Annotated in this window: 52 protein-coding genes (1 of these 52 cut by a window edge); 42 read left to right on the plus strand and 10 right to left on the minus strand. The window is 52.7% G+C overall.

Going from position 1 to position 57,671, the window contains the following annotated elements; genetic code table 11:
* Positions 1-3: 3 nt before the first annotated feature.
* From EDM58_RS26105 to EDM58_RS00910, 5 genes are read right to left on the minus strand one after another with little or no spacing between them, the layout of a single operon-like run.
* Complete coding sequence (locus tag EDM58_RS26105; RefSeq protein ID WP_246000459.1) at positions 4-648, minus strand: hypothetical protein; 645 nt, start codon at positions 646-648, stop codon at positions 4-6.
* A gap of 12 nt (positions 649-660) precedes the next feature.
* A complete protein-coding gene (locus EDM58_RS00895) occupies positions 661-1,776 on the minus strand; it encodes a glycosyltransferase family 4 protein (protein WP_122911646.1) in 1,116 nt (371 codons plus the stop codon).
* Entirely contained in the window at positions 1,773-2,729 is a 957-nt protein-coding gene (locus EDM58_RS00900; RefSeq protein ID WP_246000461.1) for a GDP-L-fucose synthase family protein, read from the minus strand. The genes EDM58_RS00895 and EDM58_RS00900 overlap by 4 nt, the downstream gene beginning before the upstream one ends.
* Positions 2,730-2,763: 34 nt before the next feature.
* Entirely contained in the window at positions 2,764-4,014 is a 1,251-nt protein-coding gene (locus tag EDM58_RS00905; protein WP_246000468.1) for a glycosyltransferase family 2 protein, read from the minus strand.
* Positions 4,008-4,994, minus strand: a complete 987-nt coding sequence (locus EDM58_RS00910; RefSeq protein WP_122911647.1) for a GDP-mannose 4,6-dehydratase — start codon at positions 4,992-4,994, stop codon at positions 4,008-4,010. The genes EDM58_RS00905 and EDM58_RS00910 overlap by 7 nt, the downstream gene beginning before the upstream one ends.
* A 185-nt stretch (positions 4,995-5,179) precedes the next feature.
* Here EDM58_RS00910 and EDM58_RS00915 point away from each other — a divergent pair, with 185 nt between their 5' ends.
* Positions 5,180-5,887, plus strand: coding sequence for a hypothetical protein (locus EDM58_RS00915; protein WP_122911648.1), 708 nt, complete (start codon positions 5,180-5,182; stop codon positions 5,885-5,887).
* Here EDM58_RS00915 and EDM58_RS00920 read toward each other — a convergent pair.
* Positions 5,884-7,632, minus strand: coding sequence for a phospho-sugar mutase (locus tag EDM58_RS00920; RefSeq protein ID WP_122911649.1), 1,749 nt, complete (start codon positions 7,630-7,632; stop codon positions 5,884-5,886). The two genes, EDM58_RS00915 and EDM58_RS00920, sit on opposite strands and share 4 nt — an antisense overlap.
* A 152-nt stretch (positions 7,633-7,784) precedes the next feature.
* On the opposite strand from EDM58_RS00920, the gene gmd reads away from it, so the two are divergent.
* The 9 genes from gmd (at position 7,785) to EDM58_RS00965 (ending at position 19,225) form a co-directional block, all read left to right on the plus strand.
* Positions 7,785-8,750 carry a GDP-mannose 4,6-dehydratase gene (gene gmd / locus EDM58_RS00925; RefSeq protein ID WP_122911650.1) on the plus strand — a complete coding sequence of 322 codons (966 nt, stop codon included), beginning with the start codon at positions 7,785-7,787 and terminating at the stop codon, positions 8,748-8,750.
* Positions 8,751-9,009: 259 nt separating this feature from the next.
* A complete protein-coding gene (locus tag EDM58_RS00930) occupies positions 9,010-10,032 on the plus strand; it encodes an asparaginase (RefSeq protein WP_122911651.1) in 1,023 nt (340 codons plus the stop codon).
* Between the two features lie 65 nt (positions 10,033-10,097).
* Positions 10,098-11,777: a peptide ABC transporter substrate-binding protein gene (locus EDM58_RS00935; RefSeq protein WP_122911652.1), complete on the plus strand. Its 1,680-nt coding sequence runs from the start codon at positions 10,098-10,100 to the stop codon at positions 11,775-11,777.
* 69 nt (positions 11,778-11,846) lie between these two features.
* Positions 11,847-13,925, plus strand: coding sequence for a sigma-54 interaction domain-containing protein (locus EDM58_RS00940; protein ID WP_122911653.1), 2,079 nt, complete (start codon positions 11,847-11,849; stop codon positions 13,923-13,925).
* Entirely contained in the window at positions 13,915-15,336 is a 1,422-nt protein-coding gene (gene pepV / locus EDM58_RS00945) for a dipeptidase PepV (protein WP_122911654.1), read from the plus strand. Before EDM58_RS00940 ends, pepV begins: the two co-directional genes overlap by 11 nt.
* A 16-nt stretch (positions 15,337-15,352) precedes the next feature.
* The gene (locus EDM58_RS00950) at positions 15,353-16,285 is read left to right on the plus strand and encodes an ABC transporter permease (RefSeq protein ID WP_122911655.1); all 933 of its coding nucleotides are present in this window, start codon (positions 15,353-15,355) and stop codon (positions 16,283-16,285) included.
* 9 nt (positions 16,286-16,294) lie between these two features.
* Positions 16,295-17,233, plus strand: coding sequence for an ABC transporter permease (locus tag EDM58_RS00955; protein ID WP_183187386.1), 939 nt, complete (start codon positions 16,295-16,297; stop codon positions 17,231-17,233).
* A gap of 22 nt (positions 17,234-17,255) precedes the next feature.
* Entirely contained in the window at positions 17,256-18,278 is a 1,023-nt protein-coding gene (locus tag EDM58_RS00960) for an ABC transporter ATP-binding protein (protein WP_122911657.1), read from the plus strand.
* On the plus strand, positions 18,275-19,225 hold the full coding sequence (locus EDM58_RS00965) for an ABC transporter ATP-binding protein (RefSeq protein ID WP_122911658.1): 951 nt from the start codon (positions 18,275-18,277) through the stop codon (positions 19,223-19,225). Before EDM58_RS00960 ends, EDM58_RS00965 begins: the two co-directional genes overlap by 4 nt.
* Positions 19,226-19,258: 33 nt before the next feature.
* On the opposite strand, the gene EDM58_RS00970 is transcribed toward EDM58_RS00965, so the two are convergent.
* Complete coding sequence (locus tag EDM58_RS00970; protein WP_122911964.1) at positions 19,259-19,642, minus strand: DUF3899 domain-containing protein; 384 nt, start codon at positions 19,640-19,642, stop codon at positions 19,259-19,261.
* A 172-nt stretch (positions 19,643-19,814) separates the two neighbouring features.
* Positions 19,815-20,930 carry a superoxide dismutase gene (locus tag EDM58_RS00975; protein ID WP_122911659.1) on the minus strand — a complete coding sequence of 372 codons (1,116 nt, stop codon included), beginning with the start codon at positions 20,928-20,930 and terminating at the stop codon, positions 19,815-19,817.
* A gap of 167 nt (positions 20,931-21,097) precedes the next feature.
* Between EDM58_RS00975 and murI the strand changes: the two genes are divergently transcribed.
* Both murI and EDM58_RS00985 read left to right on the plus strand, forming a co-directional pair.
* A complete protein-coding gene (gene murI, locus EDM58_RS00980) occupies positions 21,098-21,922 on the plus strand; it encodes a glutamate racemase (protein WP_122911660.1) in 825 nt (274 codons plus the stop codon).
* Between the two features lie 105 nt (positions 21,923-22,027).
* Positions 22,028-23,089 carry a GerMN domain-containing protein gene (locus tag EDM58_RS00985; protein WP_122911661.1) on the plus strand — a complete coding sequence of 354 codons (1,062 nt, stop codon included), beginning with the start codon at positions 22,028-22,030 and terminating at the stop codon, positions 23,087-23,089.
* Here EDM58_RS00985 and EDM58_RS00990 read toward each other — a convergent pair.
* Positions 23,086-24,363 carry an MFS transporter gene (locus EDM58_RS00990; protein ID WP_122911662.1) on the minus strand — a complete coding sequence of 426 codons (1,278 nt, stop codon included), beginning with the start codon at positions 24,361-24,363 and terminating at the stop codon, positions 23,086-23,088. The genes EDM58_RS00985 and EDM58_RS00990 overlap by 4 nt on opposite strands.
* 207 nt (positions 24,364-24,570) lie before the next feature.
* Between EDM58_RS00990 and rph the strand changes: the two genes are divergently transcribed.
* The 10 genes from rph to EDM58_RS01040 all read left to right on the plus strand — a co-directional run bounded on the left by rph (position 24,571) and on the right by EDM58_RS01040 (position 36,983).
* Positions 24,571-25,353 (plus strand): ribonuclease PH, encoded by a 783-nt coding sequence (gene rph / locus EDM58_RS00995; protein ID WP_122911663.1) that lies wholly within the window; start codon positions 24,571-24,573, stop codon positions 25,351-25,353.
* Positions 25,346-25,945, plus strand: a complete 600-nt coding sequence (locus tag EDM58_RS01000) for an XTP/dITP diphosphatase (protein WP_122911664.1) — start codon at positions 25,346-25,348, stop codon at positions 25,943-25,945. The genes rph and EDM58_RS01000 overlap by 8 nt, the downstream gene beginning before the upstream one ends.
* A gap of 40 nt (positions 25,946-25,985) precedes the next feature.
* Positions 25,986-26,510 carry a metallophosphoesterase family protein gene (locus tag EDM58_RS01005; RefSeq protein WP_122911665.1) on the plus strand — a complete coding sequence of 175 codons (525 nt, stop codon included), beginning with the start codon at positions 25,986-25,988 and terminating at the stop codon, positions 26,508-26,510.
* 144 nt (positions 26,511-26,654) lie between these two features.
* Positions 26,655-27,947, plus strand: coding sequence for a trigger factor (tig, locus tag EDM58_RS01010; protein WP_122911666.1), 1,293 nt, complete (start codon positions 26,655-26,657; stop codon positions 27,945-27,947).
* 131 nt (positions 27,948-28,078) lie between these two features.
* Positions 28,079-28,660 (plus strand): ATP-dependent Clp endopeptidase proteolytic subunit ClpP, encoded by a 582-nt coding sequence (gene clpP, locus EDM58_RS01015; RefSeq protein ID WP_023555026.1) that lies wholly within the window; start codon positions 28,079-28,081, stop codon positions 28,658-28,660.
* 20 nt (positions 28,661-28,680) lie between these two features.
* Positions 28,681-29,946: an ATP-dependent protease ATP-binding subunit ClpX gene (gene clpX / locus EDM58_RS01020; RefSeq protein WP_122911667.1), complete on the plus strand. Its 1,266-nt coding sequence runs from the start codon at positions 28,681-28,683 to the stop codon at positions 29,944-29,946.
* Between the two features lie 753 nt (positions 29,947-30,699).
* Positions 30,700-32,397: an ATP-dependent protease LonB gene (lonB, locus tag EDM58_RS01025; protein WP_122911668.1), complete on the plus strand. Its 1,698-nt coding sequence runs from the start codon at positions 30,700-30,702 to the stop codon at positions 32,395-32,397.
* A gap of 243 nt (positions 32,398-32,640) precedes the next feature.
* Positions 32,641-34,980 carry an endopeptidase La gene (gene lon, locus EDM58_RS01030; RefSeq protein ID WP_122911669.1) on the plus strand — a complete coding sequence of 780 codons (2,340 nt, stop codon included), beginning with the start codon at positions 32,641-32,643 and terminating at the stop codon, positions 34,978-34,980.
* Positions 34,977-35,597 carry a ribosome biogenesis GTP-binding protein YihA/YsxC gene (gene yihA, locus EDM58_RS01035; RefSeq protein WP_122911670.1) on the plus strand — a complete coding sequence of 207 codons (621 nt, stop codon included), beginning with the start codon at positions 34,977-34,979 and terminating at the stop codon, positions 35,595-35,597. Before lon ends, yihA begins: the two co-directional genes overlap by 4 nt.
* A gap of 30 nt (positions 35,598-35,627) precedes the next feature.
* Complete coding sequence (locus tag EDM58_RS01040) at positions 35,628-36,983, plus strand: protein O-GlcNAcase (RefSeq protein WP_122911671.1); 1,356 nt, start codon at positions 35,628-35,630, stop codon at positions 36,981-36,983.
* Between the two features lie 41 nt (positions 36,984-37,024).
* Here the strand turns inward: EDM58_RS01040 and EDM58_RS01045 are convergent, their stop codons facing one another.
* Positions 37,025-37,957, minus strand: a complete 933-nt coding sequence (locus tag EDM58_RS01045) for a DMT family transporter (RefSeq protein ID WP_342768951.1) — start codon at positions 37,955-37,957, stop codon at positions 37,025-37,027.
* Between the two features lie 255 nt (positions 37,958-38,212).
* Between EDM58_RS01045 and hemA the strand changes: the two genes are divergently transcribed.
* The 20 genes from hemA to hemY all read left to right on the plus strand — a co-directional run.
* Entirely contained in the window at positions 38,213-39,571 is a 1,359-nt protein-coding gene (hemA, locus tag EDM58_RS01050) for a glutamyl-tRNA reductase (RefSeq protein WP_122911672.1), read from the plus strand.
* A gap of 56 nt (positions 39,572-39,627) precedes the next feature.
* Complete coding sequence (locus EDM58_RS01055; protein WP_122911673.1) at positions 39,628-40,446, plus strand: cytochrome C assembly family protein; 819 nt, start codon at positions 39,628-39,630, stop codon at positions 40,444-40,446.
* Between the two features lie 21 nt (positions 40,447-40,467).
* Positions 40,468-41,394, plus strand: a complete 927-nt coding sequence (gene hemC, locus EDM58_RS01060) for a hydroxymethylbilane synthase (RefSeq protein WP_122911674.1) — start codon at positions 40,468-40,470, stop codon at positions 41,392-41,394.
* Complete coding sequence (locus EDM58_RS01065) at positions 41,391-42,203, plus strand: uroporphyrinogen-III synthase (protein ID WP_246000470.1); 813 nt, start codon at positions 41,391-41,393, stop codon at positions 42,201-42,203. Before hemC ends, EDM58_RS01065 begins: the two co-directional genes overlap by 4 nt.
* Positions 42,200-43,174, plus strand: coding sequence for a porphobilinogen synthase (hemB, locus tag EDM58_RS01070; RefSeq protein WP_122911675.1), 975 nt, complete (start codon positions 42,200-42,202; stop codon positions 43,172-43,174). The genes EDM58_RS01065 and hemB overlap by 4 nt, the downstream gene beginning before the upstream one ends.
* 5 nt (positions 43,175-43,179) lie before the next feature.
* Positions 43,180-44,463 (plus strand): glutamate-1-semialdehyde 2,1-aminomutase, encoded by a 1,284-nt coding sequence (gene hemL / locus EDM58_RS01075; protein WP_122911676.1) that lies wholly within the window; start codon positions 43,180-43,182, stop codon positions 44,461-44,463.
* Between the two features lie 129 nt (positions 44,464-44,592).
* Positions 44,593-45,075: a GyrI-like domain-containing protein gene (locus EDM58_RS01080; protein ID WP_122911677.1), complete on the plus strand. Its 483-nt coding sequence runs from the start codon at positions 44,593-44,595 to the stop codon at positions 45,073-45,075.
* Between the two features lie 98 nt (positions 45,076-45,173).
* Positions 45,174-46,877 carry a molecular chaperone HscC gene (locus EDM58_RS01085; RefSeq protein ID WP_122911678.1) on the plus strand — a complete coding sequence of 568 codons (1,704 nt, stop codon included), beginning with the start codon at positions 45,174-45,176 and terminating at the stop codon, positions 46,875-46,877.
* Positions 46,874-48,211, plus strand: a complete 1,338-nt coding sequence (locus tag EDM58_RS01090) for a J domain-containing protein (RefSeq protein WP_122911679.1) — start codon at positions 46,874-46,876, stop codon at positions 48,209-48,211. The genes EDM58_RS01085 and EDM58_RS01090 overlap by 4 nt, the downstream gene beginning before the upstream one ends.
* 16 nt (positions 48,212-48,227) lie before the next feature.
* Positions 48,228-48,938, plus strand: coding sequence for a DUF1266 domain-containing protein (locus EDM58_RS01095; protein WP_122911680.1), 711 nt, complete (start codon positions 48,228-48,230; stop codon positions 48,936-48,938).
* Between the two features lie 815 nt (positions 48,939-49,753).
* Positions 49,754-49,966 carry a hypothetical protein gene (locus EDM58_RS01105; RefSeq protein WP_122911682.1) on the plus strand — a complete coding sequence of 71 codons (213 nt, stop codon included), beginning with the start codon at positions 49,754-49,756 and terminating at the stop codon, positions 49,964-49,966.
* Positions 49,935-50,522, plus strand: coding sequence for a histidine phosphatase family protein (locus EDM58_RS01110; RefSeq protein ID WP_122911683.1), 588 nt, complete (start codon positions 49,935-49,937; stop codon positions 50,520-50,522). Before EDM58_RS01105 ends, EDM58_RS01110 begins: the two co-directional genes overlap by 32 nt.
* A 45-nt stretch (positions 50,523-50,567) precedes the next feature.
* On the plus strand, positions 50,568-51,368 hold the full coding sequence (locus EDM58_RS01115; protein WP_122911684.1) for an alpha/beta fold hydrolase: 801 nt from the start codon (positions 50,568-50,570) through the stop codon (positions 51,366-51,368).
* Between the two features lie 126 nt (positions 51,369-51,494).
* Positions 51,495-53,369: a bifunctional metallophosphatase/5'-nucleotidase gene (locus tag EDM58_RS01120; RefSeq protein ID WP_122911685.1), complete on the plus strand. Its 1,875-nt coding sequence runs from the start codon at positions 51,495-51,497 to the stop codon at positions 53,367-53,369.
* Between the two features lie 202 nt (positions 53,370-53,571).
* Positions 53,572-53,901 (plus strand): PadR family transcriptional regulator, encoded by a 330-nt coding sequence (locus EDM58_RS01125; protein WP_122911686.1) that lies wholly within the window; start codon positions 53,572-53,574, stop codon positions 53,899-53,901.
* The gene (locus EDM58_RS01130; RefSeq protein ID WP_122911687.1) at positions 53,888-54,442 is read left to right on the plus strand and encodes an HAAS signaling domain-containing protein; all 555 of its coding nucleotides are present in this window, start codon (positions 53,888-53,890) and stop codon (positions 54,440-54,442) included. Before EDM58_RS01125 ends, EDM58_RS01130 begins: the two co-directional genes overlap by 14 nt.
* 1 nt (position 54,443) lies before the next feature.
* Positions 54,444-55,262 carry a DUF4097 family beta strand repeat-containing protein gene (locus EDM58_RS01135; protein ID WP_122911688.1) on the plus strand — a complete coding sequence of 273 codons (819 nt, stop codon included), beginning with the start codon at positions 54,444-54,446 and terminating at the stop codon, positions 55,260-55,262.
* Between the two features lie 140 nt (positions 55,263-55,402).
* Positions 55,403-56,440 (plus strand): uroporphyrinogen decarboxylase, encoded by a 1,038-nt coding sequence (gene hemE / locus EDM58_RS01140; RefSeq protein ID WP_122911689.1) that lies wholly within the window; start codon positions 55,403-55,405, stop codon positions 56,438-56,440.
* Between the two features lie 18 nt (positions 56,441-56,458).
* Positions 56,459-57,391, plus strand: a complete 933-nt coding sequence (hemH, locus tag EDM58_RS01145; protein ID WP_122911690.1) for a ferrochelatase — start codon at positions 56,459-56,461, stop codon at positions 57,389-57,391.
* 13 nt (positions 57,392-57,404) lie between these two features.
* Positions 57,405-57,671: the 5' end (the start) of a protoporphyrinogen oxidase gene (gene hemY, locus EDM58_RS01150; protein ID WP_122911691.1), read on the plus strand. 1,143 nt of this gene lie beyond the right edge of the window; the window shows 267 of its 1,410 coding nt (coding positions 1-267); it begins with the start codon at positions 57,405-57,407; its stop codon lies off the right edge, out of view.

The raw sequence follows: 57,671 nt of genomic DNA on the forward strand, positions 1-57,671 counted from the left end.
TTTCTAGGGTAGATGGATGCGGATGATATCGTCTTTTACCGTGTACTGCATATCGGGGCGTTTAGTCAGGACGTATGTCTCCAGCTCCTGAATGGTGGGGAAATCGTTCAGCAAGGGATTAGGCCCAATAAAGCAGCGGGCATCATCGATCAGGATGACATGGTTGCGAACGGGATGCTCCAAAATGCTGTCGAGCTCCTGCAGGATCGGAGTATCCTTGCTGCCTTTTGCCGCCTCGGCAGACAGGGGAATGTAGTGACCATCCAGCCAGAACAGGCAAGGCTTTTGGATCGTCGAGAGGAGGGCGGGCAGTTTCTCTGCGCTGTCCCCGTAGAGGAGCTTGACGTTAGGATCAGCAGCAAACTTTTTCAAGGCGGACCAAAATAGAGGATAATTCAGTTCGATGGAAAAAACCTGCTGAAAATAATGCTTGGTAGCTTGGATCATGGCCCCCTGAAATGTTCCTGTTTCGATCAAGGTATCCAGCGAAAAGCGTTGACCGTATTCCAGCACGGCTCCTACCTTTACGTCATAAGTGGGAGACTCCAAAACCCAGAAATCCCAGGTCTCCTGGGCGCTTAAAGGATAGGGGATGCGGTGTTCAGAACGCCATACCCGCAAGATTTCATCCATTCGTGATGTCGACATCAGGTACCTCCTTTACCCGCCTTGAGGACGGAGTACAGATTGAAAAACAGCAAGTGTATGCCGTGCGCAGGCATCCCAGGAAAAGCGGGAGGCTTGCTGCGTTCCTTTGGCAATCAGGTCTTCCCGAAGGGCGGGATCCGACATGGCGGCAATCTTTACAGCGATGTCTTCCGGGACATGAGGGTCGAAAAGGAGAGCAGCTTGGCCTACAACCTCCGGAATACTCCCTGCGTGGGAACAGGTGATCGGAATTTTGGAGCGCATGGCCTCGACCAAGGGAATGCCGAATCCTTCAAATAGCGAGGGGAAGCAGAGGAAGGATGCGTTTCGATAAAGCGAGGGCATCTCCGCTTGGGGAATGTAGTTCAACCATTTGATCTGATCCCACATTTGGTGCTGGGTGATGAAATTGATCACGGTTTGATGCGCTTCCTGAGGGAAACCGGTGAAGACCATGTTCACCCTGTAGTTGTAGGTGCGACGCAGGATCAGCAGGGCTTGCAGAAGATTGATGTGATTTTTATGTCGCCAGGTATTGGCGGGGTAGAGTCCGTATTGTACAGGCAACTGGTATTTATGGCGAAATTGCTGATCGAGTTCTGGCTGAACAGGCAGGGAAAATTCCGCGGATGCGTCCAGATGAATGCTGTGCACTTTATGGGACGGCAAATGAAACTTCTCGATGATTGATTTGCGGGAGAATTCGGATAGGGTAAGCACGGCACTGCTCTTCTGGGCTGAGGACTGATAGTTGTCTTTTCGCCATTGCAGCACAGGAGGATCAAAAAACTGGGGATAGAATTCATGCTGAATATCAGGAATGTTGATGACACTGGGAATCGTAACATCGGACGGCTGCAGCACCAGCAAGGGACAGAACCAGAGATCGAGCCGCAAGTGCTGGATTTGCTGGTGGAAAAGGGAGTGCGCTGCCGATATATCCCGGAATAAAATCTTGTGCAAATATTGTCCTTCAGCGAAGGTGTGATAGTTGTGACTGCTCAAAAACAGGAACCATTCATGCCCCTCGTTGTTCCTCTGCGAAAAGTCAATCAGATTGCGTACATACTGTTCCATCCCGCCTATTTTTCCAGGGATGACAGCGAGAAGATTGACGCCGATTCTCAAGTCCTCTCCCTCCCGTCAGATAGGCTTTGCCTGTACCAGGCGATGGTTTTCTGCAAACCGGCATGAAGCGGAGTAGATGCCTCGAATTGGAAAAGGGCCTTGGCACGGCTCACATCCAGCCTGCGTCTAGGTTGTCCGTCCGGCCGTGTTTTGTCCCAGAGAATCTCGCCGCCGTAGCCGCTCTCTTCCTTGATTAACAACGCCAGCTCGCGAATGGTCATCTCTTCCCCCGAACCGATGTTGACGGGTTCCGGCCCGTCATATCGCTCGGTAGCCAGCACAATCGCACGTGCGGCATCCTCTACATAAATAAACTCGCGGGTCACTTCACCGCTGCCCCACAGCAAAATAGTCGGCTCATGGTTCGTCTGGGCCTCCACACATTTGCGAATGATTGCGGGAATGACGTGGGAGGTTTCCAGATCAAAGTTGTCATGCGGTCCGTACAAGTTGACGGGCAGCAGGAAAATCGAATTAAAGCCGTATTGTTCACGATAAGCCTGCGCTTGCACGAGCATCATCTTTTTTGCCAGGCCATAGGGGGCATTCGTCTCTTCGGGGTATCCGTTCCATAAATTCTCTTCGGAAAACGGTACAGGGGTAAACTTCGGATAAGAGCAGATCGTCCCGATTGCGACGAACTTTTCTACGCCAAACAATCGGGATTGCTCCAGCAGTTGGGCACCCATCATCAGGTTATCGTAAAAAAAGGAACCGGGATTTTTTTGATTGGCCGCAATCCCTCCGACTACCGCAGCCAGGTGTATGACGATTTCAGGGCGATAGGTTTCAAGCATGTGGATGATCTCTTTCTCTTTGCGTAAATCAAACTGCTTTTTGCGCGGAACGAAGATATGCTCACAGCCAAGCTGGGAAAGCTGCTCCACTACATGCCGGCCCAAAAATCCTGCTCCGCCAGTCACAACGATTCGTTTTTGTGTGAGATCGATCATCTTGGAAATGTACACCTTCCTTTCTTGCGGATGCTCACAGAATGGGGGAGGGATGTCTGTTTTGTTTGATCCATTCGCTCAAGGGGTTGCTCCCTTGCAGAAAATGCTGATAGAAGCTGTATTCCTCTTCAGAGAGAGGCTGGATTTGATCAACCAGGTAGCTTACCGTCCGCTTGTTTTGATCGGGGAGCGGATCTTCTTTGACAATTTGCCGACTCGCGATCACGTCTACGTAGCACGTGGGATTGTTCGATTGAATCGGAATTTCCATCGTAAACACATGATCTGCGTCGGTATGAACGCGCACATCTGCCTGTTGCCCTTCCACGAGAGCATGAAAATGCATCGGGTGCATGGAAGGGGGATAAGAGCCCTTGATCACCAATGTATGAAGGGGACAAGACGAATCCACATGGAAGTGCATACGCATATAAGGCGGAGCCCATAAGTCGGCAAATCGGTTGGAAGATGCTAGAGACGGTGTAGAGCCGAATAAACGATGGAATTTGAACAAGTCGAGAAACCAGAAGACACCTTTATCCCGATAGGTCTTCAGAAAGTGGAGCAACCACTCATTGGCGACTGTGCCAAAGTGCCGCATGCTGGTCTTCACGATTTCCGGAAAACCGACGTCGATCAGGCTGGTTACGGATTTGCACTTGTCATGCAGGCGGGAACTGGCCAGATAGTCTTCGATGCAACCGATCGGGTATTTGGCTGAAATACGGAGCCACAAGTCATAATCCATGCAGAAATGTAGATCCTCATCGACACCGCCTACTTCCTCGAAGATCGATTTGCGAATGAACGCCGTAGGCTGGCAGATAATGCAGTGAGTAAACATCTTTTTTCGATCAAAGGGAACCCACGGATATTTGTACATAATTTTGTTTGCTTCGTTGATGTGCAGCCCTTTTCCATACACCATCGACCAGTCGGGATGCTTCAGTAAACTGTCTACGGCTTTTCGCACCGCTTGGGGAAAATAAGTATCGTCTGAATTCAGCCAGCCGATGATTTCCCCCTTCGCCATTTTCAACCCTTTGTTGATGGCGTGGGATTGGCCGCCATCTGGTTCCGATATATAGCGGAAGCGCTCCCCCAACTGACTGTACTGTCGCAAAATTGCCTGCGTACCGTCCGTAGACGCTCCGTCAACCACGATATGCTCGATCCGAGGATAATCCTGACGCAGCACGCTTTCGATGGTTTGTTTGATAAAAGCTGCCTGATTGTAGGACGGGGTAATAATCGAGACCAATGGCATGGAATGGTTGTTCAACATCTCTCCCTCCCTGAATGTTGTCGTTTGCGTAAAAGAATACGCCAGTAATCGAGGAGATCTTCCATTGTTTTGGCAAAAGGGATTTTTGGCGCCCATCCTGTTTTGCTGCGAAACGCAGAGGAGTCTCCGAGCAATGTATCCACATCAGAGGGGCGAAGGCGGTCGGGATCCACTTCGACAGTCACCTGAACATTCGTAAGGGAGAGAAGAATTCGCAGGACTTCTTCAATCGTATAAGTAGAACCGGATGAGAGATTGTAAACTTCACCGGGTTCGCCATGTGTTGCAGCAAGCCAGTATGCCTGCACGATATCGCGTACATCTGTGAAGTCTCTTTTGGCTTGCAGATTGCCGACGAAAATTTTGGGCGGCTGTAAACCAAGCTCAATTTGGGCGATCTGTTTGGCAAAATTGGAGGTCACAAAATGCTCGCCTCGACCAGGTCCCGTGTGGTTAAAGGTTCGAGTGCGGATGATCGGCATCCCATAGCTTTGATAGTATTGATAGCCAAGAAAGTCTTGTGCGATTTTGCTAACCGCATAGGGATTGAGAGGACGCAGCGGGTTATCTTCTCTGATCGGTGTCTCGTGGGGAAAGACCAGACCGTATTCTTCGCTTGAGCATGCGATATGGATGCGGCAGGAGAGATCCAGCTTGCGGACAGCTTCCAGCAAGTGAATCTGGCCGACGAGATTGTTCACCATTGTCTCGGCGGGAGAGTTCCAGGAGGTAGGGACAAAGCTTTGTGCTGCGAGATGAAAGATCAGGTTGGGCCGAATTTCTTCAAGCATCCGATGGACAGAATGAGGGTCCCTCAATTCACACTCGACGAGATGGATCTGCTTTGTAATCGGTTCAAGCAGCTCCATGCTGCTGCGCACCCGGTAGGTGCCGCATACCTCGACATCCCCGCGAGAGAGAAGATATCCGGCTAGGTGACTACCGGCAAATCCGGTAATTCCCGTAATCAATGCTTTCAATGAACAACCACCTCCCCGTAGGGCTTCCAAGCGGTAAATCAACGAATCATTCTAGCTATTCATATGGTTTGCCAAGGAACATGCCACGGCACCAGCCTTTTGACGGGCTGACTTTTGGCAGATGCGGATGGCGCCATTGCAGTTGCGACATAGAATAAGGCAACGATGAGACAAGGAGGCAGGAGATGGGCCAAATCAACAGCTTTGAAAAGAAGGTATTTTCGCAAAATGGTGAGGATGGAGTGATTGAAGAGCTGTTCTCCAGGATCGGTACAGTCAATCGCTTTTTTGTAGAGTTTGGGGTCGAGGATGGCATGGAATGCTTGACTCATAATCTGTGGGTTCATCATGGATGGTCAGGTGTGCTGCTGGAAGGAAGCCAATTTCATTACCGAAATCTTGCAAATAATATCGCTCCGTATCCTCAGGTTCGGGCCAGTCAGCAATTTGTCACGCGCGATAATATCGGCCAGCTGTTTCGAGAGATGGCAGTTCCCGTCGAATTCGATTTTTTATCGATCGATATTGATGGAAATGATTACTGGGTGTGGCAAGCACTCGACGCCTATCAGCCGCGGGTAGTCGTGATCGAGTACAATGCATCCTATCCTCCGCCACAAAACATGGTCATCCCCTACCAGGAAGATTTTTGCTGGGACGGAACATCGTATTTTGGAGCCAGTCTGTGCTCGCTCACGACATTGGGCAAGAAACTGGGCTACGCTTTGATCGGTACAGATTCCCAAGGGGTAAATGCGTTTTTCCTGCGCAAAGATCTTCTGGATGTAGCCCAATTTGCAGAACTTTCCCCCGAATCAGCGTATCACCCCCCAAACTATGGCCCGGATAACGGGGGCCATCCGCATCGCAGCGGCCCGATTCTGGACATCTAACCCTCCGAAGGATGTTCGAGCAGTTTTTTGACGTCGACTTTTAACTGCTCCAGCTTTTGGGAGGCTTCCTTGTGGGAGTCTCCGACCGTACCGAGATATAGCTTTAGTTTTGGCTCTGTCCCCGATGGGCGCAGACAGAACCAGGAGCCGTCTTCCAACAGAACCTTGAGCACATCAGACCGAGGCAGCGAAAGAGGTGTGCGATTCCCTTTTGCCAAGTCCTCCATGCTTCCTGTCAGATAGTCCTCTATGCCAATGATGCGCATACCGGCGAAAGATGGAGGCAGATGCCTGCGCAGGGAAGACATCAACTCCTTCATGATTTGGATGCCTTGCACTCCTTTGAACGTTTTGGTTTGCAGGTCCTCAAGGTAGTAGCCGAATCGCTCATACAAGTTTTGCAGCGCGTCGCCAAGACTCTCGTTTTTCGCCTTGTGGTAGGCGCACAGGTCTACGAGCAGCAGGGCGCTTTGTACGGCATCCTTGTCGCGAACAAAATCTCCGATCAGGTATCCGAAGCTTTCTTCATAGCCGAATAGAAACACATAATCTCCACTTTTTTTGTACGCTGTTATTTTTTCACCAATGTATTTGAAGCCGGTCAAGGTATCTTCCGTTTTGACGCCAAAATCAGCGGCGATTCGCCTGCCAAGTTCAGACGTAACGATGGTTTTTAAAACGATGCCATTCGGTGGCAAGCTCCCTTTGGTACGTTTTTGACGCAGCACATCATATAACAATAGCGCGCCGATTTGATTGCCTGTCAGCGGCAGATACGTCCCGCCGCTTTGTTTGACCCAGACCCCAAGTCGATCCCCGTCCGGATCAGTGCCGATTACCAGATCAGCAGCTGCTTGGATCGCGTACTGCAAAGCCAGATGGAACGCTTCTGGTTCCTCGGGGTTCGGGGAAGAAACGGTGGAGAAATCAGGGTCGGGCAAAGCCTGCTCGGGAACAGTCAGCACGTGATGATAGCCAAAGTCCGTCAAGCCTTTGGAAATGACTTCCCCGGTTGTCCCATGCAAAGGAGTAAATACGATGTTCACTGCATCCTTGGCAGACTGGGACAATTCGGAATGCTGACGAATGCTGCTTACCTGCTGGAAATAAGCGTCCACGATCGTGTCGCCAATACGCAGCAGCATGCCGCTTTGCAGCAGGCTTTCTTCATCGGCTGTTTGAATCGCCAATTCATCTCCAGCTTCCTGGATCAGGGTGAAAAGTCGGGAAGCGGTGTCGGGCGTGATTTGTGCACCGTCAGCATCGTATACCTTTATTCCGTTGTAGTTGGCCGGATTGTGGCTGGCAGTGATTACGACACCCGCAGAAGCAGCCAAATGACGGACGGCAAAGGATAGAATCGGCGTTGGCATGATCCGTTCAAAAAGATAGATGCGTATTCCGTGATTGCCCAATACTTTGGCGACTTCACGGGCGAACGTTGCAGATTGGTGCCGGGAGTCGAAGGCAATCACAACACCGGCTTTTTTCGTTTGCTCTCCCTGGACGGAGAGGTAGCGGGCAAGACCTTCCGCCGTTTTGCGGACCGTGTAGAGATTCATGCGATTGATGCCAGGACCTAATTCTCCACGAATTCCTCCTGTTCCGAATTCCATATATTGGTAAAAACAATCCATCAGCAAAGATTCATCTGATTCAAGGGCGTGCAGATCTCGACGAAGATGATCGTCCAGATTGGGAAAGTCACGCCAGCGCTGATACGCTTTTTTCCAGTCTTCCTTCATGGCTAAGCCCCCTCCGGTCAAGGGTAAGTAGATCAAATCACCTTATTCGATACTTTATTGACAACCTGGAAAATGCGTGCGGGCGAAGGAACAATCAGCCAGTCCTAACATATACAAGATGGTAGAGGGAAGAATGAGTTGGGGGGAAGCCGATGAAAACAGCTTTTATCACGGGGATCACCGGTCAGGATGGAGCCTACTTGGCCAAATTTCTGTTGGAAAAAGGGTATCGGGTCATCGGACTGGTCCCCCGCCGGAGCACGTCCAATCTTTGGCGCCTGGAGTATTTGCAGATTGCTGATGATGTGGAATGGAAAGAAGGCGACTTGCTGGACCTCTCCTCGCTGAGCCGTGCGATCAAGGCGGCCAAACCTGATGAGGTCTATAATCTTGCGGCCCAGAGCTTTGTCGGATCATCCTGGGAGCAGCCCATCCTGACAGCACAGGTGACGGGGATGGGAGTCTTGCATGTGCTGGAGGCCATTCGCGAGACGGATCCCGGCATTCGCATGTACCAGGCGTCCTCAAGCGAGCTGTACGGACTGATCCAGGAGCCGCAGCAATCGGAGAAGACGCCGTTTTATCCGCGCAGTCCCTACGCTGTATCCAAGCTCTTTGGCTATTGGATGACCAAGAACTACCGCGAGAGCTTCCACATGTACACCTGCAACGGAATCTTGTTTAATCACGAATCTCCCCTGCGGGGACCGGAGTTTGTCACCCGCAAAGTGACGCAGGCAGTCGCCCGAATCGCCACGCAAAAACAAAAAGAACTTCGCTTGGGCAATATTCACGCGAAAAGGGATTGGGGATTTGCAGGTGATTTCGTCGAAGCCATGTGGTTGATGCTGCAACAACAAAAGCCGGAAGATTACGTAATCGCTACCGGCAAGACAACGACCGTAGAAGAAATGTGCAAGGTCGCTTTTGATTACGTCGGCTTGAACTACCTGGATTATCTCGTGATTGACCCGGATCTATACCGGCCAGCCGAGGTGGACGTTTTGCTCGGCAATCCAGCCAAAGCGAAAAGGGAACTGGGCTGGTCCCCCAAGACCACCTGGGAAGAACTGATTCATATGATGGTGGAAGCAGATCTGCAGAGAATGGGAAAATAATACGGAATAGGCACCTCACATCCCTGAAGATCCGGGAATGAGGTGTTTTTTTTGGTTGTTTAAAAATGGGTGATCCTATTTTCGGAAAAACGGGTTATAAAAACGAAAAATGTTACCCTATTTTCGTTGAGTTGGCAAAGAGAGAGGAGCTTCAGCCCAGATAAAAAGTATATTTTTAGATTTATCCCAAGTTTGGCACAATAGTTGCTTGTTCTCCACTTAACAAGGATTCCAACCAACCTCAAAAAGGAGACTTGTTATGAATGTGGTAGCAAACGTATACCGGGGAGACCAAATGGAAAGCTCTCATCTGGGTCACATCGCAGTAGTGGATCAACATGGCAACCTGCTTTACTCTTACGGTGATCCCGATCGACTCACTTTTGCCCGATCCAGCATGAAGCCCCTACAGGCAATTCCGATCATCGAAACAGGTACAGCAGATCGATACCAGTTGGAACCGGCGGACCTCTCACTTTGTTGTGCTTCGCATAGCGGAGAGCCGCGCCATCGTACGCGGGCGATGAGTATGCTGGAACGTGCAGGGCAGCCAGAAGCGACTCTGCAATGCGGCACCCACGTTCCTCGTCACGAGGAGAGCTACAAGGAATTGATTCGGGCAGGCAAGTCGCTGACACCTGTGTACAGCAACTGCTCCGGCAAGCACGCGGGCATGATCGCCACGGCCACACATATGGGAGAGGATGTTGCGAGCTATCATTTGCCAGAGCATCCTGTCCAGCAGCGAATCCTGGATGTCGTAGCGGACATCACTGGTTATCCGCGCGAAAAAATCACCTTGGGAATAGACGGGTGCGGCGTACCGGTTCATCGTCTGCCGCTTGTCAATTACGCCTGGGCCTTCGCCAAGCTGGCCAAGCCGGAAGTCATCGACAATCCAGTTCGTCAACATGCTGCGAGAAGGATTGTAGAGGCGATGGTAGCCCATCCCGAGATGGTTGGGGGGGAGAGCCGCTATTGTACAGATCTGATGAATGCATTCGGCGGCAGAATTTTCGGGAAAGCAGGCGCTGAATCCGTCTACTGCCTCGGGGATCGCGAGCGAGGCATTGGCATCGCGGTCAAGATCGAGGATGGCGGTGCACGCGCCATCTATCCGGTGGTCAATGAAGTGCTTCGCCAATTGGGAATTGGCGTGGACGGGGCGCTGAAGACTCTTCATGCCTATACGAATCCGCCTATTACCAACATGAGTGGCAGTGTCGTCGGCCGTGTCGAGACGACATTCCAGCTGCTGCAGGAGAATCGGTCGATTTGTTAATAAATGGCCTTCTACACAGGGATGCCATTTGTTATATGCTTTTTATATGAAAAGGGGGAACATGCATGAAGATGAAAAAAGGATGGAAGGTGCTTAGCACTGCGGCCCTTCTCGCGGTCATGGTCGTCACTGGCTGCAGCCAAACGGCGGCTCCAGCGCCGCAAGATGCTGGCAGCAACGGCAATGCGGGTGCCGCTCCGCAACAAGAGCCTGCGGGACAAGCTGACATGACCGCAAAACTGCGGCTCAACCTGAAGACAGAGCCGCCTTCCCTCGATCCGCCAAAAGGCTTTGACAGCACGTCCAACGAGGTTCTGAACGCTACGATGGAGGGCTTGGCGCGCCTTGATCAAAAACATGTGCCACAGCCGGCGATGGCAGAAAAATGGAGTGTCAGCGAAGACGGCAAAACCTATACCTTCACGTTGCGCGATTCGAAATGGTCCAATGGTGATCCCGTCACCGCTCATGACTTCGAATTTGCCTTCAAGCGTATTCTCGACCCGAACAATGCCTTCCCATCTGCCTTCCTGGCATACTACATCGAAGGTGCGGAAGCTTACAACAAAGGAGAGGGCAACGCGGACGGAGTGCAGGTCAAGGCATTGGATGACAAGACCCTTGAAGTAAAACTCGCGGCGCCAGCCGGTTATTTCCTCCATATTATCACCCAGCCTACTTTCTTCCCTGTCAACAAGAAAGTGGTAGAGAGCAATCCGAAATGGGCAGAAAACGCTTCTTCCATCGTAACCAACGGACCGTTCAAAATGGAAGATTGGGTGCATGATCAATCTGTCAAAGTAGTCAAGAATGACGGTTATTGGGACAAGGATTCCGTGAAATATGCGGGCATCGATTGGGTCATGGTCAACGATGAGAACACCCAGTACCAGATGTACAAAACAGGACAGCTGGATATGATTCAAACCGTTCCAATCGATCTCAAGGCGAAGCTGATCGAATCCGGAGAGGCAAAAGTAGAGCCGGAAGCAGCGATCTATTACTACCGCATGAATACCCAAATGCCTCCTTTCACCAATGCGAATATCCGTAAAGCATTTGCACTTGCCCTTGATCGCAAGCTGTTGATCGAGAATGTCGTCCAAGGAAAACAGATTCCTGCCCTGGCGCATGTGCCGATCGGTTTCCCTGAGCCGGATGGAACGGACTTCCGTGAAAAAGGCGGCGATTTCTTCAAGGATAATGATGTCGAACAAGCCAAGGCACTGCTGAAAAAAGGGATGGAAGAAGAAGGCTGGACGACATTGCCGCCAGTCACCATGACGTACAATACAAGCGATACCCATAAAGCGATCGCACAAGTGATGCAGGAGATGTACAAGAAGAATCTCGGCGTTGACGTCAAGCTGGAAAACAAGGAATGGAACGTATTCCTCGCAGAGCAGCGCGCTCGCCAGCTTCAGTTCTCCCGCTCCACCATTCCTGCTGATTATGGTGATCCAATCAACTTCCTGGAGCTCTTTGTAACGGATCATCCTGGCAACCGCATCAACTACAGCAATCCAGACTATGATGCGCTCGTAGCGAAAATCCGCAACACGGCAGATGAGAAAGAGCGCTTCGGCCTGATGCATGAAGCGGAATCCATTTTCATGAATGACATGCCGCTGGTTCCGGTCTACTTCAATACGAAGGTGTTTATGGATCAACCGAACATCAAAGGTATTTTGCGACACCCTGTAGGTACGCTCGACTATAAATGGGTGGAGATTGAGAAGAAATAGTAAAATAGGTGAAGACAAGGGTCTGCATGAGAAGCCCTTGTCTTCACTTTACCTCGTGGAGCGGATGGAATGGAGAAAAAAAGTGTCACCTTCATTGCAAAAATGGATGAATTCTTGCACTCTGCTGTCAGCCAGTGCGTGGAATTGGGTGTGTCCGATGACTTTCATATCGAAGGCATACGCGTCGATCAGCTTGCCTTCAGGCCCATCGCAGAAGGATCACTCGTGGTCATTTCTTCTCCGAGCCTTGAGGGCATGGTAGAGTCCTATCTGCCACAAGGAAGCAAGATGATTATCGCGAAGCGGATGTTTTCCTATCAGAACCTTCGCGGCATGCTGGAGATTCCCAAAGGGATCAAAGTCCTATTGGTCAGCGATACCCCCGAAACGGCATACGATAACATCGAATTGATCCGCGCTTCCGGACTGGATTTTGAGTTGTATCCGTACTATCCCGGAGCAGATTATCCGAAAGATATCGAGATTGCCGTGACGCCAGGAGAAGCGGAGCATGTACCGCCGCATATTCGCAAGGTCGTCGACATCGGTTTTCGGGTTATCGATCTGTCTACGTGGCTCGCCATTTACACGCATTTTGACAATGACAATTTCCAAAAAGTGACAATGCGCATCATGCAGTCGCTGGTGTACATCACGAAAGAACTGAACAATGAGATTCAACATGCCCATCTGCTGAGCAAGTATTTGGAAGCCATCGTCAATGGGATCGAGGATGCCGTGATTGCTTGCGACGAAGAGGAAATTATCCGTTTTATCAATCAAAAGGCGATCGATTCCCTCAACCTGCGCGGTGCCAGCATCGTCGGAGAGAAGGCAGCTGTCAGCCTGCCATCCGATTTTTACCATCTGCAGCAGCAATGTGAAGAGAATGAGGATATTTTGGTGGATTGGGCGAACAAGACCTATTTTTTTCGCAAGACGCACATCTTTATGGAAGGTCGCTTCCTGGGCAGCTTGCTGCTGTTCCGCCAGGCGGTAGAGATCGAAAAGCTGGAACATGATTACCGAATGCGTCTGTACAGCAAAGGACTGGTGGCAAAATACCAGTTCGATGATATCTACGGAGAAAGTCCCTCCTTTCAAAAAGTCCTGCAAATCGCCCGCAAGATTGCCAGAAGCAATTCAACCGTTCTTTTGCTGGGAGAGACGGGGACGGGTAAGGAATTGCTCGCCCAAGCTATCCACAATGCCTCGCCGCGGCGCAGAGAGCCCTTCGTCGGCGTCAATTTCGCCGCTATTTCCGAATCCCTTCTCGAAAGCGAATTGTTCGGGTATGAGGAAGGCGCCTTTACCGGTGCACGAAAAGGGGGCCATATCGGCTGGTTTGAGTTGGCTCACAAAGGAACCATCTTCCTCGATGAGATCGGGGATGCGAGCGGTGCTATCCAAAATCGCCTGCTGCGTGTCCTGCAGGAGCGGCAAATCATGCGAGTGGGCGGCAATAAGGTCATTCCCACCGATATCCGCGTCATTGCGGCCACCAATCAAGATCTGAAGCAGATGATTGAGGAAGGAACATTTCGCGCTGACCTGTATTACCGGCTGAACATCCTCCCGATTCATCTGCCGCCGTTGCGGCACAGACAGGAGGACATCCCTTGGCTGGTCGACCGTTTTATCCGCAAGTACTCCTATGATCTGCGCAGACCGCCTTTCACGCTGTCGAAGGAAGCGATGAAAGCCATGCAGGAGTACGAATGGCCCGGAAACATCCGCGAACTGGAAAATGTCGTCGAGTATCTGGCGCATATTGTAGAGGATGAGGGCTTTGTTTACCAGCTGCCCTTCCTCGTCGGGAATGCAGAGACATTGGGAGACGGGTTTTCCGGTGAATGTGAGCAGCTTGTCGAGGAATACAGCAAGCGCGGCTTTTTGGAGGAGATGGTCGCCATTCTGCTGGAACTGCAGCAGGGAGGTACAGGCCGCTACGCCCTGAGCGAACAGTTGGAGGCGCATGGATTGGCGATATCCGCTCAACAGCTTCGCTATCGTTTAAAGCTATTGCAATCGAATGAGTTGATTCAAGTAGGAAAAGGACGGCAGGGAAGTAAAATCTCTTCCAAGGGAGAGCAGTTTCTCGGCTATTTAAATCGACGAAACGGGAGGGGGAATCGTCATGGGTCATAACTGGAAGGAATCGGCATATTTGAGACGAGACGCTTTTTTGGCAGATTTGCAGCGCTTTCTGGCGATCAACAGCATCGAGGATATGACGACTGCACAGGAAGGGAAGCCCTTTGGAGCAGGTGTCGCCGAAGCGTTGGAGTATATGCTCGCGCGTGGACAAGCGGACGGATATGTGACTCGCAATGTCGACGGCTACGCAGGAGTGATCGAATACGGGGAAGGTCCAGAGGAGATTGGCGTCCTGGTCCATGTGGATTTGGTGACCGTGGGGGAAGGCTGGACGACTCCCCCGTTTGAGCCGAGCATCCGGGACGGCAAAATCTATGCACGCGGCGCATTGGATGACAAGGGACCGGCGTTGGCAGCCTATTATGCGATGAACATCGTCAAGGATTCAGGCCTTCCTTTGTCTAAAAAGGTGCGGTTCATCATCGGGACGGACGAGGAAAGCGGCTGGTTGTGCATGAAGCATTTTTTGGAGAAAGAGACGCTTCCGCAGGTTGGTTTTTCGCCAGACGCTTCCTTCCCGATCATCCACGCTGAAAAAGGGCAGATCAATCCTACGCTGACGATTCCGCCAGACTCCGAAATGGCTGCTGGAGGGGGCTTGAAGCTTCTCTCCTTCGTCTCCGGCAATCAAGGGAACAGCGTACCGGATCGGGCGGTCGCTATCGTATCTGCAGATGAGCCATCCATCTTGCAGGAGATGCTCGCGAAGTGGCCGGCATTTGTGACGGAGAAATCCACGTCTGGAGAGGCAGCCATCGGCGAAGACGGGAATCTGGAACTTACATTATTTGGAATAAATGCGCACGGGATGGAGCCGCAGATCGGAAAGAATGCTGGAACAACCCTGGCTTGTTTTCTCCGCCAATTCCCGTTTGAAGGTTCGGCGTTTTCTTACATTTCCCTATTGTCAGATATCCTGCACGAGGATTTTTACGCAGAACGCTTGGGGCTTGCCTGCGAGGATGAGGTCTCTGGCAAGCTGACCGTAAACGCGGGAATCCTGCGCTACAGTCAGACGGAGGGAGGAAGCGTTCGGCTAAACATCCGTTATCCCGCTACCATATCAAAAGAGGAGCGGATCGAACGGCTAAAAGGGCGAGTGGCTGAAATGGGCTTGACTCTGGCAGAACTGCGTTCTTCTACCGCCCATTACGTCCCGAGCGATCATGTGGTCGTGCAAACGCTGTCCCGTGTCTACGAGGAACACACAGGCGTGCCTGCTGAGCTCTTGTCTTCGGGCGGTGCAACCTACGCCAAGATGATGTCGTCAGGGGTTGCTTTTGGACCGCTTTTTCCGGGGAGGGTATCCACGGCCCATCAGACGGACGAGCATATCGAGATCGAGGATCTGATGCGCGCGATGGCCATCTACGCTCAAGCCATCTACGAGCTAGCCAAGTAAATAAGGAGGGGTCACCATGTCCAACTATCTGCTGAAGCGTGTTTTGATGATGTTCCTGACCCTGTGGATCATTGTGACGCTTACCTTTTCATTGATGCATGCCATCCCGGGGAATCCGTTCGCATCCGAATCGGACCAGCTGCCTGAGCAAATTCTCGCCAATCTGCGGGCGAAGTACCATTTGGACGAACCGTTGCCTGTTCAATATGTGATGTATCTGAAAAATCTGGTGTCTCTTGATCTGGGCCCTTCGATCAAGTCGGATTCGCGCTCTGTGAATGACATGATCGCGGACGGTTTCGGCGCTTCCGCCTGGCTGGGCGGACAAGCCATTGTCGTCGCACTGATCTTCGGCGTGCTATTCGGAATTATTGCGGCGTTGAATCGCAACAGAGCGCTGGATTACATCGCCATGGCGCTGGCTGTTCTTGGTGTTGCTGTGCCGAGCTTTATTTTGGCGCCACTCCTGATCAACTACCTGGCGATCAAGCTTCCGCTGTTTCCTGTCGCCACCTGGGGGACGTGGATGCATACCGTTCTGCCGTCGCTCGCGCTGGCATTCGGTCCCATCGCGATTATCACCCGCTATATGCGTGCGAGCATGATTGAAGTGATGAATCAAAACTATATCCGCACGGCAGAGGCCAAAGGGATTCCAACCCCGCTGATTGTGATCAAGCACGGGATCCGCAACGCCATTTTGCCTGTCATTACGTTTTTGGGACCGCTGATTGCTTCGTTGATCACGGGAACCTTTGTAGTCGAAAAAATCTTTGCGATCCCTGGTATAGGCAAGTATTTTGTGGATGGCATTTTCAACCGGGATTATCCCGTCATCCTGGGAACGACGATATTTTACAGCGCGATTCTGATCGTCACGATCTTCTTGATCGATATCGCGTACAGTCTGATTGATCCGCGGATCAGGCTCACCAAGAAGGAGGGATGACGTGTGGAGATGGATCAAAGAATAGACCCGCTGTTTCGCCCGTTAACCAAGGATAATCAGGCCGCGCAGGCGATCACGAGGCCAAGTCTGAGCAATTGGCAGCAAGTAATCCGGAAATTGGTGAAAAACAAACTGGCGATGCTCGGGTTGTTCATCATCCTCTTTTTGGTCGTAATGGCATTGATCGGGCCTTTGCTTGTACCCTACAGCCACTCGGATCAAAGTCTCTTGGACCGCAACAAGGAGGTTTCGGCTGAGCATTGGTTCGGTACCGATGAGCTCGGGCGTGACATGTTTGCCAGGACGTGGTACGGTGCACGAATTTCCTTGACGATCGGAGTGGTAGCTGCCCTGATCGACCTGGTGATCGGTGTGACGGTTGGCGGAATCGCCGGATACATGGCAGGACGAGGCAAAAAAGGGGATCGGATCGACAACCTGATCATGCGCGTCATTGAAATCCTGTACGGTCTGCCGTATCTGTTGGTCGTCATCCTTTTGATGGTCGTGATGGAGCCAGGGATCCTGACGATCATCATCGCCCTGTCTGCGACAGGCTGGGTGGGCATGGCGCGGCTGGTGCGCGGACAGATTCTGCAGTTGAAAAACCAGGAATTTATCATGGCCGCACAGGTTTTGGGAGCGAAGTTTTCCCGCATTTTGCTCAAGCATCTGATTCCCAACACATTTGGCGTGATTATCGTCAATCTGACGTTTACGATTCCCTCTGCGATTTTCGCGGAGTCCTTCCTCAGCTTTTTGGGACTGGGCGTTCAAGCGCCGGCAGCCAGCTGGGGGACGATGACCAACGATGCGATGGGCGTGATATTGACCGGTGACTGGTGGCGGCTCTTCTTCCCGGGGCTGATGATTTCGCTGACGATGTTTGCGTTTAACGTGTTTGGCGACGGCTTGCAGGACGCCCTTGACCCGCGTCTGCGCGATTAGAGAGTGGAGGGAGGAAGAGAAGATGAAAGAGCATTTGCTTTCGATTGAAAATTTAAAAGTGAACTTCAAAACCTATGGCGGTGAAGTACAAGCGGTTCGCGGCGTTACCTTCCACGTCGAAAAGGGAGAGACCGTCGCGATTGTCGGGGAGAGCGGCTGCGGCAAGAGTGTGACAGCCCAGGCCATCATGGGGCTGATTCCCAATCCTCCTGGCCGCATCGTCGATGGCAAGGTCGTATTCGAAGGGACCGAGATCAGCAAGCTTCCCAAGAAAGAACTGCTGGGGATTCGCGGTACACAGATCGGGATGGTGTTCCAGGACCCGATGACCGCTTTGAACCCGACCATGAAGGTGGGAGCTCAGATCGTAGAGGGCTTTGTGCGCAGCCAGAAGGTTTCGCGTGAGGAAGCGAAAAAACGCGCGATTGAGATGCTTCGCCTCGTCGGCATTCCCGACCCGGAGCAGCGCGTCGACCAGTATCCGCACCAGTTTAGCGGCGGGATGAGACAGCGCGTCGTCATCGCCATTGCATTGGCTTGCAACCCGAAACTGGTCATTGCGGATGAGCCGACGACCGCATTGGACGTAACGATTCAGGCTCAGATCCTCGATCTGCTGAAGCAATTGCAGGAGGAGCAAGAGCTGGCTGTCGTCATCATTACGCATGATCTCGGGGTCGTGGCAGAGATTGCGCACCGAATGGTCGTCATGTATGCAGGGATGGTTGTAGAGACGGGGACGGTTGAAGAGGTGTTCGCCAATCCGCGTCACCCGTATACGTGGGGCTTGATGCGTTCGCTGCCGCGTCTCGATGAGAGCGAAAAGCAGCGCTTGATTCCGATCGAGGGAGCGCCGCCAGATCTGTTCAACCCGCCTGTCGGTTGCGCCTTTGCCGCGAGATGCGATTTTGCCATGGAGATATGCAAGCAGCAGATGCCGCCAACGAAAACGTTTGACAAAGGACATGAAGCCGCATGCTGGCTGCATGACGAGCGAGCGCCGCGCATCGATGAATTGGTTGCAGCAGGGAGGCAGGATTCATGAGTGATGTATTGCTGGAAGTCAGGGATTTGAAGAAGCATTTTTCCATGTCCTCTGATTTTGTTTTAAAAGCGGTGGACGGAGTCTCCTTTTCCATCCGCAAGGGAGAGACGCTGGGACTGGTCGGCGAGAGCGGCTGCGGCAAATCCACGTTGGGGCGCACCCTGATCCGCTTGTATGAAAATACGGACGGGGAAGTGCTGTTCAAGGGAAAAAATGTACATCAGCTGCGGGGGAGAGAGGTCAATCAGTTCAACCGTGATGTGCAGATGATCTTTCAGGACCCGCAGGCGAGCCTCAATCCGCGGATGACGGTCGAAGATATCGTAGCAGAAGGATTGGACATCCACGGATTGGGTCGCGGCAAGAGGCGTGAGCGTGTCGCGGAGCTTCTGGAGCTGGTAGGACTGCATAAGGATCATGCCCAGCGATACCCGCATGAATTCAGCGGTGGACAGCGCCAGCGGATCGGCATTGCACGTGCATTGGCTGTTGAGCCCGAGTTTATTATTGCCGACGAGCCGATTTCCGCGCTGGACGTATCGATCCAGGCGCAGGTGGTCAATCTGCTGGAGGATTTGCAGCAGGAACGTGGCTTGACCTACCTGTTTATCGCCCATGATTTGTCGATGGTCAAGCATATTTCCAACCGGATCGGCGTGATGTACCTGGGGAAAATGGTGGAGATGGCTCCGAGCGGCGAATTGTACGCAGAACCGCTCCATCCGTATACGCGGGCACTGCTCTCTTCGGTGCCGGTGCCGGACCCGACCATCAAGCGTGAGCGGATTGTCCTCCAGGGAGATTTGCCCAGCCCTGCAAATAAACCGAGCGGATGCGGTTTTCGCACCCGCTGTCCATTGGCCGTTCCGCGCTGTGCCGAGGCGGAGCCGCTGTGGAAAGAAGCGAAGCCGGATCATTGGGTAGCATGCCATTTGCTGGACATGTAGGCGCAGGAGCTTTTTCAAGCGAACATCGGCATGTCAGGCCTGTCCATAATATAGAAGCGTCAGTCCGATGGAAAACAGGACCAGCATGAGGCCGGCTTCGATCAGAAGGGATGTTCCTCTTTGGAAGAACATCTCTTTTTTGCGTTGGAAAAAAGGATCGTCCGCTTGGAACAGGTCATCCTTGAGAATACGCGGCTTGCGGAAGAAGATCTGTTTTAGCTCGCGAAATCCCTTGGTGAACACCGTAAGGAACCCGGAGCGCAGGACGATGGCGATGCCACCTGCGATGAGGAGAAAAAGGCCAAGCAAAAAGCTTTGGTTGATCGTGCTCAGAACGATGTGAGCGGGGGCTGCATACCCGACGGTCACACAGGAAAGAAGTGTGACGACAAGCCAGTAGGGAATTCTCTTCTTCATGGAAACGGACACATCCTTGCGAAAATGGGCGTGACAATGGAAACTGCCATCTTGACTGTACAGCAAAAGCACAACATTGCCAATGCTCATTCTTCACCAGCACAACGCGAACAAACCCCTCCAGCCCATCTGCAAAAAGGGCGTTGAAGGGGTGCGGTATGGGCTGCCTTTCTTAATAGGGCTGCCATCGAAGTTTTCTCGCTTGCTCAAAACGCTCTTCCACATAAGGCCAGTTGACCAGATTCCACCAGGCCCTCACGTAGTCGGGCCGCTTCTCTTTATACGCAAGAAAATAGGAGTGCTCCCACACGTCGATCGGCAAGAGCGGGATGACGTCCCATTGTGACAGGTTTTGATGCTTTTCCGCAGTCAAAATTTCGAGGCGCGAGGAGCGAGGAGACCAGACGAGAATCGCCCAGCCGGGGCCTTCCACCTTTTCTGCCGCATGGGTAAAATGCGCTTGGAAGGCAGGGAAAGAACCGAAGTAACGATCGATGGCTTGTGCCAGATCTCCTGACGGCTCGCCTCCTCCCTGTGGACTCATGGTGTACCAGAACAGCGTGTGTAAATAATGTCCTGCCCCGTTGAATGCCAATTCACGCTCCCAGTGCCGGACCAGGTCAAAATCTTGATTGGCGCGGGCCTCCGCCAGTTTCAGCTCGGCCTTGTTCAGATCATCCACGTATTTCTGGTGCAGCTTGTCGTGATGAATCCGCATGGTCTCCGCGTCGATATGCGGTTCCAGCGCATCATACGCATAAGGCAGCGGAGGCAGCGTGTGGCGGCCTATAGGGACAGGGCGGGCTACCGGGATACGCTCTCGCGATGGGCTTGGCTGGGGCCGAGTTTCCCGAACGGGCTCAAAGACGGGCTGTAGCGATGAGTCTCGAGCAGATTCCAAGATCGGGTGGTGCTGCAAGCGATCGGCTGGTTCCAATGCGGGGCGGTGTGCCGCTTCACCCAAGACCTCAAGGGCGTCTGCTTTGGCAGGGGCCGAGGCAAACAGGTGTACCTCGTCTCCATCTTGCTCCTGCTGTTGGACAAGACGTAAAAACTGATGAAATTGCTCCTGGATTTTATGCGCCTGTGAGACCAAAATCGGCAATTCGTCTGAGTCGTTTGCCCGACCCAACCGCGAAGCCTTTTTTCCAATATTCGTAAAAGACTCGTCGAATTTGTGGAGATGACGCTCCAACTCACGGTTGAGCGGCTTGTTCTTGCGCAATTGATCGACCCACTGCCGCCCCCACTGGCTCCAGTCCAGCAGTTGCCTCGTTTGATCTTCCACGCTGATCCCTCCTGTTGTTGCATATATCTCACCTTCAACGTATGACATTTGCCCAGAGAAGGTGCGGCGTTTGCGGAGTGCAAGAAATTTCAAGCCGCATATGGTAGTAGCACAGAGGCAGGAAGTGGTATGCTGTTCATTATTCACGACAACAGGGGAGACACAGCATGCAAGAAGATCAAGTGATTGCCATTATTGATTCAGGGGTAGGCGGACTTACGGTAGCCAAGGAAGTGTTTCGCCAACTGCCGCATGAGAAGATCCTGTACGTAGGGGACAATGCTCGCTGTCCCTATGGTTCCAAAACGCCGGAGGAGATTCGCGCCTGCAGCTTTCAAATGATTGATTACGTCGCGCGGACACCGTTGAAGGCACTGGTCATTGCCTGCAATACAGCTACCGCCGTGGTGCTGGAGGAGGCTCAGAACTATCTGCCGTATCCGGTAATCGGTGTGATCGAGCCGGGAGCGAGGGCGGCTGTGAAAGCGTCGCAGTCGGGAAGAATCGGAGTGATCGGGACAGAGACCACGATCCGTACCCAGGCGTATGAACGGGCGTTGCTTCGGATCCAGCCGGAGCTGTACGTCCGCGGATTGGCATGCCCGGGCTTTGTTCCATTGGTGGAAAACCATCTGGCACAGACGAAGGAAGCGTACCGAATCGTAAAAGCTACGCTGCAGCCGCTGCTTGCAGAAGAGCTGGACACCTTGATACTGGGATGTACGCATTACCCTCTGCTCGCACCGATCATTCAGGACGTCATGGGGAATAAGGTTCGTTTGATCAACTCTGCCGAGGAGACAGCCCGCGAGCTGGCGGAGCAAATCTTCCCCGCCAGGGCCAAAGCCGGGACTCATCCGGGCAAGTGCATACCCGAGCCTGTTTTTGTCACCAGCGGGGATGCCGAGATGTTTCGTCTGATCGCCGAAGAGTGGCTGGATCGTCCCGTAACGGTCGAGCATCACTCGCTTGCCGGCAGCTTTCAATCCTAAACCAGCCTTTATCTCCAGCCGCGACTTTGTACGACATTCTACGCATAAACCCAAGCCCTGCTCGTATACATGATAGTACAAAGTGTCTGGAGGAGGCTGGATGAAATGAAGATACAACGCATGGGCAAAATGACGGCCGTGCTGGGAGTAAGTGCGATCCTGCTTTCGGGCTGCGGTCTCTTTGGCCCGGAGAAGGAAGTGAGTAGCATCGATGCACCTCCGCTGTCGGAGGTGACGGTAGAATTGCCTGATGCCGCGACGGACGACGACGGTTCTCTGGCAGTCCAAGCGCCAGAGGCGGTACAGGAGACATGGGAACGAACCGTCTATCTGAGCGACGCCAATGGGTATGTCGTCCCCGTTTCCCTTACGCTGCCCAAAGTAGAGGGGCCGGCAAAACAGGTTCTGAGCTACATGGTCAAAGGCGGTCCAGTCGAAAGCATGCTCAACAACGGCTTTTCCGCTATCCTGCCGGAGGGAACGCAGGTCAAAGGGCTCATCATCAAAGACGGTGTCGCCACAGTCGATTTTTCCAAAGAGTTCAAAGCATATGAAGAAAAAGATGAGAAGCGCATTCTGAATGCGATCACACGCGCCTTGACGGAATTCGGCAACGTGAAGACAGTCCAGATCTGGATCAATGGAACGCCGCTCAAGGAGATGCCAGCCGCAAGCACGCCGATCACCCAGCTCGATCGTCAGCTCGGGGTGAATCTGGAGCTGGCGGAAGGAGCAGTCCCCGGAAACACCACTTCTGTCACCGTTTATTTCCAGGGACAACTGGATGATGCCCGGACGTACTTCGTCCCCGTCACTCGCTTGGTCCCGTCCACGCAGGATGTTGCCAAAGCAACCGTGGAGGAGCTGATCAAGGGGCCGAAGCAGGATTCCCAGCTGTTCAGTTCGCTGCTGCGCACAACCAAAGTGCTGGATGTCAAACAGGAGAAGGACCTGGTCACCGTCAATCTCAGCGGCGACATCCTGAAGTATGACGACGGCAAGGACGCCAGTCCCGACGCGCTGGAGTCGCTCGTTCTGTCCCTGACGGAGAGCACGGGAGCCAAGCAGGTGCAACTGCTGGTCGAGGGCAAACCGCTCACCAGCGACGTCCACGATTTTTCCAAGCCGGTTGCGCGCCCCGTCCATGTCAATTCGATGAGCTTCTAATCCACACGATGAGATTCGACCACGCCTGCAGCTTTGCAGCGCGTGGTTTTCTTTTTGAATCTTTGCCCCTCCACCCAGATCGTGCGGCCCAGAATCAGGGATGTAATGGTCACGAAGGCACCGGCAGCAAAGCCTACGATACGCGGTTCTGCGAAGGCGAGAATCCATCCTCCCGCAAGCATGGAAAACCCGAGCAGCACATTGGAGAACGTCTCATCCAAAGCGAAGACGCGCCCGTGGTTTCGGGGATGCACATGCTTCATCAGCAATGTGCGCAGACAAGCGTTGCCCATGCCGCCCGCGACCGTAGACAGAGCGTAAAACAGCGCGGTAACGTACAGCGTGGGGGAAAAGCTGGTGAGCATAAACGCCAGCCCCTCAATGGCCAGGCTGAGAGCTGCCACCTCATAGGGCCTTTTATGGAAAAACTCCGCGATCAACCCCCCGACGATAAAACCCGCGCCAATCGCGCCGTACAATAGCCCGATCCCCCATTTTCCCGCATCGAAGACCTGGTAGGCATAGACGCTGATCAGCACATTGAAAAATCCGCCGCCGATGGGCCACATCGCGGTCATAAGCAAGATGGCGAGTACAATCGGCGTACGCAAGATCATCTGCACCAGCTCGCGGTAGGTTACTGCCTCTTTGCTTGCTGCCTCCTCTGCGGCGGGTGCGGCTTTTTCTTCCTGGTCCGTCTGCTCGGGAACCGTCAGGCGCAACAGCAGCCAACCGGAGAGAAGAAAGGAAAAGGAGTTGAACAGAAAGGCGACTTCATTTCCCCACATCACCACGAAAACCCCGCCGATCAGGGAGCCGACCGCCATGACAGTCCCGTAAATGGTCTGGTCCAGTGCATTGGCAGCCGCCAACTCCTCACGACTGACAATTTGCGGCAGAATCGACAGCCTGGAGGGATTGTAGAGGCTGGAAAACATCACGAGCAAAAAAGTGGCAGCATACACGATCCAGACGTCTTTCTCGGAGGAGATCAAGAGAAAGGAGAGGGCGATGAAAGCGCGAGCCAGATCACAGGCGATCATCACCGTCTTGCGGTTGAAGCGGTCAGCCAGGATGCCGCCGAGAGGACCGAAGATGAGGTGTGGCAAGGTACGCAGGGCCAGGGTTATTCCAACTGCCATCGCTGTACCTGTCACTTCCAGCAAAAGGCTGAGTACAGCCACGCTGTTGAACCAGTCTCCGATTCCACTGAAAAAATTGGCGGAAAGCAGCCGCCGCAAATTTGGCTTTTTTACAAGTGCCAACGTATTCATTTATCATCACCCTTTAATTAGATAAAAAACTAATTAGATAATAATCGAATTAAAAACCATGCACAAGCGCTTTTTGCATTTACATTTCGGTTCACGCGAATTTTGGCAATAGTCCCACATCCGACAGCGCGGTCATGTTTACTGGCAGAGCGTTTCCTGCCTCTGGTATAATGGGCTGAGTATGAAAGCATGTAGGGGGAACTTGAGATGAGAATAGACAGCCGAGCAAATGACCAATTGCGCCCGGTAACGATTACGCGCCATTACATCAAACATGCGGAAGGATCCTGCCTGATCGAGATCGGGGACACCAAGGTGATCTGCACGGCCACAATCGAGGATCGGGTACCGCCGTTTATGCGAAATGGAGGGAAGGGCTGGATTACCGCAGAATACTCCATGCTTCCCAGAGCGACAGCGACGCGCAACCCGCGGGAATCGTCCAGAGGAAAAGTTGGAGGCCGGACGATGGAGATTCAGCGGCTGATCGGCCGTGCTCTGCGTTCCGTCGTGCATCTGGAAGGGATGGGAGAGCGGACGATCTGGCTGGATTGCGATGTGATTCAGGCAGACGGGGGCACACGCACGGCTTCCATTACCGGGGCGTATGTAGCAATGGTCGATGCCATGAATAAGCTGGTGGAAAGCGGAGTGTGGAAGCAGTTGCCTCTCCATGATTTTCTAGCGGCGACATCCGTCGGGGTAGTCGGAGAGGATTCGGTGCTCGACCTGAATTATAAGGAAGATTCGACTGCGACGGTCGATATGAATGTGGTGATGACCGGAGCAGGCAAATTCGTCGAGCTGCAGGGCACGGGGGAGGACGCTCCTTTTTCGCCGGAGCAATTGCAGGAGATGCTCGCTCTGGCCAAGAACGGCATCGATCAGTTGATTGCCATTCAAAAGCAAGCCTTGTCCGACGTGACTCTACCGTTCGCCGACAAAGAGCAGGGCGATGCCGAAACACTGGTAGGTGAAAGCCATGTCTGAGGCAAGACAAATCGTGCTGGCGACGCGGAATCAGGGAAAAGTGAAGGAGTTCAACAAGCTGTTTGCTTCCTTGGGATGGGAAGGCATCAGTCTGGCAGATTTTGACAATGTCCCGGAAGTGATCGAAGACGGAGATACGTTTGAAGCCAATGCCATAAAGAAAGCAGTCACAATATCTACATACTTGAACCTTCCTGCCGTTGGCGACGACTCGGGCCTGGAAGTTGATGCCCTGGAAGGACGTCCCGGCGTCTATTCCGCCCGTTATGCCGGGGAGACGGCGACCGACGAAGAGAACTGGAAAAAACTGCTGCGTGAGCTGGACGGGGTTCCACAGGAGAAGCGGACGGCTCGCTTCCGCTGTACGCTGGCTCTTGTGGAGCCAGGCGGTCAGCCGCTGATCGCAACAGGCTCCTGCGAAGGGGTCATTGCCACGGAACCGGCTGGCACCAACGGCTTTGGCTATGATCCGGTGTTTTACCTGCCTGAAAAGCAGAAAATGATGGCTGAGCTCAGCGCGGAGGAGAAGAACCAGATCAGCCACCGCGCGATGGCCATGCAGGAATTGCTGCGTCTTTTGCAAGAGAGGTAGATAATCAGCAAGTTATATAGAGGAAACGGGAGTGGGAGCGATGGGCATTCTGGTCATGAGCGACAGTCACGGACTCGTGCGCGAAGTGGAGCAGGTAGTGAAGCGGCATTCTGTCGATCTTATCTTTCATTGCGGTGATTTTTGCGTCGATCACACACGCGCACCTTTTTCAGGTATGAAGCTGGTGCGCGGCAACTGCGATACGACAAAAGCCGTACCGACCGAAGCAATGACAAAATGGCGCGACTTGAATATCCTGCAGACACACGGACATCTGTTCGGCGTCAAAAGTTCCCTCTTGCGCCTGCATTATCGAGCCGAGGAAACGGGAGCCAATGTCGTTTTGTTCGGACACTCCCATCTGCCTGTTTGCGGCGTCGAGCGCGATATTCTGTTTGTGAACCCCGGCAGTCTGCAGATGCCGCGCGGTTTTGAAGTGCCGACCTATGCGTTGATCGAGCAGAACGAATCTTCTGCGGAAAAGGTAGAGGTATCCGTTGCTTATTATGATGTTCGGGGCAATCTCGTAACGCAATTGGGAGGCAATTATTCTCTGCGGCGCTGATCCGTTGGTCAGGTTGAAAATGAAAAGATTTATGCTATACTGGAATGGTTATAATGACTAGAATATGATCGCCCGAGTTTTGCAAGCTAGTTTTTGCAAGGCTGGCGGTGTTTTCGTGGATCCAATCTAGGAGGGGAAGTTTACGTGGCAGCAAATTGGGAAAAGGTAGAGAATAACCAGGGAGTCCTGACGGTTGAAGTAGATGCTTCGCAAGTAGATGCGGCATTGGATCAAGCGTTTAAAAAAGTCGTGAAAAAAGTGCAAGTTCCAGGATTCCGCAAAGGAAAAGTTCCACGCAAGATGTTTGAAGCGCGCTTTGGCGTAGAGTCGCTGTATCAAGATGCGCTGGATATCCTCTTGCCAACCGCTTACGGACAAGCAGTACAAGAAACTGGGATCGAGCCAGTTGACCGTCCAGAAGTAGACGTAGAGCAAATGGAGCAAGGCAAATCTCTGATCTTCAAGGCTACCGTAACGGTAAAACCGGAAGTGAAGCTGGGCGACTACAAAAACCTGACGATCGAACCGAAGGAATTCGAGGTAACCGAAGAAAGCCTGGACGCAGAACTGAAACGCATGCAAGAACGCCATGCTGAACTGGTAACCATCGAAGAAGGCGCTGCTGAAAACGGCGACCAAGCCATCATCGATTTTGAAGGTTTCCAGGACGGTGTCGCTTTTGAAGGCGGCAAAGCGGAAGACTATGCGCTGGAGCTGGGTACCGGCACATTCATCGCTGGTTTTGAAGAGCAAGTAGTGGGTATGACGTTGGGCGAAGAAAAAGACATTACTGTCACTTTCCCAGAAGAATACCACTCTCCAAACCTCGCAGGCAAAGAAGCGGTATTCAAAGTGAAGCTGAATGGCCTGAAGCGCAAAAACCTGCCTGCTTTGGATGACGAGTTCGCAAAAGACGTGAGCGAGTTCGACACGCTGGAAGAGCTCAAAGCAGACACCAAAAAGAAACTGGAAGAAAAAGCGGCACAAGAGAAAGATCAATACATCCGTGAACAGCTTGTACTGAAAGCTGCTGAAAATGCAGAAATCGACCTGCCTGCCGTTATGGTAGAGCATGAGCTGGATCAAATGGTGAGCGAATTTGGTCAACGCCTGCAATACCAAGGCATGACGCTGGAGCTGTACTATCAATTCTCCGGCATGGACGAGAGCCAACTGCGCGATCAACTGCGTCAGGACGCTACTTCCCGTGTACGTACTTCCCTGACTTTGGAAGCAATCGGCAAAGCAGAGAACATCGTGGCGACAGACGAAGATGTAGACGCAGAACTCGAGAAGCTGGCAGCTATGTATGGCCGCCCAGCTGATGAGCTGCGCAAAATCTTCTCCGCTCAAGACGGCCTGGTTGCCCTCAAACGCGATGTTCAAACTCGCAAAACTGTCGATTTCTTGGTTGCAGAAAACAAAGTAAGTGCATAAACTTAGAGGAACGCATGAATAGCCAGTGGTCAGGCTACGCCTCACTTCTGGCATGGCGGATGACAAGGCACGATTTCTCGTGCCTTGTTTTTCCAACTGGGTAATCCTTTTGGCAAAGGAGGAACATACATATGCTGATTCCTATGGTTATTGAGCAGACTAATCGAGGCGAACGTTCCTACGATATCTACTCCCGCCTCTTGAAAGACCGGATTATCCTTTTGGGGACCGAGATTGATGACGAAGTTGCCAATCTTGTTGTCGCCCAACTGTTGTTTTTGCAGGCAGAGGATCCGGACAAAGACATCTCCCTATACATAAACTCTCCCGGCGGTTCCGTCACGGCAGGAATGGCCATTTTTGACACGATGCAGTATATCAAGCCAGATGTCTCGACGATTTGTGTAGGCATGGCTGCCAGCATGGGTGCATTCCTGTTGGCGGCTGGCGCAAAAGGGAAGCGTTTTGCCCTCCCGAACAGCGAAGTGATGATTCACCAGCCGCTGGGCGGTGTGCGCGGACAGGCAGAAGACATTCGGATTCACGCCGACTGGATTTTGAAAACCAAGCGGCAATTGAATGAAATTCTGTCGGAACGGACAGGACAGCCGTATGAGCGCGTGGAAGCAGATACGGATCGCGACAACTTTATGAGTGCCGAAGAAGCCAAAGCCTACGGATTGATTGACGCTATTATTGAACGCAAAAACTGACCTGTTGTGAGGTGACGCGCATGTTTAAGTTTAATGACGACAAGGGCCAACTGAAGTGCTCCTTCTGCGGCAAGTCCCAGGAACAGGTGCGCAAGCTGGTAGCCGGTCCCGGTGTATACATTTGTGACGAGTGCATCGAGTTGTGCAACGAGATTGTGCAGGAAGAACTGGGCACAGAAGAAGAAGTGGATATGAAAGAGATTCCGAAGCCGATCGAAATCCGCAAAATCCTGGACGATTATGTGATTGGACAGGATCTGGCGAAAAAATCGCTGTCGGTAGCGGTATACAATCACTACAAGCGGATCAACTCCGGTGCAAAGATCGAGGATGTGGAGCTGCAAAAATCCAACATCATGCTGATCGGTCCGACCGGCAGCGGGAAGACGCTCTTGGCGCAAACACTGGCGCGCATTCTCAACGTGCCATTTGCCATCGCAGACGCTACCTCTTTGACAGAGGCGGGCTATGTGGGTGAGGACGTAGAGAATATCCTGCTGAAGCTGATTCAGGCTGCAGACTACGATGTGGAAAAAGCGGAAAAAGGCATTATCTACATCGATGAGATCGACAAGGTAGCGCGCAAGTCGGAAAATCCGTCCATCACGCGCGATGTATCCGGTGAAGGAGTACAACAAGCCCTGTTGAAAATTCTCGAGGGTACGGTTGCCAGCGTGCCGCCACAAGGCGGACGCAAGCATCCGCATCAGGAATTCATCCAGATCGATACGTCCAATATCCTGTTTATCTGCGGCGGTGCCTTTGACGGCATCGAGCAAATCATCAAGCGCCGTCTGGGCAAAAAGGTGATCGGGTTTGGCAGCGATCTGAACGAAGGCATCAAAGGCGATCTGAAAGCAGGCGAATACCTGAAATACGTCCTGCCGGAAGACTTGCTGCGCTTTGGGCTGATTCCGGAATTCGTCGGCCGTCTGCCGGTTCTGGCGACACTGGAGCCGTTGGATGAGGACACCCTGATCCGCATTCTGACCGAGCCGAAAAACTCTTTGGTGAAGCAGTACCAAAAACTGCTGAGCCTCGATGGCGTCGAACTGGAGTTCGATGCAGGCGCTCTGCTGCAAATCGCCAAGGAAGCGATCAAACGCAACACCGGCGCTCGCGGCCTGCGTGCCATCATCGAGCAAATCATGCTGGACATGATGTACGAACTGCCGTCGCGTGACGACGTAAGCAAGTGCGTCATCACTGAGGAAACCGTTCGCGACAAGGTACAGCCGAAGTTGATGACCAAAGAAGGAGAAAATGCCCGTTCCGAAACGGCGTAATCTTATAGGTAAATGATGAGAGGCTATTCCATGGAGGAGTAGCCTCTTTTTTTCTTGAAATGGAGCCGTAGTAGGGAGAAGGGGATTTCCATGCTTCGCTTCCCTCTCCGTCCCGCAAGGATGCCAGGACTGTCCGCTGCGCAGTGATTGGCGGGGAATCGCAAAAGCAGCCGACGCTACGAAGTGTGCGCAAGGTTGCGATTCTTTTTCCCGCCAATCCCTGCTCCGCTAAGCAGGACTACGCCATAAGCTGCGCCTGGAAATCCCCTTCTCCGCGCAGCCGAATGCTTAAATACACAAAATAAGAGCCTTAGCAGTCGTACAAAATCCCTAAAGTTAAATGGGTTCCTTTTTTGTAAGAAGAGCCACAATTCTAAAAGTTCCTGAGAACCGCGGGTGTACCTGGAGAAGAAGATTTCCAGGCAAGCTCATTGCGAAGTCCAACCCAGCGGAGCGAGGAGAGGCGGGAAAAAGAACCGCAACCCTGAATCACTTCAGTGAGACGGCTGCTTTTGCGGTTCCCCGCCACTCCTCGCGGAGCGGGCAGTCCCCGCTTCTTTGCAGGACGCAGAACGGAGCGCAGACTGGAAATCTTCTTCTCCCGCCTACAGCCCATTCCAAGGAGCTTTTCACAAGGCTGGTAACAACAGGAAGTATGGTTTACCTCCCCCAGCAAGCGGCAATACTACTTGGTAAAGCTCATAGATGTTTCCTGGGATGAATAGCTGCCAGAATCGTATGGGAGGGATTCAGATGAACTATACAACGTTAGTCATTGCCGTAATTGAAGTGATTGTCGGGATCGTCATCGGGACGTATTTTTGGAACCTTTTGCGGGCACAAAGAAATACGAAGAACTCCTCGGAAAAGGAATCAAAAAAGGATTTGGATTCCTTGCGCCGCTTGCGCATGATCGCATTGACGGAGCCGCTCTCGGAAAAAACGCGGCCTGCGAAGCTGGAAGAGATTGTCGGACAGGAGGATGGCTTGCGAGCGCTGCGTGCCGCATTATGCGGACCCAATCCCCAGCATGTAATCATCTACGGCCCTCCGGGAGTTGGGAAGACGGCAGCTGCCCGCGTCGTGTTGGAAGAAGCAAAAAGGAACAGCTTATCCCCTTTTACCGCAGATGCCAAGTTTATCGAGATTGATGCGACGATTGCCCGTTTTGATGAACGCGGGATTGCCGATCCGCTGATTGGCTCCGTGCACGATCCCATCTACCAAGGGGCAGGCTCGCTCGGTCAGGCGGGTGTTCCCCAACCTAAGCCCGGGGCAGTCACCAAGGCCCACGGTGGAATGCTTTTTCTCGACGAGATCGGGGAACTTCATCCGGTGCAAATGAATAAACTGCTCAAGGTTCTGGAAGATCGCAAGGTGATGCTGGAGAGCGCGTACTACAGCGAGGAAAATACGCAAATCCCCTCCCATATCCACGACGTGTTCAAATACGGCTTGCCTGCCGACTTCCGCCTGGTCGGAGCTACGACCCGCTTGCCGGAAGAATTGCCAGCGGCGCTGCGTTCCCGCTGTCTGGAGATTTTCTTCCGCCCGTTAAAAGCGGCAGAAATCGGCAGCATTGTTCGGACGGCTGTACCGAAAATGGAGATGACCATCATGGACGATGCCGTCTCCGTTATCGAACGCTACGCGACGAATGGTCGCGAAGCAATCAACACTTTGCAGATTGCGGCAGGGATTGCCCTGACGGAGGAACGAAAAGTGATCCAGGCATCCGATGTGGAATGGGTGATGCACAGCAGTCAGAAATCACCGCGCATGGAAAAGCAGGTGCACGATCAGCCGCAGGTAGGACTGGTCAACGGGCTTGCAGTATACGGTCCCAATATGGGCAGCGTAATGGAATTGGAAGTGACTGCCTCGCCCGCAGCCGCAAAAGGCCAAGGCCGGGTAGCCATGACCGGGATGGCAGAAGAAGAAGAGATGGGCAGCAGAAGCCGGACGATCCGCCGCAAGTCGATGGCCAAAGGCTCCATCGAAAACGTACTGACCGTCCTGCATCGCATGGGAGTGCAACCGTATGATTACGACCTGCACATCAATTTTCCGGGCGGTGTCCCTGTCGATGGGCCTTCTGCCGGGATTACCATCGCAACGGCCATCTACTCCGCCATCCGGGAGGTGCCGGTGGATAACCTGCTGGCGATGACTGGAGAAGTCAGCATCCACGGAAAAGTAAAGCCAGTCGGTGGTGTGGTAGCCAAGGTAGAAGCGGCCCGTCTGGCTGGAGCGACACGAGTCCTGATCCCGGAGGAGAATTGGCAGTCCATTTTTGCCGAGATGAAAGGGATCGAGATCATTCCCGTATCTACGGTGTCACAAGTGCTGGAACTGGCTGTCCTTGAAGAGAAGCTGCCGGAAACCGAAGAAGCCGGATTTACCCTGCAGTTGCCGGCAGAAGAACTGGCTTCCTCTCCAATGTCCCTGTAACAGTCGAGAGCGCTTGCGGATTAGACATCAGATTGCGTTTGCGCTACAATGGAAAAAAGCTTCGACTTGTCGGTGATACGAGGACGCTGCATATATCTGCATCAAGTCTGATAAAGCTGGATGGACCGGCGTCTCTCGTGTCGGCGGGTTGTATGTTCGACGATCAAAAACGGCTGTCGGAGCCGTTTTTGCGTGTTAACTGAATCTTTAATCAAGGGAACAACTAAGGAGAGGTGCATAAGTTTGGCTGAACGTTCCGGTAAACGAGAATTACCGCTTCTCCCGTTGCGAGGATTGCTAGTGTATCCAACTATGGTACTCCATCTCGACGTTGGGCGGGAAAAGTCCATTCGCGCATTGGAGCAAGCGATGGTGGATGACAACAAAATCCTGTTGGCAACGCAGGAAGAGGTCCACATAGAAGAACCGAATGCGGAGCAAATCTACAAAATTGGTACGGTGGCCCGGGTTAAACAAATGCTGAAACTGCCAAACGGCACGATTCGTGTCCTGGTAGAAGGGCTTCAGCGCGCCAAAATCGAGGAGTATCTGCAGACGGAGGACTACTTCATTGTCTCCGTTACATATTTGAAGGAAGAAAACGCAGAAGAGAATGAAGTCGAAGCCCTGATGCGATCCGTTCTCAACCATTTTGAGCAGTATATCAAGCTGTCCAAAAAAGTAACCCCGGAGACCTTGACCTCCGTCTCCGACATCGAGGAGCCAGGCAGGCTGGCTGATGTGATTGCCTCCCATCTTCCGCTGAAAATGAAGGATAAGCAGGAGATCCTGGAGACGGTCAACATTCAGGAGCGTTTGGAGATCCTGTTGACGATTCTCAACAACGAGCGCGAGGTATTGGAGCTGGAGCGCAAGATCGGCAACCGCGTGAAAAAACAGATGGAGCGCACGCAAAAGGAATACTACCTGCGCGAGCAGATGAAAGCGATCCAAAAAGAGCTTGGAGACCGTGACGGACGTCAGGGTGAGGTAGACGAACTTCGGGCACAGCTTGAAAAATCCGATGCGCCAGAACGGATCAAGGCGAAGATCGAAAAAGAGCTGGACCGTTTGGAAAAAATGCCGTCCACCTCTGCGGAAGGCTCGGTGATTCGCACTTATATCGACACCCTGCTGGCATTGCCGTGGACCAAAAAGACGGAAGACAATCTGGACATTGCCCACGCGGAAAAAGTGCTGGATGAGGATCATTACGGTTTGGAAAAGCCGAAGGAGAGGGTGCTGGAATACCTGGCTGTTCAAAAGCTGGTCAATTCCATGCGCGGTCCGATTCTTTGTCTGGTCGGTCCTCCAGGGGTAGGGAAAACCTCCCTGGCTCGCTCCGTTGCTCGTGCATTGGGACGTGAATTCGTCCGCATTTCGCTAGGCGGCGTTCGCGACGAAGCGGAGATCCGCGGCCATCGTCGTACCTACGTCGGTGCATTGCCTGGACGGATCATCCAGGGCATGAAGCAGGCTGGCACGGTCAATCCGGTTTTCCTGCTCGACGAAATTGACAAGCTGGCTTCTGATTTCCGCGGCGATCCAGCTTCCGCTTTGCTGGAAGTGCTGGACCCGAATCAGAACGACAAGTTTTCCGATCACTACATTGAAGAAACGTATGACCTGACCAATGTCATGTTTATCACGACAGCAAACAGCCTGCACACCATCCCGCGCCCCCTGTTGGACCGGATGGAAGTCATCTCGATCGCAGGCTATACCGAATTGGAGAAGCTGAACATCCTGCGCGGCTACCTGCTCCCCAAACAAATGGAGGATCACGGGCTTGGCAAGGATAAGCTGCAGGTAAACGAAGACGCCATGCTCAAGCTGGTTCGCCAGTACACGCGGGAAGCCGGGGTGCGCAATCTTAATCGGGAAGCGGCCAATATCTGTCGCAAGGCGGCCAAGCTGATCGTCAGCGGCGAGAAAAAACGCGTTGTGGTCACCGCAAAGACTTTGGAGACGCTCTTGGGAAAACCTCGCTATCGCTACGGCTTGGCGGAGAAGAAGGATCAGATCGGTTCTGTGACGGGGCTGGCGTGGACGCAGGCAGGGGGAGATACCCTGAATGTCGAGGTAAGCATTCTACCTGGCAAAGGCAAACTTACGCTGACCGGACAACTCGGCGACATCATGAAAGAATCGGCACAGGCTGCCTTCAGCTACATCCGTTCCCGTTCCAAGGAGTGGGGCATCGATCCCGATTTCCATGAGAAGAATGACATTCATATCCATGTTCCGGAGGGTGCGATTCCCAAAGACGGTCCATCCGCTGGGATTACGATGGCGACAGCCTTGGTGTCTGCCTTGACGCAAATCCCGGTGAAAAAAGAAGTCGGGATGACCGGGGAGATCACCTTGCGCGGCCGTGTGCTGCCGATCGGCGGTTTGAAGGAAAAATCCATGTCTGCCCATCGTGCGGGTCTGACGACGATCGTCCTGCCGAAGGATAATGAAAAAGACATTGATGACATTCCGGAAAGTGTCCGCAATGAGCTGACATTCTATCCAGTAGAGCATCTGGATGAAGTGCTTCGCTACGCTTTGACCAGACAGCCAGAAGGTGGCCAGTCATGAAGGTAACCTCATCTGAGTTTGTCATCAGTGCCGTAGGTCCGAAGCAATACCCGGAGGACGGTCTGCCCGAAGTTGCGCTGGTGGGCCGTTCCAATGTAGGGAAATCGTCCTTATTGAATAAAATGATGAATCGCAAGGGTCTGGCCCGCATCAGTTCTCGGCCGGGCAAAACCCAGACGCTGAACTATTTCCGCGTCAATCAGATGCTTTATTTTGTTGATTTTCCAGGATATGGATATGCCAAAGTAGCCAAGACGATCAAGGAACAATGGGGAAAAATGATCGAAGGCTATCTGAAAAACCGCGAACAGCTTCGTTTTGTCATCCAGCTGGTGGACATCCGGCATGCGCCGAGCAAGGATGACGTCGCGATGTACGAGTGGTGCAAGCAAATCGGGATTCCTACCGTTGTCGTCGCGACAAAAGGGGACAAGATCGCCCGCGGACGCTGGATGCAGCATCTCAAGGTGATTCGCCAGGATTTGAACCTGCGCGGCGATGATTCCATCATCGTTTTCTCCTCCGAGACCGGGCAAGGCAAGGACGAGCTGTGGGGAGAAATCATGCGGCGTTTACGCGCGGCAAACGATCAGCCAGATAACGAAAATCCATCATAACCCAGACCATGAGGCAGGGGGATGTCTTCCGTGAGCGAACATGCTTGTTTTGCTATTACGGGGGTAATCGAAGGCTTCTACGGGCCGCCTTGGACCCATGAGGAGCGCTTGGACATGCTTGATTTTTTGGGGAGCTGCGGGTTTAACACCTATGTCTACTCTCCAAAAGAAGATTCGAGCTTGCGGGACCGCTGGATGCAGCCTCATTCGCAGCAGGAGCTGGAGCAGATCCGCGAGTGGGCAGATGCCGCGTCCAAGCGGGGGCTTGCCTTCGTCTATGCGCTCAGTCCCGGCTTTGGCATGGAGTACGCCAGCAAAGCCCATCTACAGGCCTTGAAGGACAAGTTCCACTCGGTGTATAGGCAGGGCGTGCGCCAGTTTGCTCTTTTGTACGATGACATCCCGCTGCAGTTGATGCATGAAGGGGATCAAGCAGCATTTTCCCATCTGGCGGAAGCGCATGTCGCGACAGCCAGATGGATCTGGGAGGAGATCAGCAACTGGCCCGAGACGGGTAAGCTGCTGGTCTGTCCGACCCAGTACAGCGGTATGGGGGATGAACCGTATATCTCCTATCTGGGGCGCCATCTCCCGCGGTCCGTCGAATTGTTCTGGACGGGGAGATTTGTCTGTTCCCCTTATCTGACCAGTCAGGATGCCATGCGCTTTTTGACCTACACCCAGCGTCGTCCGCTCTATTGGGACAACTATCCGGTGAATGATCTGGCGATGGCCAATGAGCTTCATATCGGTCCATTGCGCAATCGCGACCATGACCTGTGCAACTACGCTGCCGGATACGTCGCGAATACCATGTCTTTGCCCGAGTGTTCCAAGATCCCGTTGATGACGGCTGCCGAGTATTTGCATAATCCGCAAGGCTATCAGGCAGAAGCAGCATGGGACAGGGCCATTGAGGCGGTAGTCGGGAGGAAACACGCTGCTGCTTTTCGCCGGTTTGCCGAGCATGTCCAAGGCTCTTTTCTCCACGACAGGGAGTCGCCTGATTTGCTGGAGGCATTCTTGCAGTTTCGCTTTCATTTTTTACAGGGAAACAGACAGGATGCGCTGCGGCAATTACAAGCTCTCTTCGTGGAAATGGAGACGACGGCAGACGAGCTTCTGAATGGCCTTGAAAATCGCAAGCTGCTTGCAGAATGCCTTCCGTGGATCGAGAAATATCGCCTTTGGGGGATGGTCGGACAAGCGGCCGTCTCGCTGATCAGCGCGGGGACCGAGGGGAAAACGGCCCAGGCGGTCTATCATCTGCTGAAGCTGAAGCGGCTGGTCAAACGCGCGGAGACGATGCCGCAAAAGGTATGCGGCAATGTGATGAGCATGTTTGTCGACAGCGTGCTGCAGGAAGTCAAATGGGACAGGCAATAGAAAAGGTTCCTACCTGTTGAAGTGGGAACCTTTCTTCCTTCTTAAGCGGAATGCTTCTGATTCTGCTTTCGCTGCTTTGCATTCTCCAGCCATTCCTTGATTGGCAGCTCAGCCAGGATCATGCCGACGAAGATCAAGAGACAGCCGACGAGCTGACGGCCGCTTAGGACCTCGTGAATAAAGACATACGAAGTAAGGGCGGCAAAAACAGGCTCCAAAGCAAAGATGAGTGCGACACGCGTGGAGCTGGTCTTTTTTTGCAAGGCGGTCTGGGCGAGAAAAGCCAATGCCGTCGCAAAAATGGAAGTGATAAACAAGCCAAAGGCAACTTCCGGGATCAGCAGGATGGCTGGGTCGAAGGCGCGCTGATAATCTTCAAACAAGAAAGCGTAAGCCCAGCTTAACAGCGCGACAGTGAACAGCTGTACAATCGCCAGCGGCAAGGCGGGGAAGCGCGGGGCGTACTTGCCTGTAATGACGATTTGCATCGCGAAGCAGATCGCACAGCCAAAGACGAGCGCATCTCCCAGATTGAACGTAAAGCTCTGGTTCTGTGTCAGCAAATACAGACCAAATGCAGCCATGATGACACCGACAATCGCAGCTGGCTTGACTCGATCCCGCAAGATTAGGAACGAGAAAAGCGGGACCAACACCACAGACAGCCCTGTGATAAAACCGGCTTTGGACGGTGTTGTGTAGAGAAGCCCGACGGTTTGCAGCGCATAGCCCAGGCAAAGCCAAAACCCCAGGATAGCTCCCGAGACGAGCAGAGGGCCGCGCCACTCTTTCCACTGCTTGCGGTACAAGATGATTTGAATCAGGAATAAGAACAAGGCCGCGATCGTAAAGCGTACAGCGTTAAAGGTGTTGGGCGGCAAAGAGGCGATTGCCTGCTGTACGATGAGGAAGGTGCTTCCCCAGATGAAGGCGACCAACAGCAGGGTGATGTCGGCCATCCAAGGTTTTTTCAAGACTTCTCTACTCCTTATCTGTGAATTCGCAATATCTTGACACGTTCTTGTATAGCCTGCATGATACGGCATTCCCGTGGTGAGCGCAAGCGGATTTCGCTCCATTCCTGCAGGCAGAAAAGAATGGAATCCGGTGGAAGTGTCGGCCGTTAATAAACTTTTCACAATTACGCATGGTCCTTTTGGGACATAATGATATAATGATAGTGAAATTTACACAGGGAACGACAAGGAACGTCAATCTGGGAGGATGTCATGGATATACTTTTGCTGGGACTCAACTACAGAACAGCACCAGTCGAAATTCGCGAAAAATTTACGTTTAGCGATGACGGGACTGAGCGGGCTCTTCATCTTCTCTCCCAGACGAAGAGTATCGCAGAATGCATTATTATCGGCACATGCAACCGCACTGAGATATACGTGGTATGCGACCAGGCCAATATCGGGCGGGATTATACCTTGCGCTTCCTGGCGGAGTGGTTTGGTGTAGACAAAGAGTCTTTTAAGCAACATCTATATATAAAGCAGCAGGAGCAAGCGATTGATCACTTGCTGCGAGTGTCCGCTGGTCTGGACTCGATGGTCATGGGGGAAACGCAGATTCTCGGCCAGGTACGGGATGCTTTCATGCTTGCCCAGCGTTGCAAGACCACTGGAACGGTCTTCAACACCTTGTTCAAGCAAGCGATTACCTTTGCCAAACGGGCGCATACCGAGACCGCGATCGGCCAAAATGCCGTCTCCGTCAGCTATGCGGCGATCGAGTTGGGCAAAAAGATCTTCGGCTCTTTTGCAGGCAAGTCCGTACTCATTATCGGCGCAGGCAAAATGAGCGAATTGACCGCCAAGCACCTCCATGCCAACGGTTCGGACAAAGTGATTGTAGCGAACCGGACATTGGAGCGGGCGCAGCTTTTGGCGGAAAAATTCAAAGGGGACGCCTGTACGATGGAGCAGTTGCCAGAGGCGCTGCTCACCGCAGACGTCGTCATCAGCTCTACGGGTGCAGCCGGCTACGTGCTGGGCAAAAAAGAGCTGGCTCCCATCATGAAGCAGCGTAAACACCGTCCATTGTTCATGGTGGACATCGCGGTGCCCCGGGACCTGAATCCCGACCTGCACGATCTGGACAATGTCTATCTGTACGATATCGACGATCTGGAAGGGATTGTGGCAAGCAACGTGGCAGAGAGATCACGGGAAGCACAGCGTCTGGACTCCATGATCGAGGAAGAGATCGTTGCCTTCACTACTTGGTACCAGACCCTGGGTGTGGCTCCGCTGATTGCCGCCCTGCGGGAAAAAGCGCTCGGCATTCACAGCGAAGCGATGCGCAAGATCGAGAACAAGCTGCCAGAGCTCACTGAGCGGGAGATACATATCATCCGCAAAACGACCAAAGGGATTGTCAATCAATTGATGCATGATCCCGTGGTGCGTCTGAAAGAGATGGCGGCGAGCAAAAAAGGAGACGATGTGCTGGATATCTTTACGACGATGTTCGCGCTAGAGGAAATTTTGGAGCGGACAGAGAAGGAAGCAGTCTGGGCGGAAGAGAAAAAGACACAGCGTGCTCCCCAGGAAAAAGTTCTCGTCTCTTCTGATTCCTAGAAGGGACGCAGGCATCCGCAGACAGAAACTTGAAAGAGAAAGAGAGGAGAGCGTACATGGCTGATGTAAGATGGATCTATGATCTGACCATCTTTCTCTACGCTGCGAGTGTTCTCTTCTATTTTAACGACTTCTTGCAAAGCAATCGGAAAGTCAATCGCTTGGCTTTCGGGTTGCTTGCTGTCGTTTGGGCCTTGCAAACCGCTTTTTTTGTGTCGCAAGCCATGACCAAGGACTATTTCCCGGTCATTACGTTGTTTGAGACGCTTTTCTTTTACTCATGGGTGCTGGTAAGTCTATCACTTGCCATTCACTATTTTTTTCGCATTGATTTACTGGTTTTTTTTACTAATATTATCGGGTTCGTCGTGCTGGTCTTGTCCATGTTTTTGCCGGAGACGCCGATCAAGGCTGTCTCCCATATCCTGACCTCCGAGCTGCTCTTGACGCATGTGACGCTCGCGATGTTCAGCTATGGGGCCTTTTCTCTTTCCATGGTCTTTTCCGTCATGTACCTGTTTCAGCACAAGATGCTGAAGGAGCGCAAGTGGACGCCACTCTTGCGCAGGCTCCCGAGTCTTGGCCAACTGGAAGCGTATGCCTACCGCATGAACATGCTGGGAGTGCCGATGCTCTTGCTGTCCATCGTACTGGGAACGATCTGGGGGAAAATGGTCCTGCCAGAGAAATTTTTGCTTGATACCAAGGTGTTTTTCTCCTTGCTGCTTTTAGCCGCCTACTCTTTTTGGCTATACAAACGGTATCGGGATACATGGCAAAAAAGGCGGCTTGCACAAGCCAACATTTTCGCTTTTGCCCTATTATTGATCAACTTTTTCGGAGTCAATACTTCAAATTTTCACAGCTGGTGGTAGGGGCTGTCTAGGGAGGCCGTTATGAAAAAATGGAACGTAGGGACGCGTCGCAGTCGCTTGGCGCTCACCCAGACCAATTGGGTCGTGGAACAACTGCAGAAGCTTGAGCCAAATGCAAGCTTCGAGCTGCATGAGATCGTGACCAAGGGAGACAAGATCCTTGATGTGACGCTTTCCAAGGTAGGGGGCAAAGGGCTGTTTGTGAAGGAAATCGAGCAGTCCCTGTACGATAAAGAGACGGATTTCGCCGTACACAGCCTGAAGGACATGCCGGCAGAACTGCCGGATGGTTTGGTCATCGGGGCGATTCCGAAGCGGGTCGACCCGCGGGACGTGCTTCTCTCCAAAGACGGCAAAACATTGGATGAACTGCCGCAGGGAGCATTGGTCGGCACGAGCAGCCTGCGTCGCGCGGCACAATTGCTGGCTTATCGACCGGACCTGCAAATCGAGTCTGTGAGAGGAAACATCGACACGCGCATGCGCAAACTGCACGAAGGCAATTTTGATGCGATCATTCTCGCAGCAGCTGGATTGGAGCGCGTCAATTTTGAAGGAGAGATTTCCCAATTTATCCCGGTTGACATCAGCCTTCCTGCTGTCGGTCAGGGAGCTTTGGCGATCGAGTGCCGATCCGATGATGAAGAGACACTGGCTCTGCTTCGCCGTCTGGACGACGAGCCGACAAGACAGGCGGTCACGGCCGAGCGCACCTTCCTGCACAAGCTGCAAGGGGGATGTCAGGTTCCGATCGGCGCATACGCCACCGTGACGGACGGCGTGATACAGATTACCGGTATGGTCGGCTCTCCGGACGGCAAACAGTTGTGCAAAAGCTCAGCTTCCGGAAGCGATCCGGTGGCAGTAGGCTTGCAGGTAGCGGAGGCTGTATTGAAGCAGGGAGCGGCGGATATTTTGGCGAAAGTACTGCAGGAGAATGAAAAATGATGAGCGGTGAAGCCTACACCGAATCAACAAGGCCGCTCGCAGGCAAATGCATCATGGTGACACGGGAGCGCAGCCAAGCGAGAGAGATGGTTGAAAAGATCGAGGCCTTGGGAGGAGAAGCCTATGCTTTTCCACTCTTGAAAATGATCCCGCCGCAAGACAGCACGAAGCTGGATGCTGCGATTCGCGAACTGGACAGCTATGATTGGCTGATCTTCACCAGCGTGAATGGCGTCCGTTACTTTTTCGCCCGCATGGATCAATTGGGAGTACCCGCAGCAAGCATCACAGGCCAGCTGGCGGCCGTCGGACCCAAAACAGCAGCAGTCCTGGAAGAACGGGGACTACAGGTAGCCGTAATTCCCGGGGAATATGTGGCGGAAGGCTTGTTGGCCAGCCTGGGCAATCAGCTTCATGCAGGCCAGCGGGTACTGCTGCCGCGAGCGGATATTGCACGAAAGCTCCTGCCGCAGGAACTGCAGGCGTTGGGCATGGACGTGACTGAGGTGGATGTCTACCACACCGTGATTGATGCCGAGCAGGCGCCTGAGGCAGCCCGCCTCATTCAACATGGCGAAATCGACGCTATCTTGTTTACCAGCTCGTCTACCGTCTCGCATTTCGTCCAGGCGATGGCACCTTTTGCCAAGCCCGGGTGGCTTGCGCGGGTCAAGATTGCCTGCATCGGCCCTATTACGGCTGAAACAGCGCAACGGCTCGGATTGTCAGTACATGTTGTGGCTCAGGAGTATACTGTGGATGGCTTGCTGGAGGCTGTAACGAAAAATATGGGAGGGGAACACGCATGACAAGCAAATTTGATCGTCACCGCCGCTTGCGCAGCAGTGCGGCGATGCGCAGTCTGGTTCGGGAAAATCACGTACGGGTAGAGGATCTGATCTATCCGCTATTTGTCGTGGAAGGACAGAACATCAAGGAACAGATTCCTTCGATGCCGGGAGTCTATCATTTCTCCCTGGATCGTCTCGCGGAAGAGATGAAAGAAATCGCCGCGGCGGGCATCAAGTCCGTGCTGATGTTCGGCGTGCCGGAGCACAAGGACGCATGCGGCTCTGAAGCGTACAACGATCAGGCGATCACTCACCAAGCGATTCGCCAAATCAAGGAAGCGTATCCGGAGATGATCGTAATCGCAGATACCTGTCTGTGCCAGTATACGGATCACGGCCATTGCGGCGTATTGCATGAAGGCCAGGTCGTCAACGACGAAACCCTGAAGCTGCTGGCCCAGACCGCTGTCTCCCAGGCCAAAGCCGGGGCTGACATCATCGCGCCCTCCAACATGATGGACGGTTTTGTCATCGCGATCCGCGAAGGCTTGGACGAAGCGGGCTTTGCCCATATCCCGATCATGTCCTACGCGGTGAAATACGCCTCTTCGTTCTACGGACCATTCCGCGATGCGGCGCATTCGACACCGCAGTCCGGCGACCGCAAAAGCTATCAGATGGACCCTGCCAATGCGCGTGAAGGCTTGCTGGAAGCTGAGTCCGACATCAAAGAAGGCGCAGATTTCCTCATTGTGAAGCCGGGTCTGGCCTTTATGGACATGGTCCTGCGTCTGCGCGAAAATTTCCATGTACCGATTGTCGCCTACAACGTGAGCGCGGAATATTCGATGGTGAAGGCAGCAGCAGCCAATGGCTGGATCGACGAAGAGCAGATTGTAATGGAAACACTGGTCGGCTTCAAGCGTGCCGGGGCTGATCTGATCATTACGTACCATGCCAAAGACGTGGCAAAATGGTTGGCGAGGTGAGCGACATGAATCGTGAAAAATCATCGCAGTTTTTTGCTGAGGCGCAGACCTACATACCGGGAGGCGTCAACTCTCCGGTACGTGCATTCAAAAGCGTCGGAGGCAATCCGGTCTACATCGCCAAAGGGGAAGGCTCCCGCATCTACGATGTGGACGGAAACAGCTATATTGATTACATCGGCTCCTGGGGACCGCTGATTTTGGGGCATGCTCATCCTCAGGTGCTGGCTGCCATTACGGAAGTGGCGGCATTGGGAACGAGCTTTGGTGCTCCTACCGAAAGAGAAACCGAGATGGCAAAGCTCGTTTGTCAGCTCGTCCCTTCTGTGGAAGTGGTCCGCATGGTCAACTCCGGTACAGAAGCGACCATGAGCGCTCTGCGTCTGGCGCGCGGCTATACCAAGCGCAATAAAATCATGAAGTTCGAAGGCTGCTACCACGGACATGCCGACAGTCTGCTGATCAAGGCAGGATCGGGTGTGGCGACGCTCGGCTTGCCTGACAGCCCGGGCGTACCGGAAGGCACAGCGCAGAATACGATCACAGTGCCATACAACGACTTGGAAAGTGTAAAGCTTGCGTTTGAACACTTTGGCGAGGATCTGGCAGCTGTCATCGTCGAGCCGATCGGCGGGAACATGGGTGTTGTGCCGCCATTGCCAGGCTTTTTGGAAGGATTGCGCCAGATTACGGAGCAATACGGAACGCTGTTGATCTTCGACGAGGTCATGACAGGCTTCCGGGTAGCGTTGGGCGGAGCGCAAGAGCGGTTCGGCATCACGCCTGACCTCACAACCATGGGGAAAGTCATCGGCGGCGGCTTGCCAGTCGGCGCTTACGGCGGCAAACGGGAAATCATGCAGCAGATCGCTCCTGCAGGTCCGATCTACCAAGCGGGGACACTCTCCGGAAATCCGCTTGCGATGGCGGCAGGGCTGACTACCCTTCAGGAGCTGTCCAAGCCAGGTGTGTACGAAAGGCTGGAAAAGCTGTCGGCGCGACTGGGCGAAGGGCTTGCCGAAAACGCCGCGAAGCTGGGAATCCCGCATACCTTGAACCGCGTAGGCTCAATGGTCTGCCTGTTCTTTACCGATACACCCGTCGTCAATTACGAGACGGCGAAGACCTCCGACCTGGAGCGCTTCTCCGCCTACTTCAGCCATCTGCTCGACGATGGCATCATGATTCCTCCTTCGCAATTTGAAGGAATGTTCGTCTCCTTGGCTCACACAGAGGAAGACATTGAGCGCACAATCGAGGCAAGCTACCGGGCGATGCAAAAGCTGTAAAAACCATCAAGGGCTGTCCCACACGTCTATGGACGTAAAGGGCAGCCTTTTTTGCTTTCTTACAGGATTTCCCTTCCCTTGGTGCGAATAGAAATAAGATGGCTTGATCGAAAAAAGGAGTGAATCGCCATGACAGGGACGATTGTCAGCCTTCCACAGAAGCATTTCATCGGGATGAGCTTTTCCGGGTCATTCCAGACGCTTATAGCGGGAATGCCGGGTCATTGGGGAGATTTTCTCAAGCGCCAGGATGAAATTGCGCAGATGATCGAACCGGCTGTCCGCTACGACATCAGTGATGAGAACCGCAGCTTTCAGATGCATACCGAATACGTCGCCGTTGAAGTGGAGGGCTTTGCCCATATCCCGGAGAAGATGGTCGGGTTTACGATTCCAGCGCGCACCTATGCCCAATTCACCCACGTCGGTCCAATGTCACAGGTGCAGAATACCTATACGCAATTGTTTCAATGGCTCCAAGCCCAAGGCCTGAGGATGGATGAATCCGCATTGCGACTGGAGCGCTACGACGAACGGTACATCCCTTCCCTCCACGCTGCGGACCGAGCTGAGAATGCCTATGAGATTTTCATTCCATTGCTTGAAAAATAGAAGACGGCGGAAATAGGCAACCTTTTTGCAAGAAATCAAGTCAGAAAGAGAGAGAAACCCAACACCGTAATGGGATTGGAACTGAAAGAGGGATCATATTGAGCATGATTGGAATTGACTTGGGAACCACGAACAGCCTTGTCGCCTATTGGGACAAGGATCAAGCTGTCATCATCCCGAACGTGCTGGGGGAGCATTTGACTCCGTCGATTGTCAGTGTGGACGAGAATGGCAGCATCCTGGTAGGGCGAATTGCCCAGGAGCGGCTGATTACCCATCCGCATCTGACCGCGTCCACCTTCAAACGTTTTATGGGGACAGAAAAAAAATACACGCTAGGTGCGCATACATTTACGCCAGCAGAGCTTTCTTCGTTTATCCTCAAAGCATTGAAAGAAGATGCGGAGGCCCATCTGGGTGTAGAAGTAACAGAGGCTGTGATCAGCGTTCCCGCCTATTTTAATGATTCCCAGCGCAAAGCGACGAAGCGGGCGGCGGAAATCGCGGGGTTGAAAGTAGAGCGTCTGATCAGCGAGCCGACAGCGGCAGCGATCGCCTATGGCTTGCATCAGGAAAAGCCGGAAACCAAGTTTCTCGTCTTTGACCTAGGAGGCGGGACTTTTGACGTCTCCGTGCTTGAGCTGTTTGAAGGCATTATGGATGTCAAATCGATCGCTGGGGATAATTTTCTCGGTGGAGAAGATTTTACTGAAATTCTGATTGCGCATTTTCTGGAGAAACACAAGCTGGAACTCGCCTCTCTAGACACTAAGACCCAATCAGCGCTCTATAAACAGGCAGAAACCTGCAAGCTCGCCCTGGGGCAGGAAACCAGTGCAACGATGAGCCTGACGATCCGGGATCAAGCCTACGAGCTGCGGCTGGATCGGACGGAGTATGAAAAACTGGCTCATCCGCTGTTGCTGCGCTTGCGCAAACCCATCGAACGGGCATTGCGGGACGCCTCGCTCTCCCCGTCCGATCTCGACGCGGTGATCCTGATCGGCGGCGCGACACGGCTACCGCTGATCAAGCATGTCATCGGGCGCATGTTTGGACGCATGCCGTACACCAATATCAACCCGGACGAAACAGTTGCTTTGGGCGCGGCGATCCAGACCGCTTTGAAACAACGCAATCAAGCACTGGAGGAAATCATTCTCACGGATGTTTGCCCTTATACACTGGGGACGAGCGTCGTACAGGAGCTGGGGAACGGCCAATTGTCATCCGGCCACTTTTTCCCGATCATCGAACGAAACACGCCGATTCCCGTCAGTCGGGTTGAGCGCTTGTACACCGTACACGACAATCAAAAACGGTTGAACGTAGCTGTATATCAGGGGGAAAGCCGGCTTGTCGAACATAATATCAAGCTTGGCGAGCTGCAAATCAAAATTCCCCCTGCCCCGGCGGGAGAGCAGTCGATCGATGTCCGTTATACCTATGACATCAACGGAATTCTTGAGGTCGAAGTGGTCAGCGTCTCGACAGGAGAGAAAAAGCGGGTTGTGATCGAGCAAAATGAAGGCAGCATGACCAAGGAACAGATCGAGGCTCGATTGCAAGAATTGCAGGATATCAAAATCCATCCGCGTGACCGTACGGAAAACCGCTTGCTGATCGCGAAAGGAGAGCGGCTGTATGAAGAGGCTCTCGGTGAGCGGCGTGAAGCTATTGCCATCGCCATTCAGCAGTTCGAGAAAGCCTTGCTGACCCAAAACGACAAGGAAATCAAGAAAGCCACTGAAATATTCAAGGAGCGGCTGGAACAGATGGAAAGGTGGATGGATTTCTCGTGAGCGTATGGGATATCTTGGAGATCAATCCGACCGGGGAAGAATCCGCCATCAAAAAAGCGTATGCCAAAAAACTGAAGCAGCATCACCCCGAGGATGATCCGGAAGGGTATCAACGGCTGCGGGAAGCGTATGATTCAGCCCTCAAGCAAGCCAAGCATATCGCTGCCACCCCGGCCCTTACAGTCATGGATGAGGAAGAAGCGGAAGGTGCGGAAGGCGACGAGGCATGGATGTGGCAGGATGAGGACGAGGAATGGGAAGAAGAGCCGGATGAGACCGTCTTGCCGGAAATCCAAGTGCACCCTGTCCGCCGTTTTTTGGAACAGGTCGAGGAACTGTACGAAGATTTTCCGTCGCGCATCGAGCCCGACTCTTGGAAAGCTTTGCTGGATTCAGACGTTGTGTGGGATGTAGAGCATAGCCAGTCCTTGCAGGATGGACTGATCTCCTTTTTGGAGGATTCGCACTATCTCCCGCGCAGTGTCTGGGAGGTGCTTGATCAAGTATTTCGATTCAGCGCGGACAAGGAAGCCTTGCTGGAACGTTATCCGGAGTATTTTGTGGAATACATACTTCGTCAGATCAATGGCTCGATGGAGCTTCGCTACGATTGTTTTCGCGGTTCAGCGGCAATAGACGACGTGGACATCGAGGAATACCTCTACTTGCGGGAAGAGGCACAGGAGATGCTCGGCGATGGCGAGCTGGAGGAAGCAAAAGATCTCCTGGATACGGCTCATGAGATGTTCGCTGACGACCCGGATCTGGAGCTTATGCGAAGCAAGTATTTTCTGGCAGTGGGGGAAACCGACCAAGCGCTGGCATCCCTTCAACGCGTCATTGAGCTGCGTCCGGATGACTGGGACGGACATTGGCATCGGGCTCAGCTGCTCCATGATCTCCAGCGTTACGAGGAGGCCTTGGCTGATTTGGATGTTCTGCTTCAGCAGGAGCCTCATAATTCGCATGTGCTGAGCCTGGCCGGGCGCTGTCATCTCGGACTGGGGCAGATCGAGGAAACCAGGGAGAAGATGAAGCTATCCTATGAACAAGACAACACGCACATCAACACGTTTGTGTATTGGTATATGGCGGGGAACAAGCATTTCTACGAGCAGCCACCACTAAAGCGCGCTGATCGTCGCAAAGCCCGACTGCACACCTTCTACTACTGGGCAGTGGTATTCCTTCGTATGACCTGGCTGCCAATCATCCTTTATACATTGCTTGAAGTGTTCTTCGATTTGCCTGCAATCTGCAACCGCTTGTTTATTCTGATCCTGCTCTGGAATTTATGGAGAATGATCAGGTCAGAACGCTTTATCTCAACCTAGAAAGGAGTAACCCTGTATGCGAAAGCACTACAGCAGGAAGAAGCAAAGGCATCTAGAGATGTACTTTCGCTGTCTGTCCAGTTTTTGCAACGACAGTCTTCTGACCAACTACTATCTCCTTTACGAGTTTCATCCCATCGAGCGATGGCTTCGAAACCACCTGTTGAAACAGGCTTTGGTGTTATGGGATATAAAGGATGCGGCGTCCTTGAAAGAGCGAATCAGCTGGTTGCTGGATGACGGCGGACGCATGGAATACAAGGAATTGCATCATCAGCTATTGGCACTGACAGAGGCAGCCCGCCGCAGGTATATCGAGACCGCCGAGGATGATCTGAAGCATGCCAAGCGCAAAGTGGTGCATACGTTTCTTCCCCAATTGCCGTCTGGCGAGATTGCGGCGTTCGGTGGGGGATGGGCGATCTATCTAAGTCGGGTAGGGCTGGCCTACGGGTATCTGACGAAAGAAGAAGCATGGCCCTACAAGATAGAGGCTGCCCGTTATATCCAACAGCATTACAGCAGTTGGGGCGAATATATCACCGCTATTGCTGCAGGAAACATTTTCAAATCGTCAGATAAACAGATGACACGTAACAGACCGATCATCAATATGGCCAGTTCCTTCCTTGGCAGAAGTACATTGGTCAAGAAAGTCGTTTGGGAGCAGGATTTGCAGCCGGACAGGGCAGTGAGCCTGCCAAAACAGGAGCACGTTTCGGTCTGAGGATGAGAAACATGGAAGGGTCTGATCGTCCAAGTGAAGAAAATCAGAGACTGGGTCATCACAGATGCCCAATTAACCAAGTGGATTTCTTCCTTTCTGCTCGAACAAGAACCCTTTTTCCTGGAGGACCCTCGGCTTGTCACGCTATTGCACGAACACTCGATGATGGTCTATAGCAGGAAGGAGTATATCGATAGTCATCCCAATTTCGTACTGAAATCAGCATCTGTTTATAACCTCTGGGAGCAGCCACGAGAGTGTTGGATATGGGCCTCCAGCAGCAAATTGAGATCTCAGTTGCCACAGGATTTACTGGAACGAATCTATCAAGAACAGCAACGCCTCAATAGAGGACAAGTCTTCGATGCAGAATGGATAGGCTGGTTGGAGCGGCATTTTTCTCTCCCTGAAGCCTGTAAACGACTCCTTGATACACATGTTTTTCAGACCGCGGGAATGCGTTACCTGATTTTGACATACGAGATTTGGCAGACGCTGCCCATTGATGTCCGTGAACAAACATTGCTTAGATGGCTTGCGTCCAGTTGGAACAAGAACCGCGGTCATGGAATTTGGATGAGATTCCTGATAGTCATCAAGCTTCCCTTCCGCTTCTTCGTTCTCATGCAGGCCACTTTTCCGATTCGAGCGGTGCGAATTGTTTTGCTGCTTCCTTGGCGCTTTGCATGGAGAATCACGTGCAAGCAGAGGAAATCATCCGCCTTTGGCTACATCAAGCCCCCTTTTTTCGGATGCTGGATTCGATCGGGTACTTACCCTGTATGCAGGTGCGGGATGAAGAGGGGCTAGACAACATGCAAGCATCAGATGTGCTGGTCTGGAAGAATCAAGCAGGGGAAGGCATCCATGCAGCTTTTTGTATCGCATCAAGCTTCGTATTCAATAAAATGGGGCAGTCCTGGGAACAGCCCTGGTCCGTAATCGACATCAAAGAAATCCTGGATTATGGCGAGGTGATTTCAGGGGGTGGAAAGATTGTCATTTACCGAAAAAGCAAGCCCGAATGAGACTTGCCTCTATTTCGTCCGCCATGCCCATTCAGTCTATTCTGCGGATGAATACGGCAGGCCGCTGAGCGAGCGTGGCTATCAAGATGCCCAGCGAGTAACAGAAATCCTGAAGACAGAAAACATCAATCGAATCCTCTCCAGTCCCTACAGACGCGCCATTGAAACCGTGGAGGGGATAAGCAGATTCTTGGGTATCGAAATCGAACGGAAAGAGGATTTTAAAGAGAGAGTGGTAGCCAGTCATCCCGTCGAAGACTTCACTTTGGCGATGGCGAAGCTGTGGGCAGATGAGCATTTTGCTTGGCCGGGAGGAGAGTCGAACCAAACGGCACGTGAAAGAGGCGTGCGTGCAGTCAAAAGGGTACTGGAATCCCATCCGGGCGAAAAAATCGTCATCGCAACACATGGAAATCTCATGGTCCTCATGATGAACCATTTTGACAGCAGGTATGACTTTTCCTTTTGGAAAGAGCTTGCGATGCCGGATGTGTACAAGCTCACTTTTGAAGGGATGCAATGGCGAGAGGCTCGAAGACTATGGCTACCCCAATAGGGAGCAGTCTGAACAACCAACACGTGAAAAAGGCAGGAGAACAGCATGAAAAAGCAGGTACAACTCAAGAACGGTACACGCATTTCTTACCAGGAAGCGGGCTCTGGAGACACCACCATCGTTTTGCTGCACGGCTTTTGCGGAAGCAGTGATTACTGGCATCTGGTCCTGCCGCTGCTGTCGGCCACGCATCGCGTGATCGCCCTAGATCTTCCTGGACACGGCGAAAGCTCGGCACCAGATCCCGATGAGACATACTCCATAGAGCATTTTGCTGAAACTCTGCACGCTTGGGCACAAGAGATGGGATTGGATCGCTTTCACCTGTTCGGGCATTCACTCGGCGGCTATATCACGCTGGCCTTTGCCGAGCGATATGCGGATATGTTGAAAAGCTTCGGGTTGATCCATTCCACGCCTTTTCCAGATGACGAGGCTGCTCGCCAGAATCGGGACAAAGGAGCGGAAAGCATCAAAAGCAATGGCATCGAGCCCTTTATCAAGGCATTGGTCCCCAAGCTTTTTGCGCCGGCCCATGCGCAGACCATGCCGGAGCAACTGTCCTTTGCCAAAGATATCGGACTTGCGACAGATCCGAATGGCGCGATTCTGACCCTGAGGGCGATGCGGGATCGCAAGGATCGGCTTCATGTCTTGCAAGAGACAGCTTTGCCCGTCTTGCTGGTGGCAGGCAAAGAGGATCAAGTCATCCCGCCTGAGAAAACCTTTGTCGTCCAAAAGGCTCAGGTTCAACAGGTGCTGTTGCCGAGTGCGGGCCATATGGGGATGCTGGAGGTTCCGGAAGAGCTGGCAGGAGCGATCAAAACATTCCTCGATCAGCTTTAGAATCCTTTCTAGCATTATATTTTTTAGGTAAAATGTTCCGATCTATCAACCCAATTTCTTCATATTTTGATATAATGGTCACGAGTTTGGACTTACTAGATACATAGAAGAGAGGGGAAATTTGCGATGAAAAAAGCACGTCGGATCACGATGACAGCATTCGCATCGGTTGTCTTTGCTTCTCTGATGGCGACATCGGCCTTTGCAGCACCGCTTCATCCAGTGCAACACACAGATTGGATGGTTAAAAAATCGATCCTTTCCGCGGGACAAAACGGGGACTTGGCCCTGGACCGCAATATCACCTTGGCTGAAGCGGTTGTTGTATTTGCCAAGCTGAAGCAGGAAAAAGTAGAGAATGCGGGCGCAGGTGCTCACTGGTCGACACCTTTCCTGAACTGGGGAAAAGCGAATGGGGCCGTTACAGATGCTGATTTTGCCCATCCAGGAAAACCCGTTTCTTCTGCCAAACTGGTGGAAATGGCCAAAAAATTCGGATATGACATGAAGCTGGAGCAAAAAGCGCAAGTAACCCGTGGGGAATTCTTCCAGGCGCTGGGAGATGCAGCCACTACACATATCACAATCGCGCATACCAACGACGTACATGGACACATCCAGGAAGACAAGGGACAAAAAGAGTTTGGCTATGCAAAAATCGCTACCCTGCTGAAGGAATGGCGTTCAGAAAACGAAAACTTCCTGTTGCTTGACGCGGGCGATACCTTCCAGGGAACGATCTTCGTCAATCAATTCAAAGGGGAGTCTATCGTACCGATTCTCAACAGCCTGGACTACAATGTGATGGCAGCCGGGAACCATGAGTTCGACTTCGGCTATGAGCAATTGCTGAAGCTGCGCGATTCCCTGGATCATCCTGTCATCTCCGCGAACGTGTTCAAGGCAGATGGCAAGGAACTTCTTGTTCCTACCTTCAAAGCAGAAATCGGCGGCAAAAAATTTGCCTTTGTCGGTTTCGTGGCGGAAGATACTCCGATTCTGACTCACCCTGACAACGTGAAGGGACTTACTTTCAAGAGCCCTGTAGAAGTAGCGAAGACAGTCGTTCCTGAACTGAAAAAAGAAGTGGATCACGTGATTGTTGTTTCTCATATCGGGATCAATGTAGACCGTGAGATTGCCGAAAACGTGCCAGGCATCGACCTGATCGTCGGCGGTCACTCCCATACGCCTCTGAAGACACCTGAAGTGGTAAACGGAACTTACATCGTTCAAGACTGGGAGTATGGCAAGTCCCTGGGCCGTGCCGATCTCTACTACCTGGGTGAAGAACTCGTCGCTTTCAGCGGTGGACTGAAAGAGTATGACGAGGCAGTAACGGCAGATCCGGAGATCGACAAAATGGTCAAGGAGATCGTCAACAAAATCGACTCCGTGATGAATGTGGTCATCGCCAAATCCGAAGTGCCTCTTGATGGCGACCGCAACCTGGTCCGCAAGAAAGAGACGAACGTAGGGAACTTGATCGCAGACATCATGGTTGAGCGTACCCAATCAATCCCGGGATACGAGGCGGATATCGCTCTGGCGAACGGAGGCGGAATCCGCACCCAGCTGGAAGCTGGCGACATCACCAAGAAAGACCTCTACTCGCTGCTGCCGTTCGAGAATAACACGCTGGCAGTGGTTGAGGTGACAGGTGAAGAACTGAAAGCGGCCCTGGAAAACGGTGTAAGCGATGTAGAAAACGGAGCAGGCCGTTTCCCGCAAATCAGCGGCATGAGCTTTACGTACAGCAAGAGCAAGCCGGCTGGGGAGCGCGTCATTGAAGTGAAAGTGAAAGGTGAACCGCTTGATCTGAAGAAAACCTACAAGCTGGCAACCATCGATTTCCTGGCTGCCGGCGGTGATGGCTACGAAATGTTTAACAAACCGTTCTTCAACAGCGGATTGTCCATGTACAGCGTAGTAGAAGCCGCACTGATCGAACGTAAAGTGGTAAATCCAAAAGTAGAAGGCCGCATCGTAGAAGTTGAATAGTCAAGCCAAATGACGGGGAATGTGATTGCACATTCCCTGTTTTTTGTACTCCCGAGAAAATCCCACAAAAAATAGCCACTTCTTAGAAATAGCTGCTTTTGCCGCGGTTCCGACTTTGGAGTGGAAGCGGCCGTGGCGACCGCCAAATTACTACCTTGTATTGTATAGTAGTTATCTGGTAGAATCTGACTTGGTGATGAATATGAACGCTCAATTTAAAAAAGGGGTGCTGGAGTTATGCGTGCTTGTCCTGACTGCCAATCGGGACAGATACGGGTATGAGCTGGTGGCCAGCATTTCTGAAAAGTTCCATATTTCCGAAGGGAGTGTCTATCCCTTGCTGCGTCGCCTGACCCAGGAGGGGATGTTTACGACATACTTGGCAGAATCGCAGGAAGGCCCGCCGCGCAAGTATTATCAGCTGACGGAACGGGGCCGCATGTATATGAACGATCTGATTTTGGAGTGGCATGTCTTCAGCCGCGGCGTGAATCGGATCATCGAGGAGGGACTCGGATATGACGAGGCGTGAGTTTATGGACGAATTAAGCTCGCTTCTTGCGGATTTGCCTGACAAGGAGCGTTTGGACATTATCGCGGATTACACCGAGCATTTTTTGAACGGAATCGAGGATGGAAAGACCGAACAGGAAATTGCCGAACAGTTGGGAAGTCCCAAGGCCGTGGCGCGTGAGCTGTTGGCTGGATACCGCATCCATCAGGCACAAACGCATGCTTCCGCTACCAATATCGGCAGAGCCATCCTCGCGACGCTCAGCCTCGGTTTTTTTAATCTGCTGTTCGTCTTGGGACCATTTATGGGGTTGGTCGGCGTATTGATCGCCTTTTACAGCGTGGCAGCCACGTTGCTGGTGGTGCCGGTAGGTTTTGTCTTCTTCCCCCCGAATATGATGGAGACGTCGGAAAATCGCCTCCTTCTATTATTTGGCGGGATGGCTTCGATTGGACTGGGAGGCATGATGTCGATCGGTCTGCTGCGATTGACTGTCTGGCTGTACCGCCAGTTCTTGCGCTATCTCCAATTTAACGTGCAGTTGATCAGGGGGAAATAAGATGATTCGCTGGTTAAAAAGATTGTTCCGCTTCTTTCTATTGCTGTTTCTCGTCGGAGTCTGCGGTCTGATATGGCTGTTTTCGCAGCGTGATGCCGCCTTCTTTTTTACGATGAACAATCTCGATGAGCAGCGAGTGGTGGACCAGGCGTTCACCTCGGTGGAAGTGACGGCGCAGACGTCAGATATCAGTATCAAAACAGACAGCATTCCATCTGCGCGGCTCCGTTTCACTGGCAGCGTGCCCGAGGAGAGGAAAGAGAGTCTCAAGCTGGTCAGTGAGGTTCAGCCAAACGGCACGCTTTACGTGAAGATCGTGGAGACCGAAGAGCATACCTTGCTCAAACCGGGCTTCCATAAGCTGCACCTGGAAATTACGCTCCCGGAAAAAGAAGAACCGTATAAAGTCATTCGCGTACAAACCTCGTTTGGCGATGTAAGTGCAAACTCCGTACAGACGGAAAAGGGGAGGTTTGCTACCCATCTTGGAGACATTTCACTGTCTGAGGTCAGCGGGGATGAAATCCAGGTCAAGACAGATACAGGAGACATCCAATTGAATAGGGTGCTGGCCGCGATAGAGGTGGATAACTCCCTCGGGGATGTAGAAGTGGCGATGCCCGAGCTGTTGCATGACATACGGGCAAAGACGGAGACGGGTGATGTGACAATCAGCATTACGAAGACGCCGAGCGAAGCCATTCTTGATTTGGGTACGTCGTTAGGCGACGTTCAGGTGGATTGGGACCGGACTGCAATCAAAACAGGCGGCCCGACGATTTCGGCGAAAACCTCGCTTGGAGATATTCGGATTCAATAAGCAGGATTTGGAAAGAATAATGGAATAGGTTCCCAAAATGAAGAAACGATAAGATTTTGACACAAAAGAAAGGGTTTTTGTCGAAACTCAATGGTATCATTAGAATTGGGTAAGATTATTGTGCAAAGCGAGGTTTATTCATGACCGCCAAACCATTTAACGATACCTTTTTAAAAGCTTGTCGCAAGGAAGCGACGGATCGCGTGCCTGTTTGGTATATGCGCCAGGCAGGACGCTATCAGCCTGAGTATCGGGCGATCCGCGCAAAACATAGCTTTTTTGAGATGAATTACATACCGGAAGTATGCGCAGAAGTTACGCGATTGCCTGTCGAGCAGCTCGGGGTGGATGCTGCTATTTTGTTTGCTGACATCATGACCCCCCTGAAACCGATGGGGGTGGATGTAAACATCGAATCGGGGATCGGACCGGTGATCGCCAACCCGATCCAGACTCTGGCAGATGTACAGCGTCTTCACGATCTCGACCCCGAGACACATGTTCCTTACATCCTGGAATCGGTGAAAATCCTGCGTCAGCAGCTTTCGGTTCCGCTGATTGGCTTTGCCGGAGCGCCTTTTACCCTGGCAAGCTACATGATCGAGGGCGGACCGTCCAAGCACTACCACAAAACCAAAGCCTTCATGTACACAGAGCCGCAAACGTGGCAGGCGTTGATGGACAAGCTGGCTGACATGACCATCACCTACTTGAAGGCGCAGATCAGAGCGGGCGCACAAGCTGTACAGGTGTTCGATTCCTGGGTCGGAGCCCTGAATGCCGAGGATTATCGCATTTATATTACTCCTGTTATGCAACGGATCTTTTCGGCGCTTCGTGAAACAGATGTGCCGTTGATCTATTTTGGCGTAGGGGCCGGTCATTTGCTCAAGGAATGGAATCGTCTGCCTGTCGACGTGCTCGGCCTGGATTGGCGTACTACGATTACCGAAGCGAGAGAGCTGGGCGTGACCAAGGCTCTGCAAGGAAATCTGGACCCGACGCTCTTGTTGGCTCCATGGGAAAAGCTCGAATCCAAAGCGCATGAGATTTTGGAGGAAGGAACCAGACAGCCTGGCTTTATTTTCAACCTGGGCCATGGCGTGTTCCCGGATGCAAAGGTAGAGACCTTGCAAAAATTGACCCACTTGATTCATAGCTACAAACGGGAGCAGTAATCAGGAGGTGTGCACACAATGTCCAAACAAAAAATGGGCCTATTGCTGATGGCGTACGGGACACCCCGCTCTCCTGAGGAAATAGAGCCTTACTATACCCATATTCGCCGGGGCAGAAGACCGTCGCAGGAGCATTTGGACGATCTGGTCGCCCGCTACGAGGCGGTCGGCGGCCTCAACCGATTTGCTGAAATAACGGATGAACAGGTCATCGAATTGGAAAAAGAAATGAACCGCCGCTATCCGGAACGGGAATTCGTCGGCTATCTGGGTCTCAAACACATCGCGCCATTCGTGGAGGATGCGGTAGAGAAGATGAAGCAGGACGGCATCACGGAAGCGATCAGTCTCGTACTCGCTCCGCATTATTCCACCTACAGCGTAAAAGAGTACAACGGCCGGGCAAAAGCCCATGCGGAAGCCATCGGGGGACCGAACATCCGCACCATTGAAAGCTGGTATCTGGAGCCGGGATTTATCGCGTATTGGGCAGACGCCATTCGCGACACTCTGGCTGCAATGCCAACGGAACAACGGGAGAAGGCAGTGGTGATCTTTTCCGCCCACAGCCTTCCGGAAAAAATCCTGCAATCCGGGGACCCGTATCCGCAGCAATTGGAAGAGACGGCCAAACGGATTGCCGAACAGGCAGGCATCCCCGATTACGCCATTGGCTGGCAAAGTGCAGGAAACACGCCAGAGCCTTGGCTGGGACCGGATGTGCAGGATTTGACCCGCGAGCTGCATGAGAAGCACGGATATCAGGCATACGTCTATTGCCCTGTCGGCTTTATCGCCGAGCATCTCGAAGTTTTGTACGACAATGATGTGGAGTGCAAAGCGGTGACAGACGAACTGGGTGTACACTACTACCGCCCTCCGATGCCCAATGCCAGACCAGCCTTTATCTCGAGTTTGGCAGATGCGGTCGAGAAAAAGCTGGTAGAGTAGGGGTTCGATCAAAATGAGTGACAACAGCTATCACATGACGATTATTGGCGGCGGCATCACGGGACTGAGCGCCGCCTTTTATTTGCATCGGCAGATCCGGGACCAGGGCTTGCCGATCCGTTTTCACCTGATCGAAGAGACAGATCGACTTGGAGGCAAGATCAAAACCTGGCGGCACGAGGGATTCGTCATCGAGCTTGGCCCGGACTCATTTCTGGAGCGCAAAGCAAGTGCCGCTCAATTGGCCAAGGATTTGGGCCTGGAGGGCGAGCTGGTACGC

The sequence above is a fragment of the Brevibacillus panacihumi genome, assembly GCF_003710985.1.
In the GTDB taxonomy this organism is placed as follows: domain Bacteria; phylum Bacillota; class Bacilli; order Brevibacillales; family Brevibacillaceae; genus Brevibacillus; species Brevibacillus panacihumi.

Bases quoted from the DNA above. Each gene is read 5' to 3' on its own strand.
- EDM58_RS26105 (WP_246000459.1), bottom strand. From the start codon at position 648: ATGTCGACATCACGAATGGATGAAATCTTGCGGGTATGGCGTTCTGAA.
- EDM58_RS00900 (WP_246000461.1), bottom strand. From the start codon at position 2,729: ATGATCGATCTCACACAAAAACGAATCGTTGTGACTGGCGGAGCAGGA.
- EDM58_RS00905 (WP_246000468.1), bottom strand. From the start codon at position 4,014: ATGTTGAACAACCATTCCATGCCATTGGTCTCGATTATTACCCCGTCC.
- EDM58_RS00915 (WP_122911648.1), top strand. From the start codon at position 5,180: ATGGGCCAAATCAACAGCTTTGAAAAGAAGGTATTTTCGCAAAATGGT.
- EDM58_RS00920 (WP_122911649.1), bottom strand. From the start codon at position 7,632: ATGAAGGAAGACTGGAAAAAAGCGTATCAGCGCTGGCGTGACTTTCCC.
- gmd (WP_122911650.1), top strand. From the start codon at position 7,785: ATGAAAACAGCTTTTATCACGGGGATCACCGGTCAGGATGGAGCCTAC.
- EDM58_RS00930 (WP_122911651.1), top strand. From the start codon at position 9,010: ATGAATGTGGTAGCAAACGTATACCGGGGAGACCAAATGGAAAGCTCT.
- EDM58_RS00935 (WP_122911652.1), top strand. From the start codon at position 10,098: ATGAAGATGAAAAAAGGATGGAAGGTGCTTAGCACTGCGGCCCTTCTC.
- EDM58_RS00940 (WP_122911653.1), top strand. From the start codon at position 11,847: ATGGAGAAAAAAAGTGTCACCTTCATTGCAAAAATGGATGAATTCTTG.
- pepV (WP_122911654.1), top strand. From the start codon at position 13,915: ATGGGTCATAACTGGAAGGAATCGGCATATTTGAGACGAGACGCTTTT.
- EDM58_RS00950 (WP_122911655.1), top strand. From the start codon at position 15,353: ATGTCCAACTATCTGCTGAAGCGTGTTTTGATGATGTTCCTGACCCTG.
- EDM58_RS00955 (WP_183187386.1), top strand. From the start codon at position 16,295: ATGGATCAAAGAATAGACCCGCTGTTTCGCCCGTTAACCAAGGATAAT.
- EDM58_RS00960 (WP_122911657.1), top strand. From the start codon at position 17,256: ATGAAAGAGCATTTGCTTTCGATTGAAAATTTAAAAGTGAACTTCAAA.
- EDM58_RS00965 (WP_122911658.1), top strand. From the start codon at position 18,275: ATGAGTGATGTATTGCTGGAAGTCAGGGATTTGAAGAAGCATTTTTCC.
- EDM58_RS00970 (WP_122911964.1), bottom strand. From the start codon at position 19,642: ATGAAGAAGAGAATTCCCTACTGGCTTGTCGTCACACTTCTTTCCTGT.
- murI (WP_122911660.1), top strand. From the start codon at position 21,098: ATGCAAGAAGATCAAGTGATTGCCATTATTGATTCAGGGGTAGGCGGA.
- EDM58_RS00985 (WP_122911661.1), top strand. From the start codon at position 22,028: ATGAAGATACAACGCATGGGCAAAATGACGGCCGTGCTGGGAGTAAGT.
- EDM58_RS00990 (WP_122911662.1), bottom strand. From the start codon at position 24,363: ATGAATACGTTGGCACTTGTAAAAAAGCCAAATTTGCGGCGGCTGCTT.
- rph (WP_122911663.1), top strand. From the start codon at position 24,571: ATGAGAATAGACAGCCGAGCAAATGACCAATTGCGCCCGGTAACGATT.
- EDM58_RS01000 (WP_122911664.1), top strand. From the start codon at position 25,346: ATGTCTGAGGCAAGACAAATCGTGCTGGCGACGCGGAATCAGGGAAAA.
- EDM58_RS01005 (WP_122911665.1), top strand. From the start codon at position 25,986: ATGGGCATTCTGGTCATGAGCGACAGTCACGGACTCGTGCGCGAAGTG.
- clpP (WP_023555026.1), top strand. From the start codon at position 28,079: ATGCTGATTCCTATGGTTATTGAGCAGACTAATCGAGGCGAACGTTCC.
- clpX (WP_122911667.1), top strand. From the start codon at position 28,681: ATGTTTAAGTTTAATGACGACAAGGGCCAACTGAAGTGCTCCTTCTGC.
- lonB (WP_122911668.1), top strand. From the start codon at position 30,700: ATGAACTATACAACGTTAGTCATTGCCGTAATTGAAGTGATTGTCGGG.
- yihA (WP_122911670.1), top strand. From the start codon at position 34,977: ATGAAGGTAACCTCATCTGAGTTTGTCATCAGTGCCGTAGGTCCGAAG.
- hemA (WP_122911672.1), top strand. From the start codon at position 38,213: ATGGATATACTTTTGCTGGGACTCAACTACAGAACAGCACCAGTCGAA.
- EDM58_RS01055 (WP_122911673.1), top strand. From the start codon at position 39,628: ATGGCTGATGTAAGATGGATCTATGATCTGACCATCTTTCTCTACGCT.
- hemC (WP_122911674.1), top strand. From the start codon at position 40,468: ATGAAAAAATGGAACGTAGGGACGCGTCGCAGTCGCTTGGCGCTCACC.
- EDM58_RS01065 (WP_246000470.1), top strand. From the start codon at position 41,391: ATGATGAGCGGTGAAGCCTACACCGAATCAACAAGGCCGCTCGCAGGC.
- hemB (WP_122911675.1), top strand. From the start codon at position 42,200: ATGACAAGCAAATTTGATCGTCACCGCCGCTTGCGCAGCAGTGCGGCG.
- hemL (WP_122911676.1), top strand. From the start codon at position 43,180: ATGAATCGTGAAAAATCATCGCAGTTTTTTGCTGAGGCGCAGACCTAC.
- EDM58_RS01080 (WP_122911677.1), top strand. From the start codon at position 44,593: ATGACAGGGACGATTGTCAGCCTTCCACAGAAGCATTTCATCGGGATG.
- EDM58_RS01095 (WP_122911680.1), top strand. From the start codon at position 48,228: ATGCGAAAGCACTACAGCAGGAAGAAGCAAAGGCATCTAGAGATGTAC.
- EDM58_RS01105 (WP_122911682.1), top strand. From the start codon at position 49,754: ATGCAAGCATCAGATGTGCTGGTCTGGAAGAATCAAGCAGGGGAAGGC.
- EDM58_RS01115 (WP_122911684.1), top strand. From the start codon at position 50,568: ATGAAAAAGCAGGTACAACTCAAGAACGGTACACGCATTTCTTACCAG.
- EDM58_RS01120 (WP_122911685.1), top strand. From the start codon at position 51,495: ATGAAAAAAGCACGTCGGATCACGATGACAGCATTCGCATCGGTTGTC.
- EDM58_RS01125 (WP_122911686.1), top strand. From the start codon at position 53,572: ATGAACGCTCAATTTAAAAAAGGGGTGCTGGAGTTATGCGTGCTTGTC.
- EDM58_RS01130 (WP_122911687.1), top strand. From the start codon at position 53,888: ATGACGAGGCGTGAGTTTATGGACGAATTAAGCTCGCTTCTTGCGGAT.
- EDM58_RS01135 (WP_122911688.1), top strand. From the start codon at position 54,444: ATGATTCGCTGGTTAAAAAGATTGTTCCGCTTCTTTCTATTGCTGTTT.
- hemE (WP_122911689.1), top strand. From the start codon at position 55,403: ATGACCGCCAAACCATTTAACGATACCTTTTTAAAAGCTTGTCGCAAG.
- hemH (WP_122911690.1), top strand. From the start codon at position 56,459: ATGTCCAAACAAAAAATGGGCCTATTGCTGATGGCGTACGGGACACCC.